This is a genomic window from Agrobacterium sp. lyk4-40-TYG-31, from assembly GCF_030209855.1.
Classification (GTDB): domain Bacteria; phylum Pseudomonadota; class Alphaproteobacteria; order Rhizobiales; family Rhizobiaceae; genus Agrobacterium; species Agrobacterium vaccinii.
On the sequence record NZ_JARVRE010000010.1, the window covers coordinates 57,672 to 115,342 of the forward strand.

Here is a 57,671-nt window from a genome sequence, read left to right on the forward strand (position 1 = left end):
AACTTCGTTTCAGCCTATAATTGGGAAGACGGGATCGGTCCGCGAAAAGAGCGCCCCGTCAGGCTGGATCTTGCATGGCACACGTCAGAGAGCAATCAGGTCGGCATTCATGAATTCGCGGACTGGTGTACTTCTGTCGGCACGGAAATGATGCTGGCGGTCAATCTCGGCTCTCGTGGTCTGGATGAGGCGCGCAACTTTCTGGAATACGTCAACCACGAGGGGGGTAGCACCTGGAGCGACAAGCGGCGCGCCAATGGCCGCGAAGAGCCATTCGACGTGCGCCTATGGTGCCTTGGCAACGAAATGGACGGCCCCTGGCAGATCGGCCACAAGACAGCAGACGAATATGGAAGACTTGCCCATGAGACGGCCAAAGCGATGCGCGCTTTCGACAGCCGCCTCGAACTGGTCGTCTGCGGGTCGTCGAATGCTCACATGCCGACTTACCCGCAGTGGGAGGCAACCGTTCTGGAGCACACATATAACGAGGTCGACTATATCTCGCTGCATATGTATTTCGAAAACCGCGCCAAGGACACGGCGAATTACCTCGCTCGCAGTTTGGAACTCGACAATTACATCGCCACCGTTGCCGGTGTGATCGCCTATGTGAAGTCGAAGAAGCGATCCAAGAAAGATGTCTATATCTCTTTCGACGAATGGAACGTTTGGTACCACTCCAAGGAGCGTGACCGTGCGATTCTCGAAGGTGGTAGCGGTTGGCCAGAGGCGCCCGCGCTTTTGGAAGATGACTATAATTTCGAGGATGTGCTGCAGGTTGGTTGCATCCTTAACACGTTCATCAACCGGTCGGACGTCGTGCGGATCGCCTGCCTTGCACAGCTCGTCAACGTGATCGCACCGATCATGACGGTTCCGGGCGGCCCTGCCTGGCGTCAGACGATTTTCTATCCTTACTATTATGCATCCGTCTACGGGCGTGGAACGGCCCTGAAGCTGATGGTCGATAGCCCAACCTATGAAGCTGACGGCGTAGGCTCCGTGCCCTACCTTGATGTTTCGGCTGTGCGCGACGAGGCCAAAGGCAATGTGACATTTTTCATCGTCAATCGTCACCTCACAGAAGCGCTGGATCTTGATGTTCAATTGCTGGAATTCGGTGCGCTCTCGATTGTGAACGACCAGGTCATTGCGCACTCCGATATCAACATCACCAACACCGCACACAAGCCTGACAATGTCGTACCGGTGAAGGGAGAAGGTGCCATATTGGATCAGGAACGGCTTACCGTTTCCGTTGCACCGCTGAGTTACCGCATGATCCGCCTGTCGGCTTGAGAACGCGGTTGGGGGAGCAGAAGATGGACATAGATATCTACGCGGAACGGAGAGACCGCGACATGGCGTCGATGGCAGGGTGGAGGCTGGCATGACGGCGCAGATCGAAATAGACAATGTCACCAAGCGCTACGGTGCCATGACCGTTCTGGAAAACCTGTCACTCTCGGTTAAAGCCAACGAGTTCATGGTCTTTCTCGGCCCATCGGGATGCGGCAAGTCTACCTTGCTGCGCATGATCGCCGGGCTTGAAAGCGTGGATGAAGGTACGATTTCCATCAACGGCGAGCGTATCGACACGCTTCCTCCCGGCAAGCGCGATATCGCTATGGTATTCCAATCCTATGCGCTCTACCCGCACATGACCGTCTCGGACAATATGGCGTTCGGCCTCCACAACATAGGTGTTCCCCCCGAAACGGTCTCGGCCCGTATCGCCGAAGCGGCAAGGATGCTGGAGATCGGCCATCTGCTTGAGCGCAAGCCGGGCCAGCTTTCCGGCGGCCAGCGACAGCGCGTGGCCATCGGGCGCGCCATCGTCAAGGAACCGAAAGCATTTCTATTCGATGAACCTCTTTCCAACCTCGACGCCGCCTTGCGTGTGAGAACCCGAGTCGAACTGGCCCAACTGCGCAACCGGGTCAAATCCACCATGATTTTCGTAACCCACGACCAGATCGAAGCAATGACGCTCGCCGACCGCGTGGTTGTGATGAACAACCGCAAGATCGAGCAGATCGGAATGCCGATGGATATCTATCTGCGTCCCGCCAGCCGTTTCGTCGCGACCTTTGTCGGTTCGCCCACGATGAACTTCATGCCGGTGCAGATTTCCGAGGCCGATGGCTTTGCAGTCGCCACCCTTCAGGATGGCTCCCGGCTGCAAACGGGCGTGCGTGCCGGCATGCTGACAAGCGGTGAACAGACGCTTGGCATCCGCGCGGAAGCGATACGGCGGGCGGAAGATGGCGCACCTTCAGCCACCAATGGCACGGTCGAGGTGTTGGAACGACTGGGGGACCGCACGCTGCTTTACACTCGGCTCGACGATGGCAGCATGATCGTCGCCGAAGATATCGGCCTTAGCCGTGCAAACATCGGAGACAGGATCGGACTTTCGCTGGATGGCCAGCGGGCGCATCTCTTCGACGCGGATGGTCGAGCTTATCACGCGCAGGATGGCGACCATGGCTGAGACGGTCAGCAGCGCACCTCGCAAGGTCCAGTCGGTCAATGCACCCTTATGGCGCAATGCGCTTTTCGTTGCGCCTTACCTTTTCTTCTTCATCACTCTGCTCGTCGTTCCCCTTTTTTGGGGCATATGGCTCAGCCTGCACAAAGCAGACGCCTTTTCCGTCGGTCGCTTCGTTGGCCTGACGAATTACATCCGTCTGTTCAACGACCGCATTTTCATTCAGTCGATCTGGAACACGTTTTACTTCGTAGCGCTGACCGTTCCGGCTCTCGCCGTCATCGGGCTTTTGCTGGCACTGGCGCTCAACCGCCAGACGCGCACAGCGGCTGTGCTGCGCACTGTGTTCTTCGCCTCGTCTGTCCTCTCCGTTACCATTGTCACTTTGGTCTGGCGCATCGTCTTCATCCCGAACTTCGGCTTGCTATCAACGATTTATGGCTGGTTCGGCGCGACCGCCCCCGCCTTCCTGTCCAATCCCGATCTGGTGATGATCGCGATTGCAATCGCGACGATCTGGTGGTGCATCGGTCTACCCATGATGCTTTATCTCGCGGCCCTCCAGCAAATCCCTGGTGACATCTACGAAGCGGCAGCGCTGGACAACGCCAGCCGCTGGCGCACCTTCCGCTTCATTACCTTCCCGTCCATCAAGCGGACTTTTGTGCTGGTCGTCGTGATCCAGATCGTCCTTCAGTTCCAGTTGTTCGGTCAGGCGAAACTGATGTCGAACGGCGGGCCAAACAATGTCTCCAAGCCGCTCGTTCTTTATATTTACGAAGCCGCCTTCACGAAATGGGACCTCGGTCTCGGAGCAGCAGCATCTGAGGTCCTGTTCGTACTGATCCTGATCGCGGCCATGGTCCAGTTTCTGGTTTCTCGTCGACAGGGAGATGCGCAATGAGCAATGAACGCGTTTCCGGCATGGTCGGCCGCACCACAGGCGACCGGGTGATCCTCGGTCTGACAATCGCTTCGGCTGTCATCATGATGGCACCTCTCATCTGGGTCGTTGCCCTTTCGATCAAGGATAACAAAGAGCTGATGGTCAGCATGAACGCCGTGTTTCATGCGCCCTACACCATCCAGAATTACATCAACATCCTGGCAACATCTTCGGTGTTTCGCTGGATACTCAACAGCTTGATTGTTTCGGGTGGCCTGACGATCGGCACGCTCATCCTGGCTTCGCTTGCTGGTTACGGCTTTGCCCGGCTCAACTTTCCGTTCCGAAATGTCATTTTCGTGCTCGTTTTGATGGGTCTCGCCGTGCCCGAGCAGGCGGTGCTGATCGCGCGCCACCAGCTGTTCAGCTGGATCAAATTCCACAACAGCTACCACGGCCTTATTCTGCCCGGATTATCAGCACCATTCGGCGTATTCCTGATGACGCAGTATTTCCGGGCCATTCCGAAAGAGCTCGATGAAGCTGCGTTGCTCGACAATGCAAGTCGCTTCAAGATTTTCTGGAAAGTTTTGTTGCCGCTAACGTTGCCGGCACAAGCGACCCTTGGAATATTCACGTTTCTAAACGCCTGGAACGATTACTTCTGGCCACTGATTTCCGGCACAAAAAAGGAAATGTACACGCTGACGGTCGGCATCGCTTCAACACAGACGAATTTTGCACAGTCGGAAGGCCTTGGCTTTCTGATGTCGCAGGCAGTCTTTGCGGGTGCACCGATCCTCATTCTCTACCTGTTCTTCCAGAAATACATCGTTACCGCGGTGTCGGGTGCTGCGGTGCGTTGAGCCATTTCAAAAAGCCCGGCGCATGCAATCGCCGGATCATAACACCGATCATGTACGGAGGAGACTATCATGATGCAGGTACTTAGACAGTCGTTTTTGGCGGCGGCATCCGTCGTCGCACTCATGGGAGCAAGCCCCGCATATGCTGCCACGGAACTGACATTGCAGCGCTTCTTTGGTGCCTGCGATGCGGATTTCGGCACCAATACCGATATTACCAAGGCGGTTGGGGAATGCGGGATCATCACGTCGATCATCAACAAATTCAATGCCGAAAATCCCGACATCCATATTTCGGTTACGACGGTGGAATGGCCAGGATATGACCAGCTCACGGCACAATTTGCGGCTGGCGATCCGCCGGATATCGTGTCGATCCACCACTCCGCGATCTCGGATTACCAGTCCAAGGGTTTGTTGCTGCCAGTTGACGAACTGTTGGCGAAAAATGGCATCACGCCGGACCTGTTTACCGAAGCAGCGCGCGGCGGGGTGACCAAAGAAGGCAAAATGTATGGCCTACCCATCGACAACTGGACCATGCTGTTTCACATCAACATGGATCTCTTCAAGCAAGCAGGCCTTGTAAATGCCGACGGAACCCCGAAGCTACCGACAAGCCTAGACGAGCTTCTCGCGCAGGCCAAACAGTTCAGGGAAAAGACCGGCAAACCTTACATGATCCAGAACCTCGCCAATGAAAAGGCGCTGTTCGCCCGCAACTTCTACACATATCTCTTCCAGCAGGATTCCAATTTCTTTGCCGATCCGACAAAGGTCAAGCTGCAAACGCCCGAGGCGAAGAAAGTCATTGAGCTCTACAAGGCGCTCTACGACAACAACGACACCACCAAGGACATGGACTATGCGGGCGCGATCAACGCGTTTCTGGCGGGTGAAGGCGGCGTCCAACTGAACGGCACATGGGTGATTGGCGACTACAACGCATCTTCGCAAACGAAGGGTACCGCACTGAACAAAGGTGGCTATGCGGTGTATCCTTATCCGCAACTCTTCTTCGGCAAAAAAGCCCAATATGCCGACGGTCACGCCTGGGGCGTTTCCCAGAAAGACCGAACCGAGGAGCAAACCGCAGCCATCGGCAAATTCCTGAAGTTCTTTGCCGATAACGACTTCGAGTGGGCGCGCACCGGTCACCTGCCATCGGTAAAAGCTGTCCTGGAAAGCGATGCGTTCAAGGCCCTGCCTCACCGCGATACCGTGTCTTCAATCGCCACGCTCGGAACACCGCTGCCCGCCACGGTGCAGCGCCAGTTTGCAATTCAGGATATCGTTGGCGAGGAAATGAACGCAGCCATCATCGGCCAGAAAGATGTCGATGCAGCACTCGCCGACATGGAATCGCGAATCAACGACCTGCTCGCCAACCTTTAGAAGATTTGAACCCCTCGAAGGTTTTGACAGTGGAGGCCTGCTGCTGGACGACAGCAGTGGGCCTTTGGCAAATCTAAGTTGGTGCCCGCTATCCGACAACGCAAGCGCAGACTAAGTAAGCTTCACAACTTTCGCACCACAGCTTTAAGGCGCGCCGCCACACCTCTTATTCTGTGCCCGGGTCATTTCTTAGTGGCAATCAACGGAGTGAGACTCAGCGCAATAATGTCCTTGTGGATAGAACTGAAAAAGGACAAGCTCATAGGTGATACCAAGAGATGGGCAGGCGATATGGGTTCTTCAGAGCGCTGGCGTGGTTGTTGTTCAAGCGCCGGTTTCTTTCTGATCTTGATGGTGCCAGCATATCAGGCCTCGGCGCAAGATGCTCCACAGCACGCGTCAACTGATTGGATCGTGACGATTGGTGGTTCCACGGAGTATGGGCCATCTTATCCGGGTGCCAGCCGAAACTCGGTAGGTTTCATTCCATCCTTCGATATCAGGCGTATGGACGAGGCAGCGGACTATAGCGCGCCTGATGACAACATCGATTATACGCTGCTGGAGTTTTCAGGTGTGGAATTCGGTCCCGTTGCAGGCTTTCGCTCTGGCCGGTCGATTTCGGACGACCGGCGCGTGATTGGCCTGCAAGAGGTAGACTGGGCAATCGATGCGGGTGCCTTCATACAATATTGGCCCGTCGAGGAAAAATTGCGGCTACGCGTCGAAACGCGCCAGGCACTGTGGGACGGTGAAGGCCTTGTGGCAGACTTGGCGGCTGACTGGTTTTTGCCCGTCAACGACAAGCTCGTCTTTTCCGTAGGAGGCCGCGCCTCACTGGCAAATTCGGCCTATATGAATACGAACTTCAGCATTACACCGGACGAGTCCGCGAGAAATGGACGTCTTGATGCCTTCGATGCGGACGGTGGATTGAAGTCCGTCGGTGTGGCAGTTGCAGCCACCTACACCATTTCTCCCGCCTGGAGGGCGCAAGTCTATTATAAATACGACCGGCTTTTGAATGATGCCGCATCGAGCCCGATCACAAGCGTTCTCGGTTCACCGGACCAGAACATCATTGGCTTTTCGCTCAATCGGTCTTTCCAGATCGCTTTTTGAGCGAGAATAGAGATAACCGCGCGTGACTGGGACGATATCGTTGCGTTTGGTGATCTGAATCTGGAACACGACCAGATCCTCGTAGCGAAAAGCCGCTTCCGCCGTCGACAGGTAGTACTCCCACATCCGGCAAAAGCGCGCGTCCAGATCATAGTGATGCGCGACATTGCGTTTCGGTAACCTCGTGCGTTTTGTCTTCACCCTTACTGGCGATGGCAATCAACCAGACACCCGTCAGGATGAGGATGCTTCCGATGACCTGAAGCCTCATGACAGGCTCGCCGAAAATCAGCCATCCGCTGGCGATCACCATAACGTAGCTGACGGCGGACAGGGGAAATGCCTTGCTGAGATCAAGTTCGGAGAGGATTTTCATCCAGAGGAAGAAGCAGATAATCTCGACTGCGATGGCTGCGAGGACCCAGTGAGACTGGAGCGCACCGCCAAGCCAATGCCACATCCCGCCGGTCTCGCCCATATCCTCGGCACCGCGTTTGATGAAAATCTGAAACAGCGTGTTGAGCACCGGCACTGCCAGCCACGACAGACGAATCGGGGTCATCACGTCACCTCATCCGTAGAAAAAATCGGCGACAGCAGTTTGAGCAACGCGTGCATGATGGGGTTGCGATGACGGAAGAACATGCTGTTGGCCGTCAACGCGCTGCCGAGCCTGATCTTGTTTTCGTAATAGGCCTGCCCGCTTTGATACCTGGTCAGATCATGGTCGAGACAATAGCGCAGATTAGTGAACCAACTGAGGAAATAGGGATTGTAGGCACGGCCCTTTTCTCCATCCATGCAGAAAAATTTGTCGATCAGCGTCTCGTCATCATGAACCAGGAGATTGGCCGCAATCAGCGTATCATCGACAAAGTAGAAGGTGCAGAAGGCGCGGCCTTCCATCCGCGCCAAAATGCCGGAGAAATAGGCTTCCGTCAGCTCCTCGAACTGCCATTCGCTGCGGTTGCGCGTATCATGATAGAGCGCCATGACCTGCGGCAACAAATCGGCAAAATCTGTTCTCGTTTCGATGCGCACTTTCTCAAGCGACTTCAGCTTGCGGCGCATATCCTTGCGTGTGCTGGCAGATAGGCATTCGAGATAGTCTTCGATGGTCGTAAAATCGATGTCGAGGGAGGCTGTCGGCAGACTGCCGATGGTGGCGAAACCGCGTTCACGGAGAACATCGACCCGCGCAAACGGCGTCGTCTCCGGTACATCTTTCACTCCCATTAGCGTACATTTTTCATCGGTCGCATAGGCTTCGAAAGCACTCAGCAACCGGCTAAACAGCGTCGCGTGCTGGCTGTCGGCGACATCGGGATGAAAACCGATGGCAGCGTTTTCTGTGCAGGGCGAACCTAGACATGCAAGCCGCATTGTCAGCAACCGTGGGGACCATTGCCGCATCCGTCGCACAATCCGTCGGACAGGCCCCTCCTCAAGCGTTGTATCCAGCGCGTAAGGGCAAATGAAGAAGGGCATGGCGGCAACGACCATGTCATTTTCGATAAGCGTGACATAGCGCCACTCGAAGCCCGCAAGACCAGCCTCCTCGATGGCCAGCAAGCAATCATAGTCTTCGACCTGAGCAGGAAAGCACAGGTTCCACGCCGCAGGGTCGATGTCGTGAAGCGTCTTGCTGATGTGGGCGACCGTGTCTCCAGTGCCGACGGCAACGGGGCTATGAACGAGATGCAGCATGATGAGCCTCGAAAAAATCGGCGGTGAAATCCGCGACCTGGCGATGGTGCCGGTCGACATGGATCATGTGATAGCTGTCTTCGATCCATCGCAGTTCATGCGATCCGCCGATGTGATCGTTGATGTAGCGGGCATGCCGGGCATGACTGAGATCGTCTTCTACCGAATGCACGATCAGCGTCGGCGTATGGATATCAGGCAATCTTTGTTTGAGCGCCTTGCCCAGTCGATGCATCTCGATCAGCCCCTTTCCGGGAAACTTTTCGAGAATGCCTTCACTTGCCATGCCCTCGATCATCCGGCGCATGCGCGGGTCTTTGATACCCATCGAAGGCGTTTCGCTGAAACTCAGCCGATCCAGAAAAGGGACGTGTGAAAGCCAGTCGATGTGATGGGAAAGAAGCGGGTAATAGAATGGCACGTTCCAGCCATCGTAACCAAAGCAAGGCGAGTAGACCGCAGCCGCCCGGATAGTGTCAGGTTGGGCATCCGCCGCCAGAATGGAAAGCTTGCCCCCGACGCAGATGCCAGCCGCAAAGACTTCTTCCGTTCGGGCCGCCAGCAGCGCCGCCGCGTCGATCAAACTGTCCAGCCAGTTTTGCCAGCTTGAACGGCGCAGGGCATCGACGTCGGAACCGTGTCCGGCCAGAAGGGGTGCATAAACGCTATATCCCCTGCGATTGAGTTGCCGGGCGACCAGCCGCATTTCCGATGGCGCACCGGTGAGGCCATGAACCAGCAGCACACCTCTGCAACTGGTTCCTTCCAGATAAAAACTCAACGCATCAGATGTCACGATGAAGCTCCAGTTCACGATTTTCCTTGGCCATGAAGCCCAGTGCGTGGCAGGTGCTGATGACGTGTACGCCCGCTCTCTCCTGCTCGGCCCTGATCTGCTCGTGCAGCGTGCTGAGTTTCGTCCAGTGGATTTTCGGGCGGTAATGGTGTTCTGCATGATAGCCATTGCCGAACTACAGCCAGTTGTAGAACGACTTGTGACTGCTGACGCCCCAGGCAATCGGGACATCGGGATCACCGTGCAGATGTTCGTAATATCCGTTCAGCGACGAGAGGCAGTTGCCGAGATAGTAGAAGGGTACGAAGAACAGCACCCCTTTCCAGTCGTAAAGCAAGGCCGCACCGACCACGGCCAGAAAGACCACCAGCTCCAAACGTCCCCATTTGGCGTCGAAGGGACGGTTCTTCGCGATGGCCTTGTGGATGTCTCCGATGTCGTCGCGAAAGAAGCTGAGGAAGGTATATGACCAGACATTTTCCGGCTCACCGTTGCGACCGTGGCGGTAGATCGACAGGAGATCGACCGTGTCGCCTTTTTCATCGGGCCTGTCGCTGTTGCCAGAATGATGTCGCATGTGGATCCAGTGATAATAGGTCTGGGAAAACCCGATAGCGACCGATTCCAACAGGCTGAACCCGTAATTCATCCACTTTGGCTTGAAATAGGGCGTGTGGATGAAATTGTGGGATATGCTGTTGATATTCCACGAAATAGAAATGGCGTAGAGACAACCGAGAACGCCGGAAAGCCAAAGCGGTCGGCTGTGAAAACCGGCGATCAGGTAGACGTCGAAAGCCAGATGCGCGACGGCTGCGATGACCGGGGCGACATCCCATTTGGTATGTGCGAAAATTTTCATAATCCTGTAACTCCCACACAGACGACGCCGGAGGTGATGAGAAACACCCCCAAGGCGTGATTGATGTTGATGTGTTCCTTGAAAAAAATGGCCCCTGCCACAACGATTGCGGCGTAACTCAACGCCATCAGAGGAAAGGCAACGGAGAGCGGCACTTTTTCCAGAACTGCTGTCCAGCTCATCAATTCGAGTGCCCAGAAGACGATGCCAGCCCATGTGACGGGCTTGACCAGAGTGGCGGCCAGGGTGCTGTCATTGGCAGCATATTTGAAGCAGACTTCGCGCGCCGTTTCCGCAAGGATGCAGAAACAGATCAGGCCAAGCATGGTGAGGGTCAGGCTGCCGTTCATTGCATGTGCTCCGCCAGAATATCCAGAAGCGCATAGTTTGCCGCGCTGTTGACATCCTCGATCGCCGATTTGTCCTGACGCAGACGCGGCTGATCGATCAGGCTTTCGACCCTCTTGGCAATCTGCGTCCAGGGCATTCCCGAATAGGCAGGCGCGGAATAATCACCGATGACATCCGCCCCAATGATGCGATGACGCCTGCCGATTTCGCTGATGAGGGAAAGGAGATAGGGCAGCCGCATACCGCCCTGATCCCAATTGGTGACGGCGTCATCGGCAGCCAGAACATCCTTGTCGATGGAGATATAGACCGATGGCGTCTGAATGCGACCGAGGATTTCCTCGAAGAAATTCTCCTCGCCGATCCCGCAAATCGAGCGCCAGTGAAGCGCACCAGCTTCTTGACGAAAACTCGGCCCGTTTCCATAATAGGAAGACACTCGGCTTGGAGGATGCGAATAGGGATAAAGCTCGAGCCTGCCCTGTGCGAGCCACTTGAGGTTGGCACCCTTGCGCTCGGGATTGCGCAAATCGTCGCTGCACACGCCGATGGTGATGACCTTGTCGATGTTGCGATTTTCCAACGCACTGTTGACCCATGACCCACAGTGCAACCCGCCTTTAAAGTTTACCCAGTCGGGATGATTGTCGAAATGAATAAGCGTCGTTGGGGTGGGCTGCTTTTCCAATGCGGCGTCGAGCAGCAGAGCCGTTATGTGGTGGAAATCGCCTGAACCCATAAAGCAAAGCCGGGGTTGCCCATTAAGGGCACATCCGTTCTTGGAAAGGCTGCGGGCGAGCTCACTGAGCTGACGCCGCTTGCTCCACAGCCGCACATCCCTGCCCGCATCCTTGTCGACATGTTGCGACGCGCCTGCGGCAACACAGGCGCGCACGAAACCGGGCTGCAACTCCAACGCGTCATCGAGATGAAGGAGAAGGAGTTGCATGGTCCTATCTCCGTTCAGCGCGGATCAGCAACTGATCGAGAAGAGCGAGCGCAAGATCGATCTCCTCATAGCTGATCAACAGGTTCGGTGCGAAGGTGATGACGTTCTTGTGGTAGCCGCCAACATCGAGAACAAGGCCATAGGTGCTGGCACCCACTTGCAAGTCGCCCTTCATGCCTTCGTCGCACAGCCAGTCCATCGTGGCCTTGTCGGGCGTATAACTGTCGTCCTGGCAAATCTCCATACGCAGAGCAAGACCCAGTCCATCCACCTCACCGACGATGGCGTGGGAACGCTGCAACTGCTTCAAGCCTTCCAGGAAATACGCACCCTTGGCCATGATCGCCGCGCCGAAGTCTTCCTCCTGCAGCATCTTCATGGTTTCCAGCGCAACCGCTGTTCCCATCGGGTTGCTGGCGAAGGTCGAATGCGTCGAACCCGGAGGAAATACCGTTGGGTTAATCAGCTCTTCTCTGGCCCAGACGCCGGACAGAGGGTTCAGCCCGTTGGTGATGGCCTTGCCGAATACCAGAACATCGGGCGACACACCGAAGTGCTCCACCGACCAGAGTTTGCCGGTGCGATAGACACCCATCTGGATTTCATCGACCACCATCAGGATTCCGTGGTCATCCAAAACCTTCTTCAAACCCGTGAAGAAGTTCATCGGTGGAATGACGTAACCGCCGGTTCCCTGAATGGGCTCGATGTAGAATGCGGCGTATTCGCTCTTGCCGACCTTGGGGTCCCAGACGCCGTTATATTCGCTTTCGAATAGGCGGGCGAATTTGGCGATGCACATTTCACCATATTCCTCCTTCGACATGCCCTTAGGCCCGCGGAAATGGTAGGGAAACTCGATGAACTGTGCGCGGTCACCGAAATGGCCGTAGCGGCGGCGATACCGATAGCTCGAGGTGATGGCCGACGCGCCGAGTGTGCGGCCATGATAGCCACCCTCGAAGGCAAACATCAGGCTTTTTCCGCCAGTGTAATTACGAACAAGCTTCAGCGAATCCTCGATGGCCTGCGAGCCGCCAACGTTGAAATGCACCCGGCCCTTGTGGCCGAACTTCTGTTCTGCATCCTGAGCGATCAGTGTAGCAAGTTCGACCTTTTCGCGGTGCAGATACTGGGATGCCACCTGCGGCAGACGATCGAGCTGGCGGTGAACCGTCGCGTTCAGGCGTTCATTGCGATAGCCGAAATTGACGGCGGAGTACCACATCTGGAGGTCGAGAAACGCCGTGCCACCTTCATCGTAAAGATAAGACCCGCTGCATTCGGTGAAGAATTTCGGCTTTGGTGAATAGTGAACCGTATCGCCATGGGAACAATAGGTGTCCTCCAGAAGACGTAGTTCCTCTTCGGTTTTTTCGTGTGGCCAATCGGCTGCTGTGTGAACGGGTATGACATTGCTACGCATAAAAATGCCTTTCAGGATGGTTCACGCGATCAGGGTTTGCGTCTGGGCACGGTAAGACTGTGCTCCGTCGGACAAGATCGACGTGATGCGGGGAAGAAGGTCGGTGAAGGTGTTGAAGGGAATGAAGGGGATGCCCTGCCGGCGGCAGTGATCGGCAAGCTTATCTTTTGCAAACACGATGTCTGCCTTGTCGGAGACGCAGAAGTCCGAGCGACCGTCACCGATATAGATCGTGCCGCCAACGGCTTCGACCACCGCGCATTTGCACACGCCTGAGCCGGTGCCGCAGTTACGTTCAGCGAATGGCTGGCTGACGGAATAGGCGACGCCGTCTTCGTTCTGATGCTGGGTCAACACGTTGGCAATGATGGGCAGATCAGCGATGTCGTGGCGGGCCAGAATACGGCCTATGAAATAGCCGACACCATCGCTGACGACGGTGACCGGTACATCCCATGCCTTGCAGGCGGACAGGAAGGCGGGAAAACCCGGATCGATCGTAACAGTATCGAGCAGTTCATCGAGATCATGCGGCGTGACGTTAAGAAGCGCGATCTGTTTGCGCGTGCATTCTGCCGAGCCGATGAGGCCACGCAGCCATTGCTGTTCGATGAATTCCCATTCCGGGTGGGCAAATCGTGTAAGAACCTGATCCGTCGTATCACCGACCGAGATCGTTCCGTCAAAATCGCAAAACACTTGCATGAACCAATTCCTGCCTGTCGTCTGGCAGAGGTCATAACAAGGGCTGATGAGCCGAAGCTTAGGTCAAAATGAAGCGAAACTGAAATCGTCAAACATTTTGAGGAATATGCAAATCGACCTTCAATCCGGTGCCCCAATCCGGCGTGCCCATGTCGATCTTGATCGACAGCCGTTCGGCAATATCCGCAACGATAGCGAGGCCAAGACCCGATCCTTCCGTCTGCAGCGTCTCGACTCGGTAGAAACGCTGGAACACGGAAAATCGCTCTTCCGGCGGAATACCGGGACCGGAATCGCTGATCGACAGACGGCAGGCATCGTCTTCTCTCGCAACGACAACCGCCACCCGCCCCCCGACGACGGAGTATTTCACCGCATTGTCGATCAGGTTGACGATGATCGTTCGCACCGCGGCCCCATCGGTCTGGACCTCGACGTCCTCTTCGCCTTCCAGCGAAACATCCAGGTTACGGCTGTTGATGAGCGTGCCAAATTCAGCCAGTACGGACGCAGTCATGTGATAGAGCGGCACGTTTTCCACTCGAAGTGGGTGATGGCTGACCCGCGCAAGCCGCAAAAGCTGCTCGATGAGGTGAGACGCCCGGTCGTTGCTTTCCACCAAAGCTGAAATGAGCTGGCCGCGCTCCGCTTCATCGTCAGCATTTTGCAGCATCTGCAATAGCAGCTTCACCGAGGCCTGCGGCGTTCGCAACTGGTGAGCGGCCAGATCGGAAAAGCGCCTTTCGAGCGTCAGGGAATTCCCGAGCTTGACGAGAAGCTGATTGATAGAGCGGCCCAACGGCAGCAAGTCTCGCGAGAGAGCCCCTGTGGGAATGGCAGAGAGGTCGTCGGGAGAACGCGTGCGGATTTGGCGGACCAGATCATGGATCGTGCTGAGGCTGCTGTTGATGCCTAGCCAGATCAGCGCGGCGATGATCGGCAGAATAACGAGCAGCGGGAAAAACAGATTGAGAAGAATATTGGCAACCAGCGTTGCCCTCAGGGTATCCTTCTGGCCGACTTCAAGTACGATGGCCGTGTCTGGAATGCGAAGCGAATAAATGCGCCATGCTTCGCCCTTATAAGAAAAATCGCTAAAGCCGACCGGTCGAGGCGGCACATCGGATAAAAACGCCGTGCTGCTATAGACCGCAATGCGATCGCCCACCCAGGCACGGACCATATGTGCGTCGGCGTAATCATCCGCGTCCTCGTTGAGGGCAAGCTGATTGTCCATGTTGAAATCGATATCGCCGATCTTGTGTGAGCCTTGGCGCGCCGGGTCCTCGAGCCTATGACGCAGCAACCCCCACATGACGTTGGCGTCGTTGATCATCTGGGCATCGTAGATATTGTCGATTTCTCGAGTCGCGCTGTTGAAGGCGAAAACACCGATGACGACGATGGCCACCGCGACGACCGGGGCTATTCTGAGAAAGAGCTTGCGCGCAAGTGTCGAGTTTTTCATCGCTCTATCATATAGCCCACGCCACGGATCGACTTGATCACGTCCGTCCCAAGCTTCTTTCGAAGATTGTAGATATTGACTTCAATCGCATTACTCTCGACCAGAGTGGACGCATCGTAGAGCGCGTATTCAATATCGTTCTTGGTCACATAACGACCTGCACGCTCCATCAGCAACTTGAGCAGATGGAACTCTTTGGCGGTTGCATGTAGCTGTGTGCCACCCTTGCGGATGACCATCGCAGATGGATCTACCTCCAGATCGCCACACCGGATCACACTTTCTGCGCGCCCCTCCCGCCTTCTCATCAGTGCGCGAAGCCGCGCCAAAAGTTCGTCCAAATCGAAGGGTTTGACCAGATAATCATCTGCCCCCTCATCCAACCCCTCAACTTTCTGCCGTACGGCATCGAGCGCCGTCAAAAGCAGCACCGGCACCGTGTTGCCTTTCTGACGCAACCCTTTCAGGACACCTATCCCGTTGAGACCGGGCAAATTGATATCGAGGATCACAGCTGCAAAAACCGCATTTTCCGCAGCTTCGAGCCCGGAAACACCATCCCGAAACCAGTCCACGCCATAGGCATGTTTTTCTAGGGCTTTCTGGAGGGACGAACCGAGAATGTTATCGTCTTCAACGAGTAGAATACGCACCGTCGGATCCTAAGGTTTCAATACAGCATACGGATCAATGCCAAGACCACCTATTCCGCCACTTGGCTCTGATCTGCGCCGCAGTTCGGCGTGTCAAGCTGCTCGTAAATATCCGAGAAATCAACTCCCAGAATTTAAAACTCTTTCGTGCCCGCAAATCCCTCGTCGGCTTTGAGCGATCTGTCGCTGTTGTATAGTGAGACGTTGTTTGCTAGCCGGCGGGCTCACGTACGGATAACCTGTCGGTCATCGAGAGCGACGTCCGAGAATCAAGGCGAGTCGACGTTGATATCTGCGGGGCGGTCATGGTGGTGCATCCCAGACCTATTATTTTTGGTCGGAAACGCGCCGTGGCGCCAGATATTTCAACGGCTTTTGAACATCATCGATTTGATAACCGCAATGGGCGCTGCCTGCATCCGCCAGCCAATGGCAAATTTGTTTCCACGCCAATAAAAGCTTTTTCTTCATCTTGTCTCCTCCTCAAAAGACAGACCCGTTACATGGTCAACGAGAGTTGCTGATTGTCGGCTTCCATTCGAAGACGTTCACACGGTTATAGACACCATTGATCACGAACGGATCGCCAGCGCTGAACGCGTGCATGTCATCGAGTGAAACGACTTCGGCGACGACAACTCCTCCCGTCACCGCTCCCACACCGTCGTCGATCGGCCCCGATTGTAACACATCAACTCTGCCCGATCGTAGGTATCTTTTATGATCTTCGAGATGCTCCAACCGCGCTTCGGCCTTTTGCGGATCGGACAGTGCAATACGGATGGCTAGCATCGGTTAAAGTCCTTCTGGTCATCTGCGAGTTTAATGGTCTGTTTGAGACGTCTGTGCCAATACATCATGATACGTCCGCTCTTCAGTCGCCTGTCGGGCGCTCTCCGGTGTTGGCACGTTCAAGCAATTCCTTGAGCGCTGCACGCTCAAGAGGGCGCGGGTTCCAGTAGGCATTGGACATTGCCTGTTCGACCGCCGCTTCGACTCCGTCTGGGGGCATGCCGAGATCTTTCAGTGACATGGTTGCGCCGAGCCGGTCGGCCAGATCGTAGAGCGCAATGGCGGGGTCTCCGCCGCCGAGCGCCTTCGATAGCCGTGCCATCGCTTCGGGAGCAGCGTCGCGATTGTAGGCAACCGCATGCGGCAGGACGGCTGTGTGCATCGGCGCATGTGGCAGGTTGAACATCCCACCGAGCGTGTGGCACAGCTTGTGATGCAGAGCCATGCCGACCGAACCCAGGCAAACGCCGCACAGCCAGGCACCATAGAGCGCATCGGCGCGTGCGGCGCGATCCTGCGGATCGGTCTGGATCAGCGGCAAGGCGCGAGTGATCGCCGATATACCCTCCTGCGCCATCATCGAGACGATGGGATTGGCCTCGGCTGCATAAAGCGCTTCGACGGCATGGGCGACAGCATTGATACCGCTCGTCACCGACAGGGAAAGCGGCAGAGTCAGGGTCAGGTCGACATCGTAGACGATGACTTCTGGTAGAATACGCGGATCGGATTTGGTGACCTTACGGCCTGCCTCCGTCTCGCCGAGAATGGGTGTCGCCTCCGATCCTGCATAGGTCGTCGGCACCACGATCTGCGGCAGGTCGGTACGAAAGGCGATCGCCTTGCCGAGCCCTGTCGTCGATCCGCCGCCGATCGATACGACTGCGTCTGCGCCCAACTGCTCGACTGTCTGCATCGCATCCGCGGTCACCTCAACCGGCGTATGCATCTGAGCCTTGGCGTAGGTACCTGCGACACGCGCGCCGAGATGTGCGGCGATCTCGCGGGCCTGCGCCTCCTGTTCGGGCGTCGAGAGCACCAGCAGGCGCTTGACGCCCAGCCGGTCCGCCTCTTCGCCGAGGCGCGAAACCGTGCCGCTGCCAAAAATGACGCGGGCGGGATTTCCGTTGTAGACGAACGTATTCACGTGTGGCTCCTATCGTGTCTGGTCCGGGCGGGCGAGAACAAAATCGAAGTCCGATCGCCAAAGTGTATCGCCCTGCTCCACACGCTGGAACGGCGCGACGAGCGACTTTTTGACACCGAAGACGGTATCCGATTCCAGATATGGATCGCCGCCGACGAATGTGTGCGTCACGAGCTTCTGAAAACCCTCTGCTCGCACCATGTAATGCATGTGCGCCGGGCGGTATGGATGCCGACCCAGATGCGCGAGCATCTCGCCGACCGGCCCGTCGTCCGGAATGGGATAAGAAACCGGCTTGATGCCGATAAAGCTGTACTCTCCGTCGGAACCAGTAATGAAGACGCCGCGATTGTTCCACTTCGGCTGGATATCCGGCTGCTGGACATCATAATAGCCTTCAGCATTGTCCGACCAGACATCGATCTTTGCGCCCTCGATCGGCTTTCCCTCAAGATCGAGCACACGCCCGATGAACAGGCAACTCTCGCCCTTGCCGTCCAGACAAATCTCGTCCCCCATCTGACGTACGGGCCCACCTTCGACATGGAAAGGACCGAATACGGTATTTTCGGTCGCTCCGTCAGGCCGGCGATTGTTGATTGCATCTGTCAGCATCGACAGACCGAGCGTATCGGAAAGGAGAATGAGCTCCTGCCGCTCCTGCGTGCACATCTGGCCGGTACGGGTGAGAAACGCGATACCGAACTCCCACTCCTCCTGCGTCAGTTCGACCTCACCGGCAAAACTGTGCAGATGCTTGACGAGACTCGCCATAACCTTGGCAAGACGAGGATCGACGTCCTTCCCCATCCGTGCGTTGACGGTCTCCACGGAGTTCTCTTCGGCAAAGTAACCGGTTGCGGCCATTCCACTGCGGGCCTCCTCACTCATCGGGTATCTCCTTGTTCAGCGAATGCTTCGGCCAGAATTTCGTGACCATCGGCTTGCACTTAGGCCTCGCATCCGCCATGGGTTCAGCCATTCAACAGAGTGATTTTGATGCTTTTGGTCGGGTCCTGTCCGAAGGCGAAGGCATCCACTGCGTCGGTCAATGCATAGTCGTGCGTCTGGATCGGCGAGAGGTCGAGACCTGTGCGCTCGAGGAAGCGGATGGCCGCGGGCCAGACACCGGGAGAACCGATGCAGCCGCGTACCGTCAGGTTCTTCATCTGGATATTGCCGAGCATGACCGGCACCTTACGGCCAATATTGATGCCGACCATCGAGACCCGACCTTCTTCACGCGCATAGTCAAAGGTGGCGGCCAGCGACGCATCGTGGCCCGATGCCTCAATGACGAGGTCGGCGCCATGACCACCGGTCAGTTCCCTGATCTTTTCCACAGCGCCGCCATCGGTTGGATCGATCGCCACCTCGGTACCAAGCCTCAAGGCGACATCGCGGCGGGTTGCCAGCGGATCGACGACGATCACCCTTGCACCCATGCCGATCGCTGCGGCCGCAGAGACGAGACCGATGGTTCCGCCGCCTGAAACGACGACGGTTTCGCTTGCATTGGTGCCACCTGAACGCAGGACCGCATAGAACCCGCAGGTAAAAGGTTCGATCAGCGCCGCCTTCTTGTCGTCGACGGCGTCTGGCAACTTGTGCAGCCATTCAGGATTGACCGCAAAGAATTCGCGATCAGCACCGCTCAGCGAAAACCCGAAATGGTGCAGCCGCTCAGGCGTCCTGACCACGCATTCGCCAACCACCCGATCGCCCTTGCGGAAACCGGTGACGTTTCGCCCGACGTCTACGATCTCGCCGCTCCATTCGTGGCCAGGAGTGACAGGATAGGAAATCGGGATGATATAGCGACCAGCCAGCAGCTCATAATCGGAATGGCAGATACCAACCGCACGCGTGCGAACCAACACTTCATTCGGCGAGATTTCCGGCATGGCCGCATCTACGATCACCGGTCTGTCTGGCGCTTCGAATACAAGGGCTTTCATCTCTTCCTCCTCAGACCCGTTCAAGGGCGCCGGTTTGCGCCGATCGAACGATTGCCTCCAGCAATGCGATATTGTTGACCATGTCCTCTCCGGTGATCGGGTAGTCCTCCCTACCCCGCACCGCGCGGGCAAAGGCGCGCAGGTTGTCGCGGACCGGCTCGGCGGGCGCGACCTCCCGCACCGTGATTGGCTTGCCCTTCCATCCCTCCGTCACCACCCATCCGTCTGGCGCCTCGACATGCGCCTTGTCGCGCACCTCGATCCATCCGAGTGTTCCGAAGATGGCAAAGCGGGAGACGAACGGTGTCGCCAAAGTCGCCGAAATATAGGCAGAGCCGCCACCGACGAAATGGATATGCGCGCTCATCGTGTCGCCCTGGGGGATTTCAGAGGCCAATTTCTCACAGAGCACCCGGACGTCCTTCGCCGGTCCCATCAGCTTCACCGAGAGATCGGTCAAGTGAATGCCTGTAGCCGTCATGCCCCCAGCTGGTGCCTGGTCGGCCTTGAGCCGCCAGTTGGTAGGATCGAGGGTCAGAAACTTGTCATGGCTGAAATTGGCTTCGATCTGCAACAGACGGCCAAGCCTGCCATTACTGGCGGCAGCCAGGATTTCGGCAATCGGCGGTTCGAACCGCCGTTCATGGCCCATACCGAGAACCAGACCTGCTTTGCGGCAGAGCTCTACCGACGCTTCGGCTCCCGCTTTCGTCAAGTCGAGCGGCTTTTCGCAAAACACATGCTTTCCCGCTGCAACGACTGCGGCGATCTGCTGCTGGTGCAGGGAATGCGGCGTCGCAAGCACCACGGCCTCGATGTCGGGATCGGCAAGCGCGTCTGCGATATCTGTCGAAAACTGCAGGCCGTTTTCCCTCGCGAAACCTTCGGCCTCCGTATTCGGATCGATGCCGCGGGTAAATCGCATCTCCGCACCGCCCGCATTGACGAGCGTGGCCATCTTCTTGCCCCACCAGCCAAGACCAACCAAGGCCGCGATGACGGGCTTTTCCTCGATAATGGTCATCTGTTGTCCACCCGCTTGTTGAACGGATGGATGTTGACAGTCTTCCAGACCCCGGACTTGGTGAACGGATCGGCAGTGTTGAAGGCAACAACGTCTTCCTTACGGTCCGCCTCGATCAGGAACAGCGAACCAATCATCGTCTCGTTATCCTCTGCCAAAAGCGGACCGGAAATGACTGTCTTGACAGGAACGCTGGCGAGATAGGCCTTGTGGGCATCGTAATTGGCGAGCCGCTTGTCAACGGCGCCTTCGTGGTCGAGGCAATGAACGATATAATGCATGGAATTGTCCTTCTTTCTAACTCAGGCGATCGAACAGCCGCCGTCCACCAACTGGCTGTTTTGCAGGCTCATGCCTTCATGTTCACCAGGATTTTCATGTGCGAAGCCTTGGGATCGATGAGTGCTTCGAAACCCTTTTCAACGACGTCTTCCGGTGCGATCTGCGCCGTAACGATCTTTTCGACTGGGAAGATTCCGGCGCCGATCATGGCCGCGATACGTGGCCAGATTTGCACGGGATAACACCAGGTCGCCTCGACGGTGATGTCCTTCAGCGCCCAGAGCATGGCGTCGATGGCGGCGGGCTTCACATGTAGGCCGACCTGGACGACAGTGCCCTGGCGACGGACCGCTTTTGCGCACAGATTGAGCGAAGCCTCGGCACCGACGCATTCCAGCGCGACGTCGACACCGACGCCGTCTTCCGTCTCATCGCGGAAAAGTTTGTCGGTATCCGTCTCGCGAGGGTCGAAGACGATGGCATCCGGAACCAGTTCCTTTGCCAGCGCACGACGATTGTGATTGAGCTCCGAAACGAAAATCTTGGTGGCACCTGCTGCCTTGGTAGCAAGCAACACAAGCGCGCCGATTGGGCCGACGCCGGAGACGAGAACGGTGCTGCCGCTGGTCACACCACCGCGATCAACGCCGTATTGAGCGACCGCAGCGGGTTCGATCATCGCCGCCTGCACGTCCGAGACCGTATCTGGCACCGGAAAGACGTTGTAACCATTGACCACGGCCTGTTCTGCCATGCCGCCCCATTCCCAGGATAGACCGACGCAAGCCATCTGCTCGCTCAGGTGATAGAGCCCTCGGCGACCATAATAGTCGTCGCGCGGAGAAATCAGCGGCTGGATCGAGACGCGCGAACCAGGAGAGACATGTGTTACGTTCTTGCCGACGGCAACAACCTTGGCGGAAAGCTCGTGGCCGAGAATCTGCGGCAGCGTCGCGTTGGAATAGACATGCGGTGTCGCCGGGGTAACGATCGGGCCCGCGATATATTCGTGGATGTCGGTTCCACAGATGCCGCAGACCAATGGCTCGATCAGAACCATGTCATCGCCCAAAGGACCTGTTGGCGCGGGCACGTCTTCGACGCGAATATCTTTCTTGGAGTAGTAGCGTACGGCCTTCATGGCATATCTCCCTTGTCTTTTATTGTGCTGTGTAGCCGCCGTCGCAGACCAGACTGCTGCCAGTGACAAAACGCGCTTCTTCTGATGCGAGAAAGAGGACGCAATTGGCGACATCGATCGGCTCACCGAGTGTCAGCGGATGTTTCGACTTCATCATTTCGAGATAGTGGTCCAGACCGCCCGGATAGGTCTCGCCTGCCTTCATGAAGAGGGCCGTCTTGGTCGAGCCGGGATGGACGGCGTTAACGCGAATTCCGTTTGGCGCATAGCAGATGGCATCCGTCTTGGTCATCGACAGGATGGCGCCCTTGGTGGCGTGATAGGGCGGCAGGTCGTCATTGCCGATCAGACCATAGATCGAAGAGAAATTGACGATCGACCCGGTCTTCGCCTCCATCATCTGGCGAACGGCGTGCTTGGTACACAAGAATGTGCCGCGGACGTTGATGGCGAAGATACGATCCCACTCTTCAACCGTCACCTCATGCGCGAACTTGTTGACGCCGGTCACCGCGGCATTGTTGACGAGGATATCGAGCTTGCCCCACGCGCCGACGACAGCGGCCACGGCCTGCGCGACATCGCTCTCCTCGGAAACGTCGACCCGGTGGAAGGACGCCTCGCCACCCTTGGCCTTGATCGATTGTACCACAGCTGCACCCTGTTCGACGCTGACATCGAAGATCGCGACCTTGGCGCCCTCCTCTGCAAAGCGCAGGCAGGTCGCCTCGCCGATCCCGGTGCTTCCGCCTGTAACGATCGCCACCTTGTTTGCTAAACGTGCCATATTATCCTCCCGATACTGGCTCAGATAAGGACCATGCCGCCGTCATGGCGCCTCCTCCCGAATTCTTCATTTGGCTGTGCGGACGTAGAGCGTTGCGGCAGCGATGATGACCACACCCTTGACGATGATCTGCAACTGCACGGGCATACCGATCATCACGACGGCATTGGACAGCACGACCAGAATCGCGGCGCCGGCAAGAGCTCCGGGGATGGTTCCTCGACCACCCGACAGAGCAACGCCGCCCATCACAGCTGCGACGATGGAATCGAGCTCGAACCCACGGCCGACGAAGTTATCGACGACCCCAACGAAGCCCGAGAGCACCAGCCCGGCCATTGCCGCCATTGCACCGCAGATAATGTAGCAAGTCATGGTAACGCGATCGGCAGCGATGCCGACAAGATGGGCTGTGATCGGGTTTCCGCCGGTGATGTAGACGCGGCGACCAAAGGCGGCGCGATGCAGCAGCACGGTGAAGGCAATCGCTAGCACCACCATAACCATCAGGTTGTAGGGCACTCCGTAGAAAGTGGCAGAGCCGAGCGCCCGGAAAACCGGCGGTACATTGCCAGATGGTGCGCCCTGAGTTGCCGCGAACCGAAAGCCCTGCAGGACAACCATGGTTGCTAGCGTTGCAAGAAACGGCGAGACGTTGCGCTTTGTCACCAGCAGACCATTGGCGAGACCGGTCGCCGCACCCATGGCGACACAAGCGAGCAGGATCACCAGAGCCGAACTGTCCTGGCCGCTGAAACTGGTGGCGATCACGGCAGCGGTCGCCATCACCGATGCGACTGACAGATCGAGCCCTCTGACGAGGATCACGAAGGTCTGGCCGATCACCACGATGGCGAGCGGCGCAAACTGCATCAGCATGTTGGCGATGTTCGCTGGGCTGAGAAAGGCAGGCGTGAGCGCCGTGGTTAGCAGTATCGCCGCCATCAGAAACAGGAATATCCCATATTTCTTTCCGATATCGCCAAGCCGAAATGCGGTACTGCTTGCCGTCGAATTGACTGCCTCGTTTACTTTTGCGACCGCCATCACGCTATCCTCCTCTTTTCGACATAGACCGATACGGCAGCGATAATCACCAGACCTTGAGCCACAAGCTGAAGATGCGTGGAGACACCGAGGAAGTTGAGGAGATTGCTGAGCAGCGACACGAGGTAGACCCCGAGCAGGGTTCCGAGTACGCCGCCCCGCCCGCCCGCCAGCATCGTACCGCCCACGACCACAGGGGTAATCGACGAGAGGGTGTAGTTGGCGCCGGTATAGGGTTGGCCGACACCGAAGCGGCTGACCAGGTATATGCCGGTCAGAGCGGCAAAGAAGCCGACTGCCATGTAAACCAGCATGATGATCCGCGACTTCGGCAGCCCCATCAGCGTTGCCGCATGCGGATCGTCTCCCACAGCATAGATGTAGCGGCCATTCCTGGTCCGGGCGAGAAGGAAGGCGACCAGAACGAACAGCACGACCGTGAACGTTGCACCAACCGAAAGCCCGCCCGGCAGACGACCATAGGCGAAATAGTCAAAGCTCTTCGGCACCTTGCCGATTGGGCCCAGCCCATAAAGCAACGCGATACCCTGAAGGATCGCTCCGGTTCCCAGGGTCACGATCAGCGGATGAACGCCCGTGACGATAATGATGCCGCCGTTCACCGCGCCGATAAGGATGCCAAGAACGAGAACGCCCGCAATGACCGGAACGACCATGGCCTGATCGCCATTGATAAGCCCCGAGGTCAGCATGGACGTCAGGCTGATGACCGAGCCGACCGAGAGATCGATGCCACCGGTCAGCACCGAGAGAGTCTGGCCCAGACTTACCAGCGCGAGCCCGGTCGATTGTTCGTAGACATTGAGCATGTTCCGACTGGTGCCGAACCTGTCCGATACCGCAACGCCGATAATGACAAGAATGATCAGAAGCGCGATCACGACGATGATGCCAGCTCGTGAACCGCCGAAAAGTGATGTGAATTTGGACGTCATGCTTTTCATATTTGCCTCACGCCGCAAGCTGGTTTGTGGCGAGTGCCATCACGGCCTCTTCGCTGATGTCACCCGCATCGAGCGAGCCCGTAACTTCGCCTTCGCGCATCACGAAAACGCGGTCCGACAGGCCGACGATTTCTGGCAGTTCGGAGGAAATCATCAGTATGGCGATGCCGCGATCGGCAAGCTCGTGGATGATCCGGTAAATCTCAGTCTTGGCGCCGACATCCACGCCTCGCGTCGGCTCGTCGAGAATGAGAACGCGCATGCTGGTTCGTGCCCAGCGCGCCAGGATGACCTTCTGCTGGTTACCCCCAGACATCTGCGCAACCGCAGTCGATGGCCCGCGACAGGCGATGCGATAATTACCGATCTCGCGCTCGGCGATCTCTTTCTCTTGTCTGCTGTTCACAAGACCGAACCGGGTTACGCTCGGCAAGGTCGACGCCGTGATGTTGGCGGCGATATCGAGCTGGATGGCCAGCCCCTGCCCCTTACGGTCCTCGGTAACCAGCCCGATCCCGGCAGCGATGGCGCGTGCCGGTGTGAACTTGGAAATGTCCTTGCCATCAAGAAAGACTTCACCTCCGGCTTTCCGCAGCGCGCCGAAAATAGCGAAGGCGAGTTCAGAACGGCCCGCACCGACCATGCCCGCAAGCCCTGTGATTTCACCGGCATGCAAGGTGATGGAGGCATCGCGGACACGGCCTGGGACCGAAACGTTCCTGACATCAAGGACAACCGGTCGATCGGCTTGCAGCGTCCGGCGCGGGGGGAACAGCTCCACGAGGGAGCGACCGACCATCATCGAGATCAGTTCGTCGCGGTTCACCTCGGCAATATCGCGGGTAGCGATATAGTGACCGTCTTTCAGGACGCTCACACGGTTGCAAAGCGCGAAAATCTCCTCCAACCGATGGGATATGTAGACGATCGCAACACCGGCATCGCGCAGCGAACGCAGGCGGGTGAACAACACCTCCACCTCATGGCCGGAGATAACAGCCGTGGGTTCGTCGAGGATCAGCAGCTTGACATCGTGGACGAGCGCCTTGGCAATCTCCACCATCTGCTGGTCGGCAACCGAAAGGTCCTTCACCAGCGCCTTCGGATCTAGATCGAGGCCGAAGCGCTCCAAAAGCTTTTTGGCATCAGCGGCGGCTTTGCGATGATCGATCAGCCCGAAGCGGTTGCGACGCTCGTAGCCGATGAAGATGTTCTCCGCGACACTGAGATGCTGGAAAAGGACGAATTCCTGGTAGATGACATGAATGCCAGCCTGCTTGGCATCACCCGGCTTTGCCCATTTGACGTCGTTGCCGTCAAAACCGATAACGCCTTCGTCAGGCTGATACACACCGGCGATAACGCGCGTCAGCGTCGATTTTCCAGCGCCGTTCTCGCCAACAAGCGCGTGAATTTCTCCAGCCCTGACATCAAGTCTTACGTCCTCCAGTGCCTTGACGCCGGGGAAAGATTTGGAGATTTTCTTCAAAGACAACATATCGCATCCTCTCGATAAAAGAGCCGGCGAGGCGCCAGGGACGCCCCGCCATGTCCTGGGAGGACTTATCGCGGATAATCGACCTTATAGGTCGAGGGGTTGTAGTCGGGACCCATGCCGCCGGTTACCAGCATGTCGGCGGGTGCGTTCGGCATCACCATGTCTTTGATGTGCACATCAGGACGTATGGATGGCGTCTCGTCGCCATCAGTGGTGGCGATCTGCGCATTGATCTCGTAGGTGCACGGAACCTTCGCACCGGCGAGAACCTTCAGCGCGACTTCGATTGCGGTACCGCCCATAGCCGGGGGATAGCCAACCTCAAGCATCGGAACCTTGTATTTCAGGGCCATCTGCAAGGGGCCGTTGACGTCCGATGTCGTATGCGGTGGAATTTCTCCCGGTTTGAAGCCAGCATCCAGGAATGCCTCGATAGAGCCGGGCGTCTGCAAACCGTGCGTGGAGAGGACGGCATTGATGTCCTTGCCGTATTTGGCAATCACCGCCTGCATAACCTGTTTGCCCTTAACGGGGCTCCAATCAGAATAGACGGTATCGAGGATCTTTATGTCTGGGTACTGGTCCAGCACCTGCTTGGCAGCGGTGACACGCGACTCGTTGGGGCTTGATCCAGCCTGTCCGCCAAGAATGACGATATTGCCTTTGCCATTGAGCTTTTCGACGATCCACTGGCCGAATAGGCGGCCCATCATAGCATCCGATGCGGTCACGAAGGTGACGAAATTGTTGGACGAAACGCGGCGGTCGACCATCACCACCGGAATGCCCTGCTCCATCGCGCGAGACACGGCTGGATCGACAGCCTGCTCCGTATTCGCGCTGACAATCAGCAAATCTACGCCCTGCGAAATCAGGTCCTGAATGTCGGAGACCTGCTTGGCGTCGTCATGTCCGGCATCGGTGATCAAGAGATGGCTGATCTGATCCTTGTGCTCGAATGCAGCCTTCTGCATCGAGTGCTGCATGACCACACGCCAGCTGTCGCCGAGGCCCGCATTCGAAAATCCGATGGTGTATGGCCCGTCTTTTTTATACTGCGCATTGTCTTTGAAGCAGACATCGAGTGACGGGTTGAACAGGAATGTACGCGGTACGCCCGTGTAGGGGTCCGCAAATGCTGCAGTTGTGCTGGAAAGCAAGACCAGCGACGCAAATACGCCAAAAGCTCTATTTCTCATTTTGAATCCTCCTCCGATGACTTTACAAACCGCGCGGCCACAAAGTACCGTTCGCAGAAATATTTATTTCTGCGTGAGACTATACTTGTTGACGACTTGCATTCCTCCCATAGGAACCGTCGTGCGATCCGCATCGAAAGCTACGGGATGCCCTATGCTTCGACAAACCTTTATTTATCCAGATTGGATATTTTAGGATAAGCATCTGCTCGCTGATCGACGCTATGATCTTCACGGGAGGATGAAGCGCGTGCAGGCACAACAGATATGCCTTTCGAACAGCATTCACCCACAGCAGCGACAGGGAAATTTCCGCACGGCATACCGCTGGCAGGAAAGGGAGAATGTGAATGAGCGACGCACTGAAAGTCGGCTGGGCTGGCATCGGCAAAATGGGAATGCCAATGAGCCGTCGGGTTCTTGAGAACGGATACGCTTTGTCCGTCTACGAGCCATTGCCCGAAAACCGGGCCTCGGTCGTGGCGCTCGGCGCCAATGTCGCCCATTCTCTCGATGATCTCGTTGCGTCGTCGGACGTGATCGTCCTTACCATTCCCAACGACGCCGTGCTGCGCAGTCTGACATTGGCACCCGGCACGCTTGCCGATCTGATGAAGCCCGGCCAGATCCTGATAGAAATGAGCACCGTTTCCCCCGAATTGTCCGCTGAAGTCGATATCGCTCTGACTGGGAAGGGCGTCGCCTATCTTCGGGCTCCCGTTTCAGGCAGCACACAGACTGCGTCTTCCGGCATGCTGTCTGTCATGGTCTCAGGCTCTGAACAGGCCTATCACCGTGTAGACCCGGTATTGGCCTGCTTTTCAGCCCGCAGATTCTATCTCGGCCCAGGCGAGGAAGCTCGTTATCTCAAGCTCGTCCTGAACGCCCTCGTCGGCGCGACGTCCGCATTGCTGGGCGAGGCCCTGACGCTCGGGCTGAAGGGCAACCTTTCCGTAGACACCATGCTTGAAGTCATCTGCGAAAGTGCGGTCGCTTCGCCGCTGATCGCCTATAAGCGCGACCTTTTGGTCAACCGTAATTTCGATCCTGCATTTTCCGTTTCGCAGATGATGAAGGACTTCGACCTCATTCTCGGCGCTGCGAAATCCGACCACGTTCCGATGTATCTCGTTTCGATGATCCGCCAGCAGTACGAGGCTGCCTATGCAGACGGGCTGGCTGAAAAGGACTTCTTCGTGCTGTTCGAACAGTATGAACGCCTGGCCGGAATGACGCCGCCGGACAGAGCCGCAAAGCCTCAGAACCTGAAATCGGTTTGAAGCAACTGGCGCAACGCGCCTCTGCCGATTAACGTAAATTCGGGAGTATGGTTGGGAGGCCGTCGTGAACGAATACGAAATGCTGCGCGTCATCGACTTCATCGAAAAGACGCGGCGTCCTTTCAGAGACGTTGTGGAACCGGCGGGTGAAGATGCCATCTGGTTCGTCGTTACCTATCTCATCAAGTCTCACATCCTCAGCCAATCTGTGACCATATCGACCCTTGGACAGGAATCCGGTCTTCCCTACGCAACGTCCATGCGGCTGATCAACCGGCTGATCGACGACGGTAGTATCCAGAAAGTCGCCAAGGGCACCACCGGCAAAAGCTTCGTACTGCAGCCCAGCGAACAGTTGCTGCGCTCTTTCGAGGCCTATGCCCGCAAGACCAAATCGCTGTTGGCGCAAATCCTCGGCCTGCGCGCCAGCGAGAAGGAAGATGAGTATTACTTCGGTGGCACACCGCTGGGCTCGCAGATCATTCCACCGATGCGGCTGGTGCAGGAACGCGCCAAATCGCACGTCGAACTGCGCTTCCTGCTGAACGACGACAATTACTTTTCCGCCATGCGCAACATGTGGGCGGACTTTCGCAACAATCTTGCATCGCGCAAGAATTTCGATCTTCTTCCCTTGCCCGACCTTTATCAGAAAGTGCGGGAAAACAGCGCCAAGCCGGTGTCCGATTACGACGTCATCGCCATCAACATGCCCTGGCTCGGCGAGTTTGCCGAAGGCGGAATCGTCAGGCCGATCGACACCTACATCCAAAAGACCGGCATCAATCCTCTGGACTTTCATCCGTCGATCTGGTCGACCGCGACATGGGACGGCAAGGACTATGGCGTTCCCGGCTATTGCACCGTGGAATTTCTAGCCGCCCGAAAAGACCTCTTCGCCGAGGCGGAGCTGGCTTTTCCGAAAACCTTTGACGACGTCATCGCCGCTGGTCGCAGCTTTCATGCACCCGATGAAGGCATGTTCGGTGCCGTATGGGATGGCGCCCGCGGCATGCCCATCGCCTCCAGTTTCCTATTCTTTCTCGGTGCCTGTGGGCAGCCGGCAATTTCTCTGCGAAAGACCCGATCTGGCTTTACGCTTGATGGCACCGATCTCGATCAACTGAGCTGCACGATTTTGTCAGACGCGGGCTTCGCCACTCTCGACTACATGCGACGGCTGATAGAAATCTCGCCGCCGAAAATCCTCGAAATGGCCTGGGACCAGACGCTTTCGGTGTTCTTCAAGGGCAAGGCAAGCCTCGGCTATTTCTGGACCATGCGCGCCGCCCGTTTCGAATACGACGTCCATTCCGTGGTCAAGCGACGGGTCGAGTATCTGCCGCAACCCTCAGGCCCCGGCGGCAACAGGGTTTCGCCCATCGGCGGCTTTCTGTTCTGCATCCCGACAAACCTACCCGAAGACCGTATGGAGCTAGCGGCAGACGCGATTGCCTGGATGGCCTCGCGCGAGGCGATGAAGGCGCATGTGAAGAATGGCTTTCCGGTCGCACCGCGCTTCTCCGTCAGCGCCGATCCGGAGGCTGCCGCCAGTTCGCCGATCGTCCGGTTCGTCGATCAATTGGCGAAGAAGAACCTCTTGAACACCTGGCAAAGGCCCAACATCCCGCAATATTCCGCCATCGAAAAAATCCTGGGCGTTGAAATCCATGATGCGCTGCTGGGAACCAAGTCGCCGCAGGCCGCACTTACCGCGGCGGCAATGCAGATCGAAGCGACTTTGAAGACAGGGCGAGCGAAAACGGCAACGCAGACAGTGGCTTCCGCCAGCGGCTTCTGACAGAGCGTATCTGGCTGGCAAACGCCTCCTGCTCCTCGCCGCGCCGGTCGGATCGCCTCCCAATTACGGGAGCAGCGCGATCTCCGGCAGAAGCAGGTCTCTCGCCTATGGAAATCGCATCTTTGTTTTTTCAAGTCGCGATAGTTCTTGGCTCGTTTGGTAGGCGTATACCCTAAGGCTCAGGTCATCAAAGTCTTTGCGCTTCAGGTGTGGCAACCAGTTTTGCCGCTTGCATATTCGCTTTTTGAAGCGCTTCGTTCATTGACCGACCGGACGCAATTTCGGCTGCCAGAACGCCGATGAACTCGTCTCCTGCACCGTGGGTACTCTCAACTTTTATCTTTACTGCCTCGATGACGATCTCCTCGCCATCGCGATTTGCGTAAGCGACCCCCGAGCCGCCAGCGGTAACGACGACCTGTGGGAAGGTCTGCACCAGTTTTCGTGCAGCCTCCAAAGCGCCCTCAAGTGTCTCAACGACCGGAACGCCTGCAAGCATTTCCGCTTCGATGGCGTTGACGACGAGGATGTCGATCAGCGGCTGGAGATCGCTGGAAAGTGCTCTGGCTGGTGCGGCATTGATCAGGACACGGCCACCAGCCTGCTTGACGGCTTTTGCGCCAACGACGTTGGCGGCATCGGGAATCTCGTTTTGGAGGACAAGCAGTGTTGTCTTCGACAGCAGTTCCTGAGCGGCGCTCACATCTGCTTCACCGAGGGTCAGATTGCTGCCGGATACGATAACGGCACCGTAGTCGCCCTCATCATCAAATATGGCGACGCTCATGCCGGTGGATTGTAAGGCATCTCGCCGGACGAAGCTGTGATCGACGCCTTTGCGTTCCAGATTGGTAAGCAAAAACCGCCCGAAATCATCATCTGCGACGGCTCCGATCATCGACGTCGCCACCCCGGTGCGCGCTGCCGAAACCGCCTGATTGCCGCCCTTGCCACCGCTCTTTGGATGCCATGACGTGCCGGTGACCGTCTCGCCCTTGCGTGGCCGTGACGGCCCCATGACGGCAATATCATAATGCAGACTGCCGAAAACGGTGACGAGAGGCGAAGATGTCATGAAGGTTTATCTTTCCGTTTGGATTTGACGGCAGACATGGTCCGGTCAAGATTTGTTTCCGCCGATTGATAGTCGCGCTGCGCAACGGCCATGAAGACGGCGTCGAGAATGTTGAGTTGCGCGATGCGCGCAGCAGCATTCTCACCCATGAGGGGAGATCCTTGCGCCGTAGAGCAGAGGACGACATCGGCGGCTTGCGCCAGAGCGGATGAGTTATAGTTGGTAACCGCAATCGTCTGTGCGCCATTGCGCTTGGCAAGCTGAAGCGCTTCGATGATGGCGGTAGTGTTGCCCGAATGGGAAAAGCCGATGGCGATATCGCCTTCGGATAACATTGCTGCCGACATCAGCATCATGTGCACATCGTCAAATACGCTGGCACGCACGCCGATACGCAGGAATTTATGGGCGACGTCTCGCGCGATCTGCGCCGAACCGCCCACTCCATAGAAATCCCTATGCTTCGCGCCATGAATGAGGTCCGCGGCCTTGTCGAAGGCGACCATATCCAAAATCGAAAGCGTTTCTTCCAGGGCATTGATAGACGTTCGGAAAACCTTCTGGACGATTTCCAGCGACGTATCATCGACCGAGAGTTCCTGATGCATTTCCGCAGTCGGTTGACGATTGTATTGGCTGACTGCCATGCGAAAATCGCGATATCCGGCAAAGCCAAGCTTCTTGGTGATTTTGACCACCATGGCTTCCGAGACGCCCGCATCATCTGCGATCTGTTTGAGCGACGTCTCATCGCTGAAGTCACGCATGGCAAATACGGTATCGACAACCTTTGCTTCGAGAGGCGTCAGCAGGGGCATCATCATGCGGATGCGTGGGCCAACGGCCTTTGTGTCGAAGCTTTCGGAATTCATTCTCTTCCCCTTGTCGCGCGATCGATCATCATTGCGACGAGGATTATAAGGCCGGTGGCGAGCAGTTGATAGAAGGCCTGAACATTCATCAACGTCAAACCATTGCGCATTGCACCCAAGATGATGGCGCCGAGAATGGTCCCGAGAATACTGCCCTTGCCACCCATCAAAGACGCGCCGCCGATGGCCGCTGCCGCGATCGCATCCAGTTCCCAGAGGTTGCCGAGGATCGGTTCCGCGGCACCCAGACGACCAATGAGGATGAGTGAGGCGAGAGCTGCGAGACCGCCTGAAATGACATAGGCAGTGATCTTTGTGCGAGCAATTGGAACACCCGCAACATAGGCGGCCTCCTCATTGCCACCGACAGCCATCAGATATTCGCCAATCGGCGTCTTCTTGAGCAGGATCCATGCGGCGATAGCAACGACGGCGACGATCAGCACGGGCGTCGGGATGCCGAAGAGATTGCCGTTGAACAAGGATCGGAAACCGGCAGGAATGCCAAGAACGGGATTGCCGCCTGTGTAGATCAGCGCAATGGCGCGGTAGGTGCTGAGCGTGCCGAGTGTCACGATGAAGGGTTGCAGGCCGACATAGGCAACGAGGCCGCCATTGATAAGGCCGCAGAGAACGCCAACGCCGAGACCAGCAAGGATGGCGAGCGGAATGGGGGTGCCAGCGACGAGCAGGCTGGCGGTGACGACCGCTGAGATCGCAGCCGTCGGGCCGACCGACAGATCGATACCGCCGGAGATGATGACCAGTGTCATGCCAAGCGCCAGGCACGCATTAATGCTGGACTGCTGCAAGATGTTGACGAGGTTTCGCTCGGAAATAAAGCCCGGAACCAGTGCGGCAAACACCGCCATGATGACGATGAGACCGATCAGCGTTCCCGCATCGCGCAGCGAAAACGAGAAGCGACGGAAGGCCGGGGCAGAGGTGGCGGGTGCGTTGGAAGTGCTGGTCATGGGTTGTCCTGTAGGTTCACACGGGTCGCGCAATGCGCGCGTCGTCCGCATCGGCATTCGCCCCTGGAATGGCATGCGCGACAATCGCGCTTTCGCTCAGTTGATCACGGTCTATGGTCGCGGCAATCCGCCCTTCGCGCATGACCAGCACGCGGTCCGACAGGCGGATGACTTCCGGCAGTTCGGAGGAGACGACGATGATGGAATGGCCCTCGCGGGCGAGGTCTTCGATCAGGTGATAGATTTCCGACTTGGCCCCGACATCGATGCCGCGTGTTGGCTCATCGAACAGCAGAATTTGCGATTTCGCTGCAAGCCAGCGGGCGATAATCGCTTTCTGCTGATTGCCGCCACTGAACAGGCGGATCGGGCGATCCAGCTGGAAAGGGCGCAGATTCACGCGCTTCAACAAATCCTGCGCGGTCGCGCGTAACTTGGAATTGTTGATCATGCCGCCGGATGAAAAGCTGCCAAGCGACGCCAAAGCCATGTTGGTGGCGACGGGGCGCAAGGGGATGATGCCCTCACGCTTGCGCTCTTCCGGAACCAGCCCGATACCGGCGGCAATAGCATCGCGCGGATTGGAGAAGCTCTGCTCCTTGCCGTCGATGCTGATCGATCCTGCGCTTAGGCGGTCGACACCCGCCAGCAGGCGTAAGAGTTCCGTGCGACCAGAGCCGACGAGACCGGCAATGCCGAGCACTTCGCCCTTGTGCAGGGTGAAAGACACATCGCGAATTCTTGTGGCCGAAGACAGGTTTCTAGCTTCGAGTTTCACGGTATTGGTAACGAAGGAATTATGCTCTTCCTGCATCAATTCGCGACCGACCATCTTGGCGATTACGTCGGTTTCCGAGACCTTGGCAAGGTCCACGATGTCCACCAGCTTGCCGTCGCGCATGATGCTGGAGCGCTGGCAGATGCGGAACACCTCATCCATCTTGTGCGACACGTAGATAATGGACACGCCACTTGCCGACAGGCTGGCAATGACTTCGGCCAGTCGATCGAACTCGCTGGGTGTCAGGCTCGATGTCGGCTCGTCCATGGCGATGACCTTCGCCTTGTCGAGAAGTGCGCGACCGATTTCGACGATCTGGCGCTGCGCGACCTTGAGAGACGAGATCGGGGCCGACGGGTCTATGGTCTTGTCGATCATAGCAAGTGCTTCGGCGGCGCGGGCTTCCTGCTCGCGGCGGGAGACGAACATGCCACCCATGTGCGTCAGCGAATGGCCGAGAAACATATTTTGGGCGACGCTCAAATGCGGCACCTGCTGAAGCTCCTGATGGATCATCGCGATACCGGCAGCACGCGCATCCATCGGCTTCTTGAAGGCGACAGCCTCACCATCCACGAAGACGGTGCCGGATGTCGGGCGAAAAACGCCTGATAGAATGCGCAGAAGCGTCGACTTACCAGCACCGTTTTCGCCGAGGAGTCCGTGAATTTCACCGGGAGCCACGTCGAAGGAGACATCCGTCAGCGCGTTGACGCCGGGAAAACTCTTGGAAATCGTCTCGAATCTCAGTCGCGGCGTCATCGTCCCACCTCTCAGGCTGATGGGGATGCGGGCAAAACCCGCCTCCCCTGAGCGCTTGTTACTTGGCAGTCTTTGCATCTTCCATCAGCACGGCGCGCACATCGACGCCCTCGCCCTGATAGCGGCTGAGATTGTCAGCGGTGATCAGCGCCTGTGGCGTGGCAACCACGCGCGGTAACTTCTGACCGGCAACGAGACGCAGCGCGGTTTCCAGCGCGACTTCGCCCGTCAGAACCGGGAAGCTGTCCACGGTGCCGGTGAGTTCGCCAGCCTTAATCGACGCATAGGCATCGGAAATGCCATCCGTGCCGAAGACTGCGACCTTGCCTGCAAGACCGGCAGCCTTGACCGCTTCGACAATACCCAGCGCCATGCCGTCATTGTTGGCGTAGAAACCAATCAGGTCGGGGTGCTGGTTGAGGATGTTAGTGGCAGCATCATAAGAGGTCTGGCGATCCCAGTTGCCGGGAACGCTGGCGACGACCTGGAACTTGCCGCCTTCGCTGATGGTCGACTTGAAGCCGTCGGTGCGCTGAACAGCGGCGTACACACCGGCCTGTCCTTCAACGATGGCCACCTTGCCACCTTCAGGACGGTTCTGGATGAACCACTTGGCGACACGCACGCCATTGTCACGCTGAACGTTACCGACATAGTGTTCCGCCTGCGGAATGACGGCATCGTTGACGTTGACGACTGGGATATTCGCGGCCTTGGCCTGCTCGATCACCGGCTGCAAGTTGGCATCCGTCTGCGGAGACACGAGCAGAACATTGTAGCCCTGCGTGATCATGCCTTCGGCAATCGTTAGCTGGCCCAACTGGTCACCCTCGCTCTGCGCGGCTTGGTAAGCAACGGGAACGTTGACCTTCTTGCCGAAAGCCTCATACCCCAGACCAAGGGAGCGCCAGTATTCGTTGGTCAGAGTCTTGGAGACAGCACCGGCCTTCGTGCCCTCAGGCAGTTTCGGGAACGGGCCAAGCTTGGCTTCAAGCTGCGACCAGTCCATGCGGTCCTTTTCGGTGTCGGAATTGAGCGGCGCGAGTTCCTGCGCGAAAGCTGCGCTGAACAGGAAGCTGGCGGCAAGCCCGGCAGCAAGGGTCGTCTTCAAAAAGGTCTTCATCGGTTTCCTCCCGGATGGAATATGTCGGCACGCTTGCTGCGTGCCCTTGGTTACGAGGGCTTGAGATTGTTTGGGCAAATCAGCCGAGCATCAGCTCCTGAATGACCGCCTGTGCAGACACGGCGTCCTGACGTTCGACAGCACCGGACAGGCGATTGTCCTGCTCGATCCGATCAACGATTTTCAGCATGCGCTTGACGGTCTGAATGTTGACTTCGCATTCGTGAACCGGGTCGAGACCCGTCATGTCAGGGAAGGTGTCGAAATAGATTGCGCCGTCATAACCGTCCTTGCGGATCTGGCGCAGCAGCTCGATCGTCTGCTGAGTGTGAACAGCGCCAACCATCAGACCATCATCGCGCTTGGCGTAACCGTCATTGAGGTGAACGCCGAGGACGCGGCTGTAGCGAGCAATCAGGGCCGCTGCGAAAGCGGGCTGTTCATCGGCGTAGAGGACGTGCGCGAAGTCCAGCGTGACGCCGAGATTGGACATATCAACGTCCTTGATCGCCAGAAGCGTCGTCGCGCAGTCCGGCATCAGGCTGTAGGATCGGGGCTCGTTCGGCTTGTATTCGATGCTGACGAGGCAATCCGGGTCATGCGCACAAACTTCACGAATTCCATCGATCTCGTGTTGCCACAGGGTGTGGTAATCGGCCTGGAACGCATAATCGAAGCCATCCTGACCCAACCAAAGCGTCATCAGGTTGCTGCCAGCGGCACGTGCGGCATCGATGCCCTTTTTCGTGAGGTCGATCGCTTCGCGTCTGACAGCCGCATCCGGATTGGTGAAAGCACCGATCTTGAAGGCCGGATTGGTATAGTAGCGCATGGCAAAGCCATTGATCGCCAGACCGAGATCGCCAATTTGACGAGCCAGAACAGCGGGATCGTCGTTGACGTGGTCAGGATAATTGAGATCGAGATCCGTCAGGCCTTCAACTTTCGCGGCCCGCGTTGCCATTTGCAGCATCGAAGGCTTGCCGGAAAGCTCCGGCCATTCCGCTGATGGTTTCGAGGCGAACGAGTTCAAACGGGTGGCAAATTTCAATTGGGTCACGGCAATGGCTCACTTCAATCGTTGTTATGGTAACTTCACAAATTAATTTTATTTTGTAAAGTTATATATGTTGTGCATTGCATCAAATCGTTTTCGCGACGCCGTTTTCTGACCTTATTTGGCAGTCTGAGAACGCCAAAAAAAGCGCGGCGGTGGCTGATGCAAGCAGTCATGGGCAGGCGTGACGGGGCAGAGACTTGCACCCGTAAATCTGACGGCGCGCTGATTACCTCAGCGCGCCAGTAATGCCTCGATTTCCGCAATGGTCGGCATGGCAGGCGCGGTGCCGCGCCGTGTCACGGCGATACCAGCCGTGGCGCATCCGAATCGAACAGCCTCAAGCGGAGCTACGCCTCGTGAAAGAGCTGCTGCGAAACCGCCCACGAAGGCATCTCCGGCACCGGTGGTATCGACAGCAGGGCCGTAAGACATGGCTGGCACGTGGACGGATTGGTCGACTGCATGAAACAACACACCGCGCGCGCCGAGCGTGATGAGCGCCACGCCGACACCGCGGGACAACAAAACGTCCCCTGCGCGCTTGGCATCATCCAACGTGTCGAGCGGGAAGCCCACCAGTGCTGCGGCTTCCGTTTCGTTGGGAACGATGAAGTCGCAGAGACTATAGATTTCCGTGGGAAAAGCTTCGGCAGGCGCTGGGTTGAAAATGGTCGTGACACCGGCATTGCGGGCTATTTCTAGCGCGCGATGCGCAGCGCGTGCGGGCTGTTCCAGTTGCGTGACGAACACTGCCGACTGCACAATGGCGTCACGGGCGGCTTCGACATCACCGACATCAATCGTGCCTGCTGCGCCTGCATACACGATGATGGCATTATCGCCTGTCGTGTCATTGACATAGATAAAGGCGGCACCGGTGGGTTGGTCGTCGAGAATGGTCAGCTTCGTCGTGACACCCGCCTGCTCATAGGTTTTCAGCGCCAGATCGCCAAAGGTATCGCGGCCGATCTTGGAAATGAACGTGACGTCGGCACCCGCCCGCGCCGCTGCCACCGCCTGATTGGAGCCCTTGCCACCGGGACCGACGGAAAAACCACTGCCGGTAACCGTTTCACCGATGGCAGGCATGCGCGGAGCGAGATAGGCGGTATCGGCAACGAAAATGCCGAGAATTGAAACTCCAGACCCCATGATAAACTCCAAGCCTTCCCTATTGAGTGTCGCGGCGTTCAGCCTCGCTTATTTGACCGCCCCGGCCGTCAGGCCCTTCACGATGTAGCGCTCCAGGAAAATGCCGACGAGGATCAGCGGCATGATGGCCGCTGTCGCAATCGCCGCCATAGACCACCAGTTGATGCCCTGCGACCCCGTCTGGCTGGCCACCATGACCGGCAGCGTCTTGGCATTAGAGCTCGTCAGCAGGGCTGCGAAGAAATATTCGTTCCAGCACAGAATGACCGAAAGGATGAAGGCCGCGACCATGCCCGGCAGGGCGATGGGCAGAACGATGCGCATGAACGCACCCCAAATGGAGCAACCATCCACCAGCGCTGCCTGCTCCAGCTCCACCGGGATCGTGTCGAACTGATCACGCATGATCCAGATGACGATGGGCAGGACCATCAGCGTGTAGACGAGGATAAGGCCGACCAGCGTGTCGAGCAGCATCAGGTGTTTGTAGAGAACCAGAAACGGCATGGCGAGCACCACCGGCGGCAGGATGAGCTGCGACAGGAAGAAAAAGGAAATGTCCTTATTCTTCATCCAGAGGAATTTGTAGGAAAAGCGGCTGAGACCATAGGCGGCGAGCGAGCCGATAACGACGGCGAGGAAAGATGCGCCAGCCGAGGCAACGATGCTATTGATGAACCGGCGGATGAATTCGTCACGCACCGTCGATTGCGCAAAGATCGTATCGGGCGACAGGCCCAGGGAGCGCCAGCCTTTCCAGTCGGGCGTGAAGTCCACGAAGGGGATGAGATGACCCTGCGTCACGTTCACCGCCGTCTTGAACGACGTGGTGATCGTCCAGTAAATCGGAAACAGCGAGACGAAAGCCCAGAACACCAAGGCTGCATAGATCAGCAGACTGCTGGTCAGAAACTGCGGACGGCGGGACCAGATGCTTGGCCGTGTCGTGGATGTCTCAACCTGTGTTGCCATGGGCTTCACCCTCAATTGTCGCGTTGCATCCACCGGCTCGCCCCTTTGAGGATGAGCGCGACGAAAATGATGATGATGACGAGATAGAATTCCGCAAGCATGGTGCCGTAGCCAACATTGGAGCGATCCCGGTATTCGCGGAAGATGAAGCTGGAGACCGTGTCCGTCGCCCCGCCCGGTCCACCAGCCGTGACGTTGATAACGATATCGGCAAGCTTCAGCTGGAAAATGATGCGCAAGATGATGACGGTGATGCTGACGGGCAGCATCAGCGGAAAGGTAATCTCCTTGAAACTCTGCCAGCCTGAAGCACCATCCACCTTCGCCGCCTCCTTGATCTCGGACGGCAACGCCTGAAGGCCTGCCAGCAGCAGGATCATCATGAAGGGAATGGACACCCAGGCATCCATGGCCATGATTGAGGTCCGCGCCAGCCATGGCGTGGAAAAAAACGCCGGATTGTCCCAGCCCAGATGGCGCGCGAGCGTGGCGGCGGGGCCGAAGCGATATTCCATCAGAGACTTGCCGATCATCCAGCTGACGGCAACCGGGCTCAGCATGAGCGGCAGCAGGAACGCGACGCGAAAGAATTTGCGCGCCTTGATCTCCGCGTTGAGCAGCAGCGCCAACCCGAAGGCGATGGCGTATTGCACCAGTACCGACAGAACATAATAGACCATGTTCAGCAGCGCGTTCCAAAAATAACGGTCCGCAAACAGGGTCCGCAGATTATCCAGCCCGTTGAAACGACGACCGGCAGCGGCGCTGAGGTTCCAGTCCGTAAACGCGATATAGAGGCCGAAGACGGTGGGAAACACCACCATGGCGACGGTGAAGAGGACAGCCGGAAGCACGAAGGCCGCACGCTGTCCCGCCTCCCCGCGGATCAGGATTTGCGCCGCGCAAAGCGCAGTTGCCCAGATGATGTAGGCAAACAGCAACGGTCGCCAGCTGACGAAACCAAATGCGGTTAATCCCGCCGCATCGGATATCTGAAGAGCGAGCACGACGAACATGAGGACAGTCGCGGCCAACAGCAAAAGCTTGCCGCGTTTGGCGGCGCTTGCCTGAACAGGCGCCTGTTCGACGGGCTGCAAAGTTGGCGTGATCGTATGCGACATGGGCAAACCTCAGGGCTGGAAAGCCGTCTTCAAGCGCGCTCAGGCGACACAGTGTTGTGCCGCCTGAGACGAGTGTTTCAGGCATCAGACGCCGAGAGACGCCTTGTAGAGCGCGATCTGCTTTTCACGGCCCAGCTGGTCGGTAACCTTTTCCCAGGCAGCGGCGATAGCGTCTGCCCCTTCCTGTGCCGAGGCTTGTCCGGCAAACACCTTGGCGAGCTCGTCTTCAGCCACGCTGTAATACTGGAAGATGCCCGGTATGCGTGGCTCGATGGCAGCGTTGGGGTGGTTGTAGGAGTTGGACTGGGAGGCGAGATAGTTCGAGATGAACGCCTCGTCATAGCCAGCTGTCACCCATTCCTTGATATCGAATTGGCTCTTGCGATAGCACTGGAAGCCGGATGGATAGGCTGCCGTCCACAGTGCAATATCCTTGCCACCGAGATGGGCTGCTGCACTCCACGCCGCCTTTTTCTTCTTCTCGTCGCTATCGACACGCGCCATGACGTAAACGCCCCAGCCGAGATAGGCCATGTTCGGCGCATAGTTGGGTCCGCTGGCAAGCTTGTCCCACTTGCCGGTCTTGGCGTTATAGACATCGTCGGAGCCCGGCAGGATATCAAAGCCGATGGTGTCACCGATGACAGATGTATCGCTGGTCCGCGCGGCAGCCCCCACGTCACCCCACCACGAGACCATCGATCCGGTGCCAGCCAGAAACTGCTGGAAGGCCGCCGTGCCGGGGTCGGCATTGAGCTGGTCGCCAGCTTCCGATGGCAGCGCGTCGATCACGTCCTGAATGGCGCGAACCCAGGCAGGATTGTTGATGCGCGGCTTCATCGTGTCGGTGTCGAACAGCCAGGCCTTGTCATCGGGGTGCTTGGCATAAGCCGTGGCGCGGCTGCCGAGGAAGTAGAAGCCGAAACCGCCCCAGGCCTTCGGCGAATCGAGATAACCGATGGCATCGGTGCCAGCAATTTTCTTGCCTTTGAGGAATTTGGTGACTTCCTGCACCTTCTGCCAGGTTCTCGGCACCGCCCAATCGCCCTGATGGCCTTCGTCCTTCCAGGCTTTAGCCAAGTCGGCATCGGCAAAGTAATCGGTACGGTAGTTGAAGTTGTGGCAATCGCCATCGACGGAGACACGGTAGGTTTTGCCATCCCAGGTGCCGACGGGCGCTTTGAGATAATCGACGTAGTCGTCCATGTCGATCTGGGCCTTGACCCAATCCGGCATTTCCGACGCCAATCCCTTGCCGCAGACATCGCCTTCGAAGGGAGCGCCCATCTCAAGCAGGTCGAAATCAACGGTACCGGTGGCAATGGCTTGCTGGAGGCGCGGATTGTAATCGGCCTGCGCCAGATCGATCCAGGTGATCTTGGCACCGGTGTAATCTTCCCACGGCTTCAAGAAGCCACGGAACAGAACGTTGTGGAGGTTCTGGTTGTTGAGACCCATGAAGGACAGCTCGATACCGGCAAACTCGCCCTGCTTGACGCTCTTCTTGGTGGCCTCCAGGCACATCTCACCGACCTTCTGCCAGTCGGCATCGGTTGGCGAGCCCTTGCCGACACCCGGAACCTGCAAAATCTGGGTGCGCAAGGATGCGTCCTGCGCATAAGCTGCACCGAACGGACCGAGCATACTGCCCGCCGCTGCAACGGCACCCAGGCTTGCGCTGGTCTTCAAAATAGCGCGGCGGCTCAGGCCGATCGCCATCATTCTCTCGAAATCACTGACTTTCATGCGGTTCTCCTCCCGTTGATATGGTGTCGTCGCTTTTCTCCTCGCAGCGACAACCAGAAATTCAGTCCAGCCTCAGCCCGCTTTCACCATCGAACAGATGGACCAGCGCAACATTCGGCGTCATGGCAATCGTGCCGCCCGCGGGTTCTTCCACCCGATCGCGAAACACACCGATGATCTTCTGCTGACCGATTTTTGCAAAGACCTGCGTTTCCGAGCCGGTCGATTCCACCACCGTGACCTGCGCGTTGACCGCGCCGCCAAGTGTGAAATGCTCCGGCCTGATACCGTAAAAGGCAGACTTGCCATCCGAACCGGCAGGCGCGCGCGAAAGCAGCAGGCGAATGCCGTCATCCGTCTCGAAATAGGGGTCTGCGGCGCTACGAATATGGCCCTTGATGAGGTTCATGGATGGGGAGCCGATGAATCCCGCGACAAAGGTGTTGGCGGGTTTGTCGTAGAGCGTCAGCGGCGAACCGATCTGCTCGACACGCCCATCCCGCAGCACGACGATGCGGTCCGCCATCGTCATGGCCTCCACCTGATCATGCGTCACATAGATCATGGTTGTCGCCAGCCGCCGCTGCAATTCCTTTATCTCGGCGCGCATCTGCACACGCAGCTTGGCATCGAGATTAGACAGCGGCTCATCGAACAGGAAGACTTTGGGATCGCGCACAATGGCACGGCCCATCGCCACACGCTGACGCTGGCCACCGGAAAGTTGGCGAGGATAGCGCGCTAGATACGGCACGAGGTCAAGGATTTCAGCCGCTTTACGCACGCGGGCGTCGATATCGACCTTGGTCTCACCGCGCATTTTCAGCGCAAAGCCCATGTTTTCGGCCACCGTCTTGTGCGGATAAAGCGCGTAGCTCTGGAACACCATCGCGATATCGCGGTCTTTCGGTGGCAGGTCGTTGACCACCTTCCCGTCGATCTGGATATCGCCGAATGTGATCGGCTCCAGCCCTGCCACCATGCGCAGCAGCGTTGATTTTCCGCAGCCGGACGGCCCCACCAAAACGACGAATTCGCCGTCGGGTATTTCAACGGAAACACCATGGATCACCGTCAGGCTGCCATAGGCCTTTCCGACATTGACGATATTCATCGATGCCAAAAGCGTTTCTCCTCCCACGGCGTCGCGCACTCCTCGCGACATTGCGCCCCCCTTTTCGGTCAGCGGGTGCAGCCAACCGCTGCACCCGCCGAACGTCTTATCCTTGGGAGGACGTCATCCGTTTCGAGAACTTCACACAGATTTTCGGTATTGTAAATTACGTTATTAGGAAGTTGACGAATATTTCTCAACGCACAGCAATTCGCCGCTATAATCGCACATCTACGCAGTATTTTGGCTGAGTTTGGACGAAAAACTGGCAATCAGTGCGAACGAATTACTCGCGTCGATTGCCGACATTACAAAAATCATATATTCTGTGAAGCAGATATCTGCATTCAGAGGAGGAGATGGCAGTGCTCAAAGGGATCGATCCGGTTATCAATGCTGAACTGCTTCATGCGCTTATGCTGATGGGGCATGGTGACCAATTGGTCCTGTGCGACATCAACCATCCCGCTGCAACCATCGCCCATCATACCACCTATGGAAAGATCATCAATCTTTCTGGATGCGGCCTGGAACGTGCCGCCGAGGCCATTCTGAAACTGTTTCCTCTCGACACCTTTATCGATGCTCCGGTAAAACGCATGCAAGTTGTGGGCGATCCCGACGGCCAGGTCCCGATTTTCGCAGCCATACAAAATGTCGTCAATCATTCCGAAAATCGACACGTTCAGATTGAAGCGTTGGAGCGTTTTGCGTTTTACGAGGCGGCCAAAAAATCTTTTGCGATCGTGCGAACATCCGATCCTGGACCGTACGGATGTTTCATTTTCGGCAAGGGCGTTATCTAGTGCCATCGTGGGCCAGCGCACCGCCTCGTTGCATAAGCGGCCTTTCGCGGTCGCTAGGTGAAACTGAACCCAAAGGTGCATGGCCGCACGTCTTCATCGTGACACCGTTCCTCGCCAACGCGATCAAGCCTGCCAGTACACATCGCTGAACAGGTTTTGATGAGCGCCCGACTTTACCATTGCACTCTTAATTCCGTCTGCGGGTCGAAGAGGTTGATACTGGTAGGATCGACGGTGAAGGCAACGGTCTCTCCGCGCTTACCGGCGAAACGTGGCTCCACGCGTGCGATCACGATCTGGCCAGCGATGAGGGTGGTGAGCATCGTGTCAGGCCCGGTGGGCTCGACAACGTCGATTGTGCCACGGAAAGCGGCAACTCCGTCGGCGTGGGCAACCTTCAACTCTTCCGGCCGCACGCCGAGGATGACGTCTTGTTCTGCCAGTTTCGTATCGCTGCGTCCCAAGTCCAGCGATACGTCTTCTGCCTTGAACTGCCAGCCGGACTCGCTGTTCACCAGCCGCCCTTTCAGAAAATTCATGGCAGGCGAACCGATGAAGCCGGCGACGAACATATTGGCAGGGCGTTCATAAATGGTGCGTGGATCGGCCAGTTGCTGGATATGGCCGCCTTTCATTACGGCCACTTTCGTTGCCAGCGTCATGGCCTCGATCTGATCGTGGGTGACGTAGACAATGCTCGTGCCTAGCCTCTCATGCAGCCGCTTGATCTCAGTACGCATTTCCACCCGCAGCTTGGCATCGAGGTTCGAGAGTGGTTCATCGAACAGGAATAAATCCGGATTTCGAACAATCGCGCGACCCATCGCCACGCGCTGGCGCTGGCCACCGGACAGGTTGGCCGGTTTGCGATCCAGCAGATGCGTGACCTGCAGCATATCTGCCGCACGCGCGACGGCTTCGCGGCGCTGATCGACAGGCGTACCGCGCATTTCCAGACCAAAACCGATGTTTCGCTCCACCGACATGGTCGGATAAAGCGCGTAGGACTGGAACACCATAGCGATGTTGCGATCTTTCGGCGGCAGGTTAGAGACCGATTGTCCGCCGATAGCGATATCGCCGCTGGACGTCTCATCGAGCCCGGCGATGATGTTGAGCAAGGTCGACTTGCCGCAGCCGGATGGCCCGAGCAGCACCAGAAAACCGCCATCCTCAAGCTCGATGTCGATACCATGCAGGACTTCGAGTGCGCCATAGGACTTGCGGACGTTGTTGAGTGAAAGTGTCGCCATTTTATGTGTTCCTTTAGCCCTTGATGGCTCCGGCGGTGAGACCCTGAACCATTGCCCGCTGGACGATCGCAAACAAAAGCATGACGGGGAGAATGCTGAGAATGCCACCTGCGGCGAGAACGCCCCAGGGAAGCTGGAATTCACCGACCATCAGTTGAAGCCCGACCGGCCATGTCCGAGAGCCCTGGCCAGTGGTCAGCATGAGAGCGAAGATGAACTCGTTCCAGGCGGCAATGGCGATGAAGACGGAGCTGGCGACAAGGCCGTTTCGTGCCAGGGGAAGCACGATGCGGACCATCGCGCCAAGCCGGGTCGAACCATCGATGCGCGCGGCACTTTCCAGCTCTTTGGGTGCAGCATCGAAAAAGCCCTTGAGCATCCACACGAAAAGCGGCAGCAGGAAGCTGGTATAGGCGAGAGCCAAGCCAAACCGGCTATCCACCAACCCCACGGTTCGCATCATGACGTAGAGCGGGATGATCATCATCACGGCCGGGAACATGCGGATCAGCAGGTAACCGAGCATGATGTTGTTGCGTCCACGAAACACCAGCCGGGAAAAGGCATACGCCGCCAGCGTGCCGGTGACGACGCAAATGGCGACGGTGACCGTGGTGACGATGAGGCTGTTGGTAATCAGCACCGGAAAGTTAGACTGGGTCCAGATCGCCACATAGTTTTCAAAAGTGATGTGCGTCGGGATATACTGCATCTGCGACGTGACGATATCGGCCTCGGGCTTCAGCGATGTCAGAAACATCCAGACCATGGGGCCAAGGCAGAAGGCCGCCAGCGTGAACAGAACCGCGTAAGTCAGGATATCGGCGGCCAGTCGTCTGCTGCGATTGCTTTTAAACATGGCTCACTCCTTCGTTATGCGCGACAGGCGGATGTAGATCGTTGCGAAGACCATCAGGATGAAGAACATCACAACTGAAAGAGCGCCCGCGTAACCGAAGTTAAAATCGCGATAGGCGGTCTGGAACGCATAGAGAGATAGAACCTGCGTGGCATTGCCGGGGCCACCGCCTGTCAGTACCAGCAAAAGATCCGGCGAGTTGACGAGACTGATGACGCGCAGGATGACGGCAGCCGTGATCACCGTCTTCAGCATCGGCACGGTGATCAATCTGAACTTGGTGAAGGAGCCAGCACCATCCACGGCTGCGGCCTTGTATAGGTCTTCCGGTATGCCCTTGAGGCCAGCCAGAAACAGAAGCGCGAAGAACGGAAACCCGTGCCATGCCTCGACAAGAATGGTCGCGGCAAGAGCGGTGTTCGGATCAGCAAACCAGGCCTTGTAGGAACTCAAGATGCCAAGCCGAACGAGGATGTCGTTGATAACGCCAAGGCGCGGATCGAGAAGCAGCGCCCACATATGCCCTGCCACCACATTGGGCAGGAAATACGGAAGCAGGATCAGCACGCCGAAAATCTTCGTGCCCGGGAGATTGCGGTTGAGTGCCACGGCTGCGATGAAGCCGAGCGTCATCTCGATCGTGACAGCTGCGACCACCCAGATTGCAGTGTTTTTCAGCGATATCCAGAAAACGCGATCCGACATCATCGCAACGTAATGCTTCATCCCCACAAATCCATTGAGGCCGGGCCGCGTCAGGCGCATTTCACGCACGCTGATGAAAAACCCGTAGATCGTAGGGTAAGCCACCACCAGAAACAGCAGGAGAAGGCTCGGAAGGAGAAGCAGATACACCCAGTAACGCGTTTCCGAGATGTCTCCGAGACTGCTGAAAGGATGGCGTCTTGAATGTGATGTCATGGAAACGCGGCGCTGACGCCGTCCCTGCTTGGCGCGCGATACGGCAAGCCGCACCGCGCCTGTAAGAGATTAGCGCAGCGCTGCTTCAAGTCCCTCGATCATGCGATCGACGGCTTGTTCGGGCGTCAATTGACCTGTGAGGACCGACTGGAATGTCGGATTGACGACGTTTTCAGACCAGCCCGCTGCACCGACGAAGCTGTTCGGCAGACGACCGAATTCGAGCGTCTGCGTGGCCGCAGCGTAAATCGGATTGCCGGTGATCCTCTCGTCTTTCAGCGCGGCGGTCGAAGCCGGGAAGTAGCCCGTCGCCTCAAGCAGCGCGATGGCCGCATCGGTCTGGCCCCAGAAGCTGATCCACTTCCACGCGGCCTCGACATTATCTTCCTTGAAGATGCCGTTACCCGCATAAGCAACGCGGGCAATGTGCGCCTTGGGGCCGGCTGGCATGGGCGCGGTGGCAAATTGGACGCCGGGTTTCAGTGCCGTGGAGATTTCGATCAGCGAACCGGTATGGTGCCAGATTATCGCCGTCTGGCCGGTTCTGAAACCTTCCATGATCTGACGATAGCTATCGTTCGGCGCACTTGGCGGCGCGACTTTTTCCTTGCGGAAGAGATTGGCGTAGAAGGTGATCGCCTCGACCGCCGCTGGCTTGTCGATGGCAGCCTGCCCATCTTTTACGAGCGGGGAGCCAAAGGATTCCATCACGTCGATCACATATTTGAACGCACCCGCGCCACCGCGCATGCCGAATGCGTAACGGTTTTTGGATGGGTCCGTCAGCTTGCGGCAGACGGTCAGAAATTCATCGAAGGTTTTGGGAGGAGCGGAAATTCCTGCTTCGTCGAAATAGTCCTTGCGGTAATACATCCAGTCAACGAAGGCATAGGCAGGCACCGCGTAAATCGCGCCTTCACTCGACATTCCGGCCCAACGATTGTCCGGCAGGTTGGCCTTGCCTTCCCACTTGTTGACACGCTCGCTGATATCGACCAGCGCACCCATCGCCGTCAGGTCGGCAAAACGTTCGGCAATCACCATGCCGGTATCGGGACGACCACCCGCCACGACGGCAGAGGAGACTTTCGCCATATATTCCGAATTCGGAATGCTTTCCTGCGTCACCGAAATATCCGGGTTTGCCGCTGCAAACAGCTGGATGATTTTGGCCAGTCCCGCCATTTCGGACTGGCTGGCGAAATGGTGCCAATAATTGATCGCCGTTGCAGCGTTGGCGCTGCGCAGGCTCGCGGCAAAAGCCAGGACTGCACTCGCTGCCAGAAATTCACGTTTGCTCAGATGCATCGAAACCTCCCAAGAGATCAGACTCCCAATCTGATCTATCAGTGGAAGCTAGCATCAATTCTCAACATCTGCAACAACGCACATCACCACCCTCTGAAATTAATGGTGCTAATTTATACCAGCCCGAGGTTACGTTGCATGGCCGCCTGGAAATGCGCCTGCAACGCCCTTTCCGCAGCTTCAGCATTTCGCGTGCCGCAGGCCTCGAGAATATCGAGATGCTCCTTCAGCGTTCGGATCATGATCGGCACCGTCACCTTGCGCTCCAATCGCAGCAGCCGCAGGTAATTGTGCATGCGCTTGTACGCGCTGTCTATGAGCGGATTGCGCAGCGCCTGGATGATGTGGCCGTGCAAGTCCAGCTCCAGCGAATCCATCTCAAGCAGCTGCTCCGGGCCAATACCGTCACGCTCCACACGACGCAGAAGCCTGGAATGCCTGACTTCCAGGGCATTTGTTATGTGCTCGTCTGCTTCTTCCGCAAACACCCGGACCGCCGCGCGCTCGACAATGGAGCGAAACTGATAAGTAGATCGGGTAAGCTCCAGGCCGGGCCGGATAAACTGAATACCCGACCGCGGATGAATGGTCAGAATGCCCTCGGCTTCCAGCACCCGCAACGCATCGCGCAGTGGCGCGACCGGCACATCGACAATAGCCGACAGTTCGTTCTGCGAAATGAAGGCGCCAACGGGCACCTTGCGCTCGAAAAGACTTTCGAGAATGCGCTCATAGGCGACATCGCTCAGGCGCGGCGCACCCGCTTCCATGATGCTTGATTTCACAGCTTGACGCTCCGACAATTTTTTCATGATGACAGAAAATTTCCTTTCTGATAGATCAGTATCAGTTTTTAAGCGATCAGAGAGCCCGCCATGACTATTTCTCATTTCCGTATAACGCGATTTCAGTTTGCCCGCGACCGTGTAATTGGCGATAGTCAGGTTCGTGCCGACGACGCCAACGTTGCAGCCCTGGAACTGGTCTCTGAAACAGGTGAGATAGGGTTGGGATTCATCCAGACCCTGTTCCACCCCCTGCCCGATCAGGCTGAAATAGAAGCCGTCTTTGAAAACGAGGTTTGGCCGACGTTGAAGGGCCAAAAAGCAATCGGCCTCGTGCACCGTGTCAACCGGCCGCGTGGCGGCAACCAACGCGCATTCTCTCTGCCGTTTCATGAAGCGCTACAAGTCGCACTCTGGGACCTCGCCGCAAAAGAGGCCGGCATGCCGTTGCATCAATTGCTGGGAAGCAGACGGGATCGTGTGCGCGCCTATGCCAGCGGTCTCGATTTCCACTTGAGCGACAAGGCTTTCTGCGCGCTGTTCCGCCATGCGGCGAGCATTGGATATAACGCCTTCAAAATCAAAGTCGGTCATCCTGATTTCAAGCGCGACCTGAAACGGCTCGATCTGCTTCAGCAATCAGTGCCAGAGGGTTCGCTGATCATGATCGATCCCAACGAGGCCTGGAACTCAAAGGAAGCACTCGTCAAGCTGACGGAAATCCGCGATGCTGGCCACGATCTGCTCTGGGTGGAAGACCCTATTCTGCGCCATGACTTCGAGGGCTTGCGGACGCTGCGTCACGCCGTCAACTGGACGCAGATCAACAGTGGCGAATATCTCGATATGCCCGGAAAGCGCATCCTTCTGGAAAACCACGGCACCGATCTTCTCAATGTCCATGGACAGGTGACCGATGTCATGCGCATCGGCTGGCTTGCCGCGGAAATGGGGATACCGGTCAGCCTTGGCAACACCTTCCTCGAAGTCGGCGTCCATATGGCCACAGCCCTGCCGGAAGTCGAATGGCTGGAATATTCCTTCCAGAACTTCGATCATCTCGTGGAAACCCCCATCGAAATCCGCGACGGCTACGCCTACGCCCCCGACAGGCCAGGCCATGGTCTCGTACTGTCTGAAGAAGCGAGACAGGAATGGGCAAGACCCAAACGCCTTGAGAGATCGCAACTCGGCGAGGCACCGAAAAATCCTCGTCTGCCGATTGAACAGGACTTGCTTTGATGAACTGCCCGGCGCGGGGCAGCTTCCTTTAATTGATATGCGAAAAGACATCCGGTGCAGTCTCATGGCGACTGCACCGTGGTTGGCAGTCTACATTGCGCCATACAAAGCTTTTTGAGCAATTTTCAGTGCGCCGATTGCGTCGTGCCGTGACTGGGCCTCTTGCAGCGCATCCACATCCAGCGCGTCGAGACCTCTCGATGCGGCCTTGAGGAAGTCGATGGCGTGGTTGGCCGTCGCGACACTGTCTTCGCGGAAGGGAAACTGATCGAGCTGCCATACACCTTCCCACTTGTTCTTCCTCAGCACGTGGAAAAACTCGAACAGTTCAATGGGATGCAGGCTGCCTGCCACAAGGTCGTCATCCCAGGACCGATAATTATCGTTCACGTCCATACCGAACAGGCGTCCATAGTCGATCGCCAGCTGGGCGCTGTCGGCAGCAGATTCTCCACCCATGATCGCGTGACCGAAATCCAAGAGAATGCCGACATTTGGCAAGCCGATCTTTTCGATACCCAACAACGTCCGCGCGACTGAACCGAAGCTCATCCGCACACGCGGTTCGCGGGGCTTGTACTCGATCACGAATTTCAGATCAGGATTTTCGCTGGCGAGCTTTCCAACACCATCGAGCGAGTGCTTCCACAGCGTGCCGTAGTCGACCTGAAAAGGATAATCCCAGCCATCCTGACCCGGCCACAGCTTGACGTAATCAGCATTGAAATAACGCACCTGCTCACAGGCTTCCGTCACCAACTCATGCGTTCGCCGCCGCACGCCTGCATCGGGATTTGTAAAAGAACCTTTGACGAACTCGCGCGTGTAAATTTCGGGGGTAATACCGATAACGCCGAGCTTGTTTCGATCAAGCGCCTCTTTCACCTGAGCGTTGGAAAAGTCCCCGCCAAAGAATGGATAGTTGATATCGACGACCGAGAGGTCATTTACCTGCCCCGCAAGATCGATAGCGTCGATCACGCTGCGAGGCGAACCATAGCCATCCGTCGCATAACGATCGAGATAGATTGCGAAATGCCAGATTCCGGCACCATAGCGCTGTGTTCCCATAATATCCTCCAAGTTTCATCATGACGAATATGTTTCAAATGAGCACGAAATGCCATTGGAGCCACCGTACTGGTCCTTCATCAACACGGCACCTTACTTTCTGAGGCCAGGTCTCAAAGCGCTACACATGACGCCATGATCGGGAGTCAGTCGAGAGTGACCACAACCTGCGCTCCTTCTGGGATATGGTGGAGAGCGGCTTCGACGCCACATGTGTGAACGTCATGAGGGCTGGCGATTCCGGCTGAATGCGCCGAAAAGGCACTTACAGAGAAGCGGCTTCGTCACGGAGCTTAATGAAGCGTTAATCAGCTTCGTGCAATTTTAAGTGTATATTAATTTAAACTTAATTGTGCTGGGCGTCGCGACCAATCCTTGTTTGGTTTCAGACGCGCCAAGTGCAAATTTCAAATAGGTTGGCGGCAGCGGCTGCTCACGTTCGAAATACGCTCGGTGATTAGGGTTTGTTATGATTGGTTTTATCGTCCAGCTGAATCGCCGCGCTCATTTCAGATTAGAATCCAAGACACTGCCTGCGGCAACGGCTTTTGTCGGCACCTCGGAGCGTCGCAGGCGTGACAGCCGACAACGACTGACCTTTCTGATTGCAGGCTTTGCCGTGATGTATATCGTGGTTGGCGCCCGCCTCGTGCAGTATGGTATGGTCGAACCTGTCGTCACGGGCTCCATTCTCCCCAGTGCCAATGCGGTTGCAACGCGTCCTGACATTCTCGACCGCAATGGAGAGCTGCTGGCAACTGACATAAACACGGTATCGCTCTACGCGGAACCACGCCGCATCGTTGATGCTGACGAGGTTGTGGAGAAACTTGCAACCGTTCTGCCGAACCTCGATTGGAGCGATACGCACAGGAAGCTTCGATCTGGCTCGGGTTTTCAGTGGTTGCGGCGCCAGCTCACGCCCCGCCAGCAGTCCGAAATTCTCGCACTGGGCATTCCTGGCATAGGTTTCCGGCCGGAAAAGCGACGTTTCTACCCCGGCGCGGCGACCGCCTCTCATATCGTCGGTCATGTCAATGTCGACAACCTCGGTCTTGCGGGTATGGAGCGGTACATCGATCAGCAGGGGTATGCCGACCTACGAGCCACAGGGCTGACGAATGATACGCGACTTGAGCCCGTAAGGCTTTCGATCGACGTTCGCGTTCAGCATATCGTTCGTGAAATAGCTGCGCGAGCGATGACGAACTATCAGGCGGAAGCCGCAGGCGCCGTCATTCTCGATGTGGAGACAGGAGAGGTCATCGCCATGGCCTCAGTGCCCGACTATGATCCCAACCAGCCTTCGCGCAACCTGCCGGATGGATCAATTGACAAGGAATACGAAAAGGGCTGGTTTAACCGTATCAGCAACGCCACTTTTGAAATGGGTTCGACGTTCAAAAGCTTCACGCTCGCTATGGGCCTGGATGCGGAGAAGATCACCCTGAACTCCGTCGTTGACGCGTCCCACCCCATTCGGATGGGTGGATTTACGATCAAGGACTTCAAAGGGAAGAACCGGCCTCTGTCCATTCCGGAAGTCTTCCAGTACTCATCGAACATTGGAACTGCCGCCGTTGCAGACAGGGTCGGGATAGAAGGTCATCAGGAATTTCTGACGAGGCTGGGACTGCTCTCGAAGATGGAAACGGAGATGCCCGGCGTCGCAACCCCGACCCAACCCCGGACGTGGAAGAAGATCAATTCCGTTACGATCTCATTCGGTCACGGCGTTGCCACCACGCCGCTTCAAACCGCTGTCGCCGCCGCAGCTCTCATCAATGGCGGCTCCCTCATGAATCCCACCTTCCTACCTCGTTCGAAGAACGAGGCGGCAATGATGTCCCGCGCCGTCATCAAAACGAAGACCAGCGCGGATATGCGGTTTCTCTACAATTGGAATGGCATAAAAGGTTCTGGTCGCGGTGCCCAGGTCGAAGGGTTTCACGTCGGCGGCAAGACTGGAACCGCTGACAAGGTCATCAATGGCAGGTACGCCAAGGACATCAATTTCAACGCTTTTGTCGCCGGGTTTCCGATGGACAAGCCGCGCTACGTGGTACTGACAATCATCGACGCTCCCAAAACCGGTGTGCACGGGGGCAGGACAGCCGCTTCCACGGCAGCACCGATGACTAAGGAAATCATCGAGAGAACCGCGTCATTGCTTGATGTGAAGCCACGCTTTGGTGGGGAAACCAACCCTCAACTGCTGGTCAACTACTGACTGGTCATGCGACGGGTAAAGCCGCATTTTCACCGAGACATACGATGCGTTGCATTGTCATTCTCTCCCCGGAACTGGCAGGCACAGCCGTTTTCCTGGCGTCGCGGCATGCTTTCGGTGCCGTGACGCGGCAAAAATTCAGATGGGTGGAGGACATATTTGCGGGTCGGACATAAGGGAAGAACGTCTTTTGCTGTGATAAGGTCGACCAGTCTCTACGCAACCCGGTGGGAATGCGGATCGACATTTTCGGCAAGCACAAGGTCAATCGGTAAAGCCAGACATGAACCCGGTTCGCAAAATCATCCACATCGATATGGACGCCTTTTACGCCTCCGTCGAGCAGCGTGACAACCCGGAACTGCGCGGGAAGCCGCTGGCGGTTGGGGGTTCTGCTGCGCGCGGGGTGGTGGCGGCTGCGAGTTATGAGGCACGTGCCTTCGGCGTCTATTCGGCCATGCCCTCTGTCACCGCCAAACGAAAATGCCCTGACCTGATTTTCGTGCCTCCTCGCTTCGAGGTCTATCGGCAGGTATCCCAGCAAATCCGCGAGATTTTCGCACAGTACACACCCATCATCGAGCCCCTGTCACTGGACGAAGCCTATCTCGACGTCACCGAGAACCTGAAAGGTATGGAGATCGCCACCGATATAGCGCTCGAAATTCGCGCGAAGATCAAAGAAGTCACCGGCCTTAACGCCTCCGCTGGCATCTCCTACAATAAATTCCTGGCGAAGATGGCGAGCGATCTAAACAAGCCCAATGGTCAGGCCGTGATAACGCCGAAGAACGGTCCAGCCTTTGTTGAGGCTCTTCCCGTCAAGAAATTCCATGGAGTAGGTCCTGCCACCGCCGAGCGGATGAAACGGCACGGTATCGAGACAGGTCTGGATTTGAAATCAAAACCGCTTGCATTCCTGCAGCAGCATTTTGGCAAATCCGGCCCGTATTTTTACGGCATTGCCCGAGGCATTGACGAGAGGCAAGTCAAACCCAACCGCATTCGTAAATCCATCGGCGCGGAAGACACGTTTGCCGAGGATATCGATCGCCTCGACCTCGCCAAGACCGAGTTGCGACCTCTGGCGGAAAAGGTCTGGCGGTACTGCGAGGCACATGACATCACCGGGAAAACCGTAACGGTCAAAATCAAATATTCGGATTTCACCCAGGCAACACGAAGCAAGACGATGCCGTCTGGCATTCCGAATTTGGAATTTGCTCTGGATCTAGCAGACACTTTGCTAGCGTCTGTCTTTCCATTCAAAAAGCCGGTCCGTCTCCTGGGTATCACTCTCTCCTCGCTCAGCACCGAAGACATTGCCGAAGCTCCGCAGCTTGATTTTGGGCTGTGATCCCACTTTCCGGCAGTCAGGCAGAACATTCGCAGCGGATACGCGCGGGCGATGAGGCTTTAAAGCACTGGAATTTTCGTCTCTGAAAATCGCATCTCGTGGAAAAGAAATGCTCCAACGCACAAACCAAGCGCACAGATAACCTATCAATTCACTAGGCTTTATCTACATTAAATCAAAACTGATATCTGCCGCTATCCACCGATGACAGCGTGCCTGTAACGGAGAATATTCCTTGTTCCGCAGAAGATTTTTGCAAGCATCCGTGTCGATGTTCGTTGCCGCAATTTCATTCGCTTCATCGTCAGCAAACGCCACCAATCCGGCATCGAAGCTGATCGTCGCCGACCAGGCAGAGCTCGTTCGCAATCTGTTGGACGCCAGCGGACAAGGCAAAAGCCTCTCATTCGATGTCGAGTTTCCCAATTTTGCAGGCGGCCCTGCCATTCTTGAAGCGATAAGGGCAGGCGCCGTCGACATTGCTTATGTCGGCGATACGCCACCGATTCAGGCGCGTGCATCGGGAACTCTTCTGCCAATCGTGGCGACATTCACGCGCGAGATCGCTCAATATCGGCTCACTAGCCGTCCGGGCCTCACGATCAATCATCTGGCTGAGCTCAAAGGTAAAAAACTGAGCTATGTCGAAGGGTCCGGCCGTCAGGTTTTCCTGATCGAGGCACTGAACAAGGCTGGTTTGAAACTGAGCGATGTCACGCTCGTCAATTTACGTGTAGCAGACCTGCCGGACGCCTTGCGCTCAGGTGCCGTTGATGTCGCCGTTCTTCAAGAGCCCTTCGTTACCCGTCTCGTCAACCAGGCAGGGGCAAGCCCCGTGCTCGATCCAGAAGAGCGAAAGCTGTTGCCGAGCACCTCTTACTTTTATGCGCGCCCGGAGGTTCTTGCAGACCCTGAAAAGGCCGAAGCAGTTCGCCAGTTCATATCGGCCTTTGTGAAGGCCGGAGAGTGGAGCAACAAGCACGACTCGGACTGGGCGAAATTCTACTATACGGACTTCCAGCGCGTTTCCGCTGAAGACACCGCCGCGATCCTCAAGGGCCAGTCGCCGTTGGTGTTTCAAACCTCGGCAGAGGCTATTACCCATCATCAAAAGCTGATCGACATCCTGTATCAAGCCGGATCGATCAAGGAACGTCTCGATGCCAAGGGGTCTTTTGTTGATACGTTCGACAAGACCATAGAGCAGTCACGTTGATCGGAGGTCTCATGGCAGACATTACATCAGGACGGTTTGCGAGCGGCGTCACCAGACGCGCCAGGGAGTTTAGCGGCCAGCGCAAAGCTGTCCGCCTTACCCCGGCAAAGCTGCCGCCGGGAATGCGGTTACTGGGGCCGATCATTCTGCTTGCGGTCTGGGAAGCGGCATCCCGGCTTGGCCTGCTATCTCCAAGCACGCTGGCTGCGCCATCGACCGCCATTCACACCGGCTATGACATGCTGGTGGACGGCACCCTCCTGCCCCACCTCGCGGCGTCAGCAATCCGCGCCTATTCCGGGCTGTTTCTGGGTGTTCTCGTCGGCGTCGTCCTGGCTTTGCTGTCAGGCCTCACTCGAACCGGCGAAGCTCTGATAGACGGCCTTGTCCAGATCAAAAGAGCGATACCGACGCTCGCGCTCATACCCCTCGTCATCATTTGGCTGGGCATCGGCGAGTCTATGAAGGTCTTCCTGATTTTCACCGCCGTACTCGTTCCGGTCTATATCAACACCCATGCGGCACTGCGCGGCATCGATATTGGTCATGTCGAGCTCGCGCGGACCTTGGGCCTGACCCGGCTTGAGTTCATCCGCCACGTTGCCCTGCCGGGAGCCCTGCCTGGCTTCTTCGTGTCGTTGCGTCTTGCGGTGGCTCTCTGTTGGACAGCCCTTGTGGTTCTGGAACTCGTCAATACGCAAACGGGCATAGGCTATCTGATGAACCGGGCGCGTGACTGGGGCCAGACAGACATCATCGTCGTCGGCATCATGATTTACGCCATTTTGGGTCTCGCCTCCGACGCGGTCGTAAGGTTGATCGAAACCCGAGCACTTTCCTACAGACGGGCGTTGGGATCATGAATGTACATGTGAAAAATGCTGTGGTTTTGCGCGACCTCTCACGCAGTTTCGACACCAAAACCGTTCTGGATCGCATTTCGTTGGATATTCCTGCTGGGCAATTCGTCACCCTGCTTGGAGAATCCGGGTCCGGCAAAACAACCCTGCTTAGGGCGCTTGCCGGACTTGACGACGATGCAGAAACGAAGGGCCATTACAGCACGCCGGAAAACGTATCCGTTCTTTTTCAGGACTCGCGGCTTCTGCCGTGGAAGACTGTCATCGACAATGTCACGCTTGGCCTACGTCGACCAGATGCACGAACAGCCGCGCAGGAAATGCTTGGGGATGTCGGCATTGGCGACAAGGCAGACGTCTGGCCATCGACGCTATCAGGCGGACAAAAACAGCGGGCTTCGCTGGCAAGA

General features: G+C 57.0%; 54 protein-coding genes and 3 pseudogenes (2 of these 57 cut by a window edge). 16 read left to right on the forward strand and 41 right to left on the reverse strand.

Annotation, left to right across the window (positions count from 1 at the left end; translation table 11 throughout):
• The 6 genes from arfA to QRN55_RS19070 form a co-directional block, all read left to right on the forward strand.
• Window positions 1-1,302, forward strand: the 3' portion of a protein-coding gene (gene arfA, locus QRN55_RS19045; RefSeq protein ID WP_284777905.1) for an arabinosylfuranosidase ArfA. It extends 210 nt beyond the left edge of the window; only the last 1,302 of its 1,512 coding nucleotides appear in the window; its start codon lies off the left edge, out of view; the stop codon is at window positions 1,300-1,302.
• Window positions 1,303-1,393: 91 nt separating this feature from the next.
• Window positions 1,394-2,497, forward strand: a complete 1,104-nt coding sequence (locus QRN55_RS19050; RefSeq protein ID WP_284777906.1) for an ABC transporter ATP-binding protein — start codon at window positions 1,394-1,396, stop codon at window positions 2,495-2,497.
• The gene (locus QRN55_RS19055) at window positions 2,481-3,398 is read left to right on the forward strand and encodes a carbohydrate ABC transporter permease (RefSeq protein ID WP_502871352.1); all 918 of its coding nucleotides are present in this window, start codon (window positions 2,481-2,483) and stop codon (window positions 3,396-3,398) included. Before QRN55_RS19050 ends, QRN55_RS19055 begins: the two co-directional genes overlap by 17 nt.
• A complete protein-coding gene (locus tag QRN55_RS19060) occupies window positions 3,395-4,246 on the forward strand; it encodes a carbohydrate ABC transporter permease (RefSeq protein WP_284777907.1) in 852 nt (283 codons plus the stop codon). The genes QRN55_RS19055 and QRN55_RS19060 overlap by 4 nt, the downstream gene beginning before the upstream one ends.
• Window positions 4,247-4,318: 72 nt before the next feature.
• On the forward strand, window positions 4,319-5,641 hold the full coding sequence (locus QRN55_RS19065; RefSeq protein WP_502871355.1) for an extracellular solute-binding protein: 1,323 nt from the start codon (window positions 4,319-4,321) through the stop codon (window positions 5,639-5,641).
• 414 nt (window positions 5,642-6,055) lie between these two features.
• On the forward strand, window positions 6,056-6,763 hold the full coding sequence (locus QRN55_RS19070) for a MipA/OmpV family protein (RefSeq protein ID WP_284777909.1): 708 nt from the start codon (window positions 6,056-6,058) through the stop codon (window positions 6,761-6,763).
• Here the strand turns inward: QRN55_RS19070 and QRN55_RS19075 are convergent.
• From QRN55_RS19075 to QRN55_RS19190, 24 genes and pseudogenes are all read right to left on the reverse strand, one after another.
• A pseudogene (locus tag QRN55_RS19075) lies at window positions 6,704-6,907 on the reverse strand (SAM-dependent methyltransferase); the annotation flags it as partial. The gene QRN55_RS19070 and the pseudogene QRN55_RS19075 sit on opposite strands and share 60 nt — an antisense overlap.
• 4 nt (window positions 6,908-6,911) lie before the next feature.
• A complete protein-coding gene (locus QRN55_RS19080) occupies window positions 6,912-7,325 on the reverse strand; it encodes an EamA family transporter (RefSeq protein WP_284777910.1) in 414 nt (137 codons plus the stop codon).
• Window positions 7,325-8,470 carry a GNAT family N-acetyltransferase gene (locus QRN55_RS19085; RefSeq protein ID WP_284777911.1) on the reverse strand — a complete coding sequence of 382 codons (1,146 nt, stop codon included), beginning with the start codon at window positions 8,468-8,470 and terminating at the stop codon, window positions 7,325-7,327. The genes QRN55_RS19080 and QRN55_RS19085 overlap by 1 nt, the downstream gene beginning before the upstream one ends.
• Complete coding sequence (locus QRN55_RS19090; RefSeq protein ID WP_284777912.1) at window positions 8,451-9,266, reverse strand: alpha/beta hydrolase; 816 nt, start codon at window positions 9,264-9,266, stop codon at window positions 8,451-8,453. Before QRN55_RS19090 ends, QRN55_RS19085 begins: the two co-directional genes overlap by 20 nt.
• A pseudogene (locus tag QRN55_RS19095) lies at window positions 9,256-10,128 on the reverse strand (fatty acid desaturase family protein). Before QRN55_RS19095 ends, QRN55_RS19090 begins: the two are co-directional and overlap by 11 nt.
• Entirely contained in the window at window positions 10,125-10,478 is a 354-nt protein-coding gene (locus QRN55_RS19100) for a DMT family transporter (protein ID WP_284777913.1), read from the reverse strand. The pseudogene QRN55_RS19095 and the gene QRN55_RS19100 overlap by 4 nt, the downstream one beginning before the upstream one ends.
• The gene (locus tag QRN55_RS19105; RefSeq protein ID WP_284777914.1) at window positions 10,475-11,428 is read right to left on the reverse strand and encodes an arginase family protein; all 954 of its coding nucleotides are present in this window, start codon (window positions 11,426-11,428) and stop codon (window positions 10,475-10,477) included. Before QRN55_RS19105 ends, QRN55_RS19100 begins: the two co-directional genes overlap by 4 nt.
• A 4-nt stretch (window positions 11,429-11,432) precedes the next feature.
• A complete protein-coding gene (locus QRN55_RS19110; RefSeq protein WP_284777915.1) occupies window positions 11,433-12,854 on the reverse strand; it encodes an aspartate aminotransferase family protein in 1,422 nt (473 codons plus the stop codon).
• A gap of 21 nt (window positions 12,855-12,875) precedes the next feature.
• Window positions 12,876-13,559, reverse strand: coding sequence for an MtnX-like HAD-IB family phosphatase (locus tag QRN55_RS19115; protein WP_284777916.1), 684 nt, complete (start codon window positions 13,557-13,559; stop codon window positions 12,876-12,878).
• A gap of 88 nt (window positions 13,560-13,647) precedes the next feature.
• A complete protein-coding gene (locus QRN55_RS19120; protein WP_284777917.1) occupies window positions 13,648-15,027 on the reverse strand; it encodes a sensor histidine kinase in 1,380 nt (459 codons plus the stop codon).
• Window positions 15,024-15,680 (reverse strand): response regulator transcription factor, encoded by a 657-nt coding sequence (locus QRN55_RS19125; RefSeq protein WP_284777918.1) that lies wholly within the window; start codon window positions 15,678-15,680, stop codon window positions 15,024-15,026. Before QRN55_RS19125 ends, QRN55_RS19120 begins: the two co-directional genes overlap by 4 nt.
• A gap of 327 nt (window positions 15,681-16,007) precedes the next feature.
• Window positions 16,008-16,151 (reverse strand): hypothetical protein, encoded by a 144-nt coding sequence (locus QRN55_RS19130; protein ID WP_284777919.1) that lies wholly within the window; start codon window positions 16,149-16,151, stop codon window positions 16,008-16,010.
• A gap of 36 nt (window positions 16,152-16,187) precedes the next feature.
• Window positions 16,188-16,472, reverse strand: a complete 285-nt coding sequence (locus QRN55_RS19135; protein WP_284777920.1) for a YciI family protein — start codon at window positions 16,470-16,472, stop codon at window positions 16,188-16,190.
• Window positions 16,473-16,554: 82 nt separating this feature from the next.
• The gene (locus QRN55_RS19140; protein WP_284777921.1) at window positions 16,555-17,619 is read right to left on the reverse strand and encodes a maleylacetate reductase; all 1,065 of its coding nucleotides are present in this window, start codon (window positions 17,617-17,619) and stop codon (window positions 16,555-16,557) included.
• Between the two features lie 9 nt (window positions 17,620-17,628).
• Window positions 17,629-18,510, reverse strand: coding sequence for an intradiol ring-cleavage dioxygenase (locus tag QRN55_RS19145; protein ID WP_284777922.1), 882 nt, complete (start codon window positions 18,508-18,510; stop codon window positions 17,629-17,631).
• Between the two features lie 83 nt (window positions 18,511-18,593).
• Complete coding sequence (locus tag QRN55_RS19150) at window positions 18,594-19,577, reverse strand: zinc-dependent alcohol dehydrogenase (RefSeq protein WP_284777923.1); 984 nt, start codon at window positions 19,575-19,577, stop codon at window positions 18,594-18,596.
• A 10-nt stretch (window positions 19,578-19,587) separates the two neighbouring features.
• The gene (locus tag QRN55_RS19155; protein WP_284777924.1) at window positions 19,588-20,601 is read right to left on the reverse strand and encodes a Gfo/Idh/MocA family protein; all 1,014 of its coding nucleotides are present in this window, start codon (window positions 20,599-20,601) and stop codon (window positions 19,588-19,590) included.
• The gene (locus QRN55_RS19160; protein ID WP_284777925.1) at window positions 20,598-20,882 is read right to left on the reverse strand and encodes a YciI family protein; all 285 of its coding nucleotides are present in this window, start codon (window positions 20,880-20,882) and stop codon (window positions 20,598-20,600) included. Before QRN55_RS19160 ends, QRN55_RS19155 begins: the two co-directional genes overlap by 4 nt.
• Window positions 20,883-20,950: 68 nt before the next feature.
• A complete protein-coding gene (locus QRN55_RS19165) occupies window positions 20,951-22,024 on the reverse strand; it encodes a 2,3-butanediol dehydrogenase (RefSeq protein WP_284777926.1) in 1,074 nt (357 codons plus the stop codon).
• Between the two features lie 19 nt (window positions 22,025-22,043).
• A complete protein-coding gene (locus QRN55_RS19170; RefSeq protein ID WP_284777927.1) occupies window positions 22,044-22,811 on the reverse strand; it encodes an SDR family NAD(P)-dependent oxidoreductase in 768 nt (255 codons plus the stop codon).
• A gap of 66 nt (window positions 22,812-22,877) precedes the next feature.
• A complete protein-coding gene (locus QRN55_RS19175; protein WP_284777928.1) occupies window positions 22,878-23,858 on the reverse strand; it encodes an ABC transporter permease in 981 nt (326 codons plus the stop codon).
• Window positions 23,858-24,823, reverse strand: a complete 966-nt coding sequence (locus QRN55_RS19180; protein ID WP_284777929.1) for an ABC transporter permease — start codon at window positions 24,821-24,823, stop codon at window positions 23,858-23,860. Before QRN55_RS19180 ends, QRN55_RS19175 begins: the two co-directional genes overlap by 1 nt.
• 7 nt (window positions 24,824-24,830) lie before the next feature.
• Window positions 24,831-26,321: a sugar ABC transporter ATP-binding protein gene (locus tag QRN55_RS19185; protein WP_284777930.1), complete on the reverse strand. Its 1,491-nt coding sequence runs from the start codon at window positions 26,319-26,321 to the stop codon at window positions 24,831-24,833.
• Window positions 26,322-26,386: 65 nt separating this feature from the next.
• The gene (locus tag QRN55_RS19190; protein WP_112500561.1) at window positions 26,387-27,520 is read right to left on the reverse strand and encodes an ABC transporter substrate-binding protein; all 1,134 of its coding nucleotides are present in this window, start codon (window positions 27,518-27,520) and stop codon (window positions 26,387-26,389) included.
• A 350-nt stretch (window positions 27,521-27,870) separates the two neighbouring features.
• Between QRN55_RS19190 and QRN55_RS19195 the strand changes: the two genes are divergently transcribed.
• Window positions 27,871-28,800 carry an NAD(P)-dependent oxidoreductase gene (locus QRN55_RS19195; RefSeq protein WP_284777931.1) on the forward strand — a complete coding sequence of 310 codons (930 nt, stop codon included), beginning with the start codon at window positions 27,871-27,873 and terminating at the stop codon, window positions 28,798-28,800.
• 64 nt (window positions 28,801-28,864) lie between these two features.
• On the forward strand, window positions 28,865-30,601 hold the full coding sequence (locus QRN55_RS19200; RefSeq protein WP_284777932.1) for an extracellular solute-binding protein: 1,737 nt from the start codon (window positions 28,865-28,867) through the stop codon (window positions 30,599-30,601).
• 187 nt (window positions 30,602-30,788) lie between these two features.
• Here the strand turns inward: QRN55_RS19200 and QRN55_RS19205 are convergent, their stop codons facing one another.
• The 11 genes from QRN55_RS19205 to QRN55_RS19255 all read right to left on the reverse strand — a co-directional run bounded on the left by QRN55_RS19205 (window position 30,789) and on the right by QRN55_RS19255 (window position 43,362).
• Window positions 30,789-31,676, reverse strand: coding sequence for a ribokinase (locus QRN55_RS19205; RefSeq protein ID WP_284777933.1), 888 nt, complete (start codon window positions 31,674-31,676; stop codon window positions 30,789-30,791).
• A complete protein-coding gene (locus QRN55_RS19210; protein ID WP_284777934.1) occupies window positions 31,673-32,548 on the reverse strand; it encodes a MurR/RpiR family transcriptional regulator in 876 nt (291 codons plus the stop codon). Before QRN55_RS19210 ends, QRN55_RS19205 begins: the two co-directional genes overlap by 4 nt.
• Window positions 32,545-33,522, reverse strand: a complete 978-nt coding sequence (locus tag QRN55_RS19215; RefSeq protein ID WP_284777935.1) for an ABC transporter permease — start codon at window positions 33,520-33,522, stop codon at window positions 32,545-32,547. Before QRN55_RS19215 ends, QRN55_RS19210 begins: the two co-directional genes overlap by 4 nt.
• 16 nt (window positions 33,523-33,538) lie before the next feature.
• Complete coding sequence (locus QRN55_RS19220) at window positions 33,539-35,065, reverse strand: sugar ABC transporter ATP-binding protein (RefSeq protein WP_284777936.1); 1,527 nt, start codon at window positions 35,063-35,065, stop codon at window positions 33,539-33,541.
• A gap of 58 nt (window positions 35,066-35,123) precedes the next feature.
• Window positions 35,124-36,188 (reverse strand): sugar ABC transporter substrate-binding protein, encoded by a 1,065-nt coding sequence (locus tag QRN55_RS19225; protein WP_233137088.1) that lies wholly within the window; start codon window positions 36,186-36,188, stop codon window positions 35,124-35,126.
• 79 nt (window positions 36,189-36,267) lie between these two features.
• Complete coding sequence (locus QRN55_RS19230; protein ID WP_284778092.1) at window positions 36,268-37,239, reverse strand: sugar phosphate isomerase/epimerase family protein; 972 nt, start codon at window positions 37,237-37,239, stop codon at window positions 36,268-36,270.
• A 240-nt stretch (window positions 37,240-37,479) separates the two neighbouring features.
• Window positions 37,480-38,400: a ribokinase gene (gene rbsK / locus QRN55_RS19235; RefSeq protein WP_284777937.1), complete on the reverse strand. Its 921-nt coding sequence runs from the start codon at window positions 38,398-38,400 to the stop codon at window positions 37,480-37,482.
• Between the two features lie 48 nt (window positions 38,401-38,448).
• Entirely contained in the window at window positions 38,449-39,372 is a 924-nt protein-coding gene (locus QRN55_RS19240; protein ID WP_284777938.1) for a carbohydrate ABC transporter permease, read from the reverse strand.
• An 11-nt stretch (window positions 39,373-39,383) separates the two neighbouring features.
• Complete coding sequence (locus tag QRN55_RS19245) at window positions 39,384-40,493, reverse strand: carbohydrate ABC transporter permease (RefSeq protein ID WP_284777942.1); 1,110 nt, start codon at window positions 40,491-40,493, stop codon at window positions 39,384-39,386.
• A gap of 84 nt (window positions 40,494-40,577) precedes the next feature.
• Entirely contained in the window at window positions 40,578-42,239 is a 1,662-nt protein-coding gene (locus tag QRN55_RS19250) for a type 2 periplasmic-binding domain-containing protein (RefSeq protein ID WP_284777943.1), read from the reverse strand.
• A gap of 61 nt (window positions 42,240-42,300) precedes the next feature.
• On the reverse strand, window positions 42,301-43,362 hold the full coding sequence (locus tag QRN55_RS19255) for an ABC transporter ATP-binding protein (RefSeq protein ID WP_284777944.1): 1,062 nt from the start codon (window positions 43,360-43,362) through the stop codon (window positions 42,301-42,303).
• Between the two features lie 350 nt (window positions 43,363-43,712).
• On the opposite strand from QRN55_RS19255, the gene QRN55_RS19260 reads away from it, so the two are divergent.
• Window positions 43,713-44,159 (forward strand): RbsD/FucU family protein, encoded by a 447-nt coding sequence (locus tag QRN55_RS19260; RefSeq protein ID WP_284777945.1) that lies wholly within the window; start codon window positions 43,713-43,715, stop codon window positions 44,157-44,159.
• 173 nt (window positions 44,160-44,332) lie between these two features.
• On the opposite strand, the gene QRN55_RS19265 is transcribed toward QRN55_RS19260, so the two are convergent.
• The 5 genes from QRN55_RS19265 to QRN55_RS19285 all read right to left on the reverse strand — a co-directional run bounded on the left by QRN55_RS19265 (window position 44,333) and on the right by QRN55_RS19285 (window position 49,678).
• Window positions 44,333-45,412 (reverse strand): ABC transporter ATP-binding protein, encoded by a 1,080-nt coding sequence (locus tag QRN55_RS19265; protein ID WP_284777946.1) that lies wholly within the window; start codon window positions 45,410-45,412, stop codon window positions 44,333-44,335.
• Window positions 45,413-45,425: 13 nt separating this feature from the next.
• Entirely contained in the window at window positions 45,426-46,271 is an 846-nt protein-coding gene (locus tag QRN55_RS19270) for a carbohydrate ABC transporter permease (protein WP_065700216.1), read from the reverse strand.
• Between the two features lie 3 nt (window positions 46,272-46,274).
• Window positions 46,275-47,192 carry a carbohydrate ABC transporter permease gene (locus tag QRN55_RS19275; RefSeq protein WP_045231958.1) on the reverse strand — a complete coding sequence of 306 codons (918 nt, stop codon included), beginning with the start codon at window positions 47,190-47,192 and terminating at the stop codon, window positions 46,275-46,277.
• Window positions 47,193-47,261: 69 nt separating this feature from the next.
• A complete protein-coding gene (locus QRN55_RS19280) occupies window positions 47,262-48,500 on the reverse strand; it encodes an ABC transporter substrate-binding protein (RefSeq protein ID WP_284777947.1) in 1,239 nt (412 codons plus the stop codon).
• A gap of 113 nt (window positions 48,501-48,613) precedes the next feature.
• Window positions 48,614-49,678, reverse strand: a complete 1,065-nt coding sequence (locus tag QRN55_RS19285) for a GntR family transcriptional regulator (protein WP_284777948.1) — start codon at window positions 49,676-49,678, stop codon at window positions 48,614-48,616.
• Between QRN55_RS19285 and QRN55_RS19290 the strand changes: the two are divergent.
• Window positions 49,667-49,717 (forward strand): annotated as a pseudogene (locus QRN55_RS19290) (hypothetical protein); the annotation flags it as partial. The gene QRN55_RS19285 and the pseudogene QRN55_RS19290 sit on opposite strands and share 12 nt — an antisense overlap.
• A 9-nt stretch (window positions 49,718-49,726) precedes the next feature.
• The gene (locus QRN55_RS19295) at window positions 49,727-50,527 is read left to right on the forward strand and encodes an enolase C-terminal domain-like protein (protein WP_284778093.1); all 801 of its coding nucleotides are present in this window, start codon (window positions 49,727-49,729) and stop codon (window positions 50,525-50,527) included.
• A 90-nt stretch (window positions 50,528-50,617) separates the two neighbouring features.
• On the opposite strand, the gene QRN55_RS19300 is transcribed toward QRN55_RS19295, so the two are convergent.
• On the reverse strand, window positions 50,618-51,598 hold the full coding sequence (locus tag QRN55_RS19300; protein ID WP_284777949.1) for a sugar phosphate isomerase/epimerase family protein: 981 nt from the start codon (window positions 51,596-51,598) through the stop codon (window positions 50,618-50,620).
• Window positions 51,599-52,067: 469 nt separating this feature from the next.
• Here QRN55_RS19300 and QRN55_RS19305 point away from each other — a divergent pair, with 469 nt between their 5' ends.
• From QRN55_RS19305 to QRN55_RS19325, 5 genes are all read left to right on the forward strand, one after another.
• Complete coding sequence (locus QRN55_RS19305) at window positions 52,068-53,828, forward strand: peptidoglycan D,D-transpeptidase FtsI family protein (RefSeq protein ID WP_284777950.1); 1,761 nt, start codon at window positions 52,068-52,070, stop codon at window positions 53,826-53,828.
• 283 nt (window positions 53,829-54,111) lie between these two features.
• Window positions 54,112-55,185, forward strand: coding sequence for a DNA polymerase IV (gene dinB / locus QRN55_RS19310; RefSeq protein ID WP_284777951.1), 1,074 nt, complete (start codon window positions 54,112-54,114; stop codon window positions 55,183-55,185).
• A gap of 235 nt (window positions 55,186-55,420) precedes the next feature.
• A complete protein-coding gene (locus QRN55_RS19315) occupies window positions 55,421-56,401 on the forward strand; it encodes an ABC transporter substrate-binding protein (RefSeq protein WP_284777952.1) in 981 nt (326 codons plus the stop codon).
• Window positions 56,402-56,412: 11 nt separating this feature from the next.
• Window positions 56,413-57,264 (forward strand): ABC transporter permease, encoded by an 852-nt coding sequence (locus QRN55_RS19320; protein ID WP_284777953.1) that lies wholly within the window; start codon window positions 56,413-56,415, stop codon window positions 57,262-57,264.
• Window positions 57,261-57,671: the 5' portion of an ABC transporter ATP-binding protein gene (locus tag QRN55_RS19325; protein WP_284777954.1), read on the forward strand. The gene runs 312 nt beyond the window's last position; 411 of the gene's 723 nt are visible here — the first part of the coding sequence; it begins with the start codon at window positions 57,261-57,263; the stop codon falls past the right edge of the window. Before QRN55_RS19320 ends, QRN55_RS19325 begins: the two co-directional genes overlap by 4 nt.

Bases quoted from the DNA above. Each gene is read 5' to 3' on its own strand.
- QRN55_RS19135 (WP_284777920.1), bottom strand. From the start codon at position 16,472: ATGCTAGCCATCCGTATTGCACTGTCCGATCCGCAAAAGGCCGAAGCG.
- QRN55_RS19120 (WP_284777917.1), bottom strand. From the start codon at position 15,027: ATGAAAAACTCGACACTTGCGCGCAAGCTCTTTCTCAGAATAGCCCCG.
- QRN55_RS19170 (WP_284777927.1), bottom strand. From the start codon at position 22,811: ATGGCACGTTTAGCAAACAAGGTGGCGATCGTTACAGGCGGAAGCACC.
- QRN55_RS19050 (WP_284777906.1), top strand. From the start codon at position 1,394: ATGACGGCGCAGATCGAAATAGACAATGTCACCAAGCGCTACGGTGCC.
- QRN55_RS19280 (WP_284777947.1), bottom strand. From the start codon at position 48,500: ATGCATCTGAGCAAACGTGAATTTCTGGCAGCGAGTGCAGTCCTGGCT.
- QRN55_RS19245 (WP_284777942.1), bottom strand. From the start codon at position 40,493: ATGTCGCATACGATCACGCCAACTTTGCAGCCCGTCGAACAGGCGCCT.
- QRN55_RS19165 (WP_284777926.1), bottom strand. From the start codon at position 22,024: ATGAAGGCCGTACGCTACTACTCCAAGAAAGATATTCGCGTCGAAGAC.
- QRN55_RS19145 (WP_284777922.1), bottom strand. From the start codon at position 18,510: ATGAGTGAGGAGGCCCGCAGTGGAATGGCCGCAACCGGTTACTTTGCC.
- QRN55_RS19085 (WP_284777911.1), bottom strand. From the start codon at position 8,470: ATGCTGCATCTCGTTCATAGCCCCGTTGCCGTCGGCACTGGAGACACG.
- QRN55_RS19275 (WP_045231958.1), bottom strand. From the start codon at position 47,192: ATGACATCACATTCAAGACGCCATCCTTTCAGCAGTCTCGGAGACATC.
- QRN55_RS19065 (WP_502871355.1), top strand. From the start codon at position 4,319: ATGCAGGTACTTAGACAGTCGTTTTTGGCGGCGGCATCCGTCGTCGCA.
- QRN55_RS19100 (WP_284777913.1), bottom strand. From the start codon at position 10,478: ATGAACGGCAGCCTGACCCTCACCATGCTTGGCCTGATCTGTTTCTGC.
- QRN55_RS19185 (WP_284777930.1), bottom strand. From the start codon at position 26,321: ATGTTGTCTTTGAAGAAAATCTCCAAATCTTTCCCCGGCGTCAAGGCA.
- QRN55_RS19130 (WP_284777919.1), bottom strand. From the start codon at position 16,151: ATGAAGAAAAAGCTTTTATTGGCGTGGAAACAAATTTGCCATTGGCTG.
- QRN55_RS19160 (WP_284777925.1), bottom strand. From the start codon at position 20,882: ATGCATTATATCGTTCATTGCCTCGACCACGAAGGCGCCGTTGACAAG.
- QRN55_RS19110 (WP_284777915.1), bottom strand. From the start codon at position 12,854: ATGCGTAGCAATGTCATACCCGTTCACACAGCAGCCGATTGGCCACAC.
- QRN55_RS19300 (WP_284777949.1), bottom strand. From the start codon at position 51,598: ATGGGAACACAGCGCTATGGTGCCGGAATCTGGCATTTCGCAATCTAT.
- QRN55_RS19305 (WP_284777950.1), top strand. From the start codon at position 52,068: ATGATTGGTTTTATCGTCCAGCTGAATCGCCGCGCTCATTTCAGATTA.
- QRN55_RS19285 (WP_284777948.1), bottom strand. From the start codon at position 49,678: ATGAAACGGCAGAGAGAATGCGCGTTGGTTGCCGCCACGCGGCCGGTT.
- QRN55_RS19270 (WP_065700216.1), bottom strand. From the start codon at position 46,271: ATGTTTAAAAGCAATCGCAGCAGACGACTGGCCGCCGATATCCTGACT.
- QRN55_RS19295 (WP_284778093.1), top strand. From the start codon at position 49,727: ATGCCGTTGCATCAATTGCTGGGAAGCAGACGGGATCGTGTGCGCGCC.
- QRN55_RS19210 (WP_284777934.1), bottom strand. From the start codon at position 32,548: ATGAATTCCGAAAGCTTCGACACAAAGGCCGTTGGCCCACGCATCCGC.
- QRN55_RS19320 (WP_284777953.1), top strand. From the start codon at position 56,413: ATGGCAGACATTACATCAGGACGGTTTGCGAGCGGCGTCACCAGACGC.
- QRN55_RS19205 (WP_284777933.1), bottom strand. From the start codon at position 31,676: ATGACATCTTCGCCTCTCGTCACCGTTTTCGGCAGTCTGCATTATGAT.
- dinB (WP_284777951.1), top strand. From the start codon at position 54,112: ATGAACCCGGTTCGCAAAATCATCCACATCGATATGGACGCCTTTTAC.
- QRN55_RS19155 (WP_284777924.1), bottom strand. From the start codon at position 20,601: ATGACCATTATCGAGGAAAAGCCCGTCATCGCGGCCTTGGTTGGTCTT.
- QRN55_RS19260 (WP_284777945.1), top strand. From the start codon at position 43,713: ATGGCAGTGCTCAAAGGGATCGATCCGGTTATCAATGCTGAACTGCTT.
- QRN55_RS19060 (WP_284777907.1), top strand. From the start codon at position 3,395: ATGAGCAATGAACGCGTTTCCGGCATGGTCGGCCGCACCACAGGCGAC.
- rbsK (WP_284777937.1), bottom strand. From the start codon at position 38,400: ATGGGGTCTGGAGTTTCAATTCTCGGCATTTTCGTTGCCGATACCGCC.
- QRN55_RS19225 (WP_233137088.1), bottom strand. From the start codon at position 36,188: ATGAAGACCTTTTTGAAGACGACCCTTGCTGCCGGGCTTGCCGCCAGC.
- QRN55_RS19190 (WP_112500561.1), bottom strand. From the start codon at position 27,520: ATGAGAAATAGAGCTTTTGGCGTATTTGCGTCGCTGGTCTTGCTTTCC.
- QRN55_RS19180 (WP_284777929.1), bottom strand. From the start codon at position 24,823: ATGAAAAGCATGACGTCCAAATTCACATCACTTTTCGGCGGTTCACGA.
- QRN55_RS19055 (WP_502871352.1), top strand. From the start codon at position 2,481: ATGGCGACCATGGCTGAGACGGTCAGCAGCGCACCTCGCAAGGTCCAG.
- QRN55_RS19240 (WP_284777938.1), bottom strand. From the start codon at position 39,372: ATGGCAACACAGGTTGAGACATCCACGACACGGCCAAGCATCTGGTCC.
- QRN55_RS19220 (WP_284777936.1), bottom strand. From the start codon at position 35,065: ATGACGCCGCGACTGAGATTCGAGACGATTTCCAAGAGTTTTCCCGGC.
- QRN55_RS19250 (WP_284777943.1), bottom strand. From the start codon at position 42,239: ATGAAAGTCAGTGATTTCGAGAGAATGATGGCGATCGGCCTGAGCCGC.
- QRN55_RS19195 (WP_284777931.1), top strand. From the start codon at position 27,871: ATGAGCGACGCACTGAAAGTCGGCTGGGCTGGCATCGGCAAAATGGGA.
- QRN55_RS19150 (WP_284777923.1), bottom strand. From the start codon at position 19,577: ATGAAAGCCCTTGTATTCGAAGCGCCAGACAGACCGGTGATCGTAGAT.
- QRN55_RS19080 (WP_284777910.1), bottom strand. From the start codon at position 7,325: ATGACCCCGATTCGTCTGTCGTGGCTGGCAGTGCCGGTGCTCAACACG.
- QRN55_RS19115 (WP_284777916.1), bottom strand. From the start codon at position 13,559: ATGCAAGTGTTTTGCGATTTTGACGGAACGATCTCGGTCGGTGATACG.
- QRN55_RS19175 (WP_284777928.1), bottom strand. From the start codon at position 23,858: ATGGCGGTCGCAAAAGTAAACGAGGCAGTCAATTCGACGGCAAGCAGT.
- QRN55_RS19265 (WP_284777946.1), bottom strand. From the start codon at position 45,412: ATGGCGACACTTTCACTCAACAACGTCCGCAAGTCCTATGGCGCACTC.
- QRN55_RS19215 (WP_284777935.1), bottom strand. From the start codon at position 33,522: ATGACCAGCACTTCCAACGCACCCGCCACCTCTGCCCCGGCCTTCCGT.
- QRN55_RS19105 (WP_284777914.1), bottom strand. From the start codon at position 11,428: ATGCAACTCCTTCTCCTTCATCTCGATGACGCGTTGGAGTTGCAGCCC.